At 60.9% G+C, this 48687-nt stretch carries 45 protein-coding genes; 28 read left to right on the top strand and 17 right to left on the bottom strand.

From position 1 onward, the window contains the following. From RTS12_RS05820 to RTS12_RS05790, 7 genes are all read right to left on the bottom strand, one after another. On the bottom strand, positions 1–1422 hold a 1422-nt coding region (locus RTS12_RS05820; protein ID WP_312526388.1), incomplete at its 3' end, for a mannitol dehydrogenase family protein. Further along, positions 1419–2639, bottom strand: a complete 1221-nt coding sequence (gene uxuA, locus RTS12_RS05815; protein ID WP_312526386.1) for a mannonate dehydratase — start codon at positions 2637–2639, stop codon at positions 1419–1421. The genes RTS12_RS05820 and uxuA, both read right to left, overlap by 4 nt. 284 nt (positions 2640–2923) lie before the next feature. Beyond that, positions 2924–3859 carry an SMP-30/gluconolactonase/LRE family protein gene (locus RTS12_RS05810; protein ID WP_312526383.1) on the bottom strand — a complete coding sequence of 312 codons (936 nt, stop codon included), beginning with the start codon at positions 3857–3859 and terminating at the stop codon, positions 2924–2926. 2 nt (positions 3860–3861) lie between these two features. Continuing rightward, complete coding sequence (locus tag RTS12_RS05805) at positions 3862–4830, bottom strand: ABC transporter permease (protein WP_312526382.1); 969 nt, start codon at positions 4828–4830, stop codon at positions 3862–3864. Further along, positions 4827–5756, bottom strand: a complete 930-nt coding sequence (locus RTS12_RS05800; protein WP_312526380.1) for an ABC transporter permease — start codon at positions 5754–5756, stop codon at positions 4827–4829. The genes RTS12_RS05805 and RTS12_RS05800 overlap by 4 nt, the downstream gene beginning before the upstream one ends. Further along, positions 5753–7366: a sugar ABC transporter ATP-binding protein gene (locus tag RTS12_RS05795; RefSeq protein ID WP_312526379.1), complete on the bottom strand. Its 1614-nt coding sequence runs from the start codon at positions 7364–7366 to the stop codon at positions 5753–5755. The genes RTS12_RS05800 and RTS12_RS05795 overlap by 4 nt, the downstream gene beginning before the upstream one ends. Beyond that, positions 7366–8385, bottom strand: a complete 1020-nt coding sequence (locus RTS12_RS05790; RefSeq protein WP_312526378.1) for an ABC transporter substrate-binding protein — start codon at positions 8383–8385, stop codon at positions 7366–7368. Before RTS12_RS05790 ends, RTS12_RS05795 begins: the two co-directional genes overlap by 1 nt. Positions 8386–8710: 325 nt before the next feature. Between RTS12_RS05790 and RTS12_RS05785 the strand changes: the two genes are divergently transcribed. Next, positions 8711–9967 carry an ATP-binding protein gene (locus RTS12_RS05785; RefSeq protein ID WP_312526376.1) on the top strand — a complete coding sequence of 419 codons (1257 nt, stop codon included), beginning with the start codon at positions 8711–8713 and terminating at the stop codon, positions 9965–9967. After that, on the top strand, positions 9964–10707 hold the full coding sequence (locus tag RTS12_RS05780; protein WP_312526374.1) for a response regulator transcription factor: 744 nt from the start codon (positions 9964–9966) through the stop codon (positions 10705–10707). The genes RTS12_RS05785 and RTS12_RS05780 overlap by 4 nt, the downstream gene beginning before the upstream one ends. On the opposite strand, the gene RTS12_RS05775 is transcribed toward RTS12_RS05780, so the two are convergent. After that, entirely contained in the window at positions 10680–11738 is a 1059-nt protein-coding gene (locus RTS12_RS05775; RefSeq protein WP_312526372.1) for a GntR family transcriptional regulator, read from the bottom strand. The genes RTS12_RS05780 and RTS12_RS05775 overlap by 28 nt on opposite strands. A 118-nt stretch (positions 11739–11856) precedes the next feature. On the opposite strand from RTS12_RS05775, the gene RTS12_RS05770 reads away from it, so the two are divergent. From RTS12_RS05770 to RTS12_RS05745, 6 genes are all read left to right on the top strand, one after another. Next, entirely contained in the window at positions 11857–12915 is a 1059-nt protein-coding gene (locus RTS12_RS05770) for an Ldh family oxidoreductase (protein WP_312526370.1), read from the top strand. 189 nt (positions 12916–13104) lie between these two features. After that, on the top strand, positions 13105–13803 hold the full coding sequence (locus RTS12_RS05765) for a FadR/GntR family transcriptional regulator (protein WP_312526368.1): 699 nt from the start codon (positions 13105–13107) through the stop codon (positions 13801–13803). A gap of 56 nt (positions 13804–13859) precedes the next feature. After that, positions 13860–14834, top strand: coding sequence for a sialic acid TRAP transporter substrate-binding protein SiaP (locus RTS12_RS05760; protein ID WP_312526366.1), 975 nt, complete (start codon positions 13860–13862; stop codon positions 14832–14834). Between the two features lie 92 nt (positions 14835–14926). Then, positions 14927–15499 carry a TRAP transporter small permease gene (locus RTS12_RS05755; RefSeq protein ID WP_312526364.1) on the top strand — a complete coding sequence of 191 codons (573 nt, stop codon included), beginning with the start codon at positions 14927–14929 and terminating at the stop codon, positions 15497–15499. 4 nt (positions 15500–15503) lie between these two features. Beyond that, positions 15504–16910 carry a TRAP transporter large permease gene (locus RTS12_RS05750; RefSeq protein ID WP_312526362.1) on the top strand — a complete coding sequence of 469 codons (1407 nt, stop codon included), beginning with the start codon at positions 15504–15506 and terminating at the stop codon, positions 16908–16910. A gap of 70 nt (positions 16911–16980) precedes the next feature. Continuing rightward, entirely contained in the window at positions 16981–18042 is a 1062-nt protein-coding gene (locus RTS12_RS05745; protein WP_312526360.1) for an L-idonate 5-dehydrogenase, read from the top strand. A 131-nt stretch (positions 18043–18173) separates the two neighbouring features. Here RTS12_RS05745 and RTS12_RS05740 read toward each other — a convergent pair whose 3' ends face one another. Next, positions 18174–18530, bottom strand: a complete 357-nt coding sequence (locus RTS12_RS05740) for a cupin domain-containing protein (RefSeq protein WP_312526358.1) — start codon at positions 18528–18530, stop codon at positions 18174–18176. Positions 18531–18781: 251 nt separating this feature from the next. On the opposite strand from RTS12_RS05740, the gene RTS12_RS05735 reads away from it, so the two are divergent. Continuing rightward, positions 18782–19864: an EamA family transporter gene (locus tag RTS12_RS05735; protein ID WP_312526356.1), complete on the top strand. Its 1083-nt coding sequence runs from the start codon at positions 18782–18784 to the stop codon at positions 19862–19864. Positions 19865–19871: 7 nt separating this feature from the next. Here the strand turns inward: RTS12_RS05735 and RTS12_RS05730 are convergent, their stop codons facing one another. After that, positions 19872–21125, bottom strand: a complete 1254-nt coding sequence (locus RTS12_RS05730; RefSeq protein ID WP_312526355.1) for a hypothetical protein — start codon at positions 21123–21125, stop codon at positions 19872–19874. Between the two features lie 149 nt (positions 21126–21274). On the opposite strand from RTS12_RS05730, the gene RTS12_RS05725 reads away from it, so the two are divergent. The 3 genes from RTS12_RS05725 to RTS12_RS05715 all read left to right on the top strand — a co-directional run bounded on the left by RTS12_RS05725 (position 21275) and on the right by RTS12_RS05715 (position 24277). Next, a complete protein-coding gene (locus tag RTS12_RS05725; RefSeq protein WP_312526353.1) occupies positions 21275–21733 on the top strand; it encodes a YaiI/YqxD family protein in 459 nt (152 codons plus the stop codon). 233 nt (positions 21734–21966) lie between these two features. Then, on the top strand, positions 21967–22650 hold the full coding sequence (locus RTS12_RS05720) for a DsbA family protein (protein ID WP_312526351.1): 684 nt from the start codon (positions 21967–21969) through the stop codon (positions 22648–22650). Positions 22651–22990: 340 nt separating this feature from the next. After that, on the top strand, positions 22991–24277 hold the full coding sequence (locus RTS12_RS05715) for a solute carrier family 23 protein (protein ID WP_312526349.1): 1287 nt from the start codon (positions 22991–22993) through the stop codon (positions 24275–24277). Positions 24278–24355: 78 nt separating this feature from the next. Here RTS12_RS05715 and RTS12_RS05710 read toward each other — a convergent pair whose 3' ends face one another. Genes RTS12_RS05710 through RTS12_RS05700 form a run of 3 tightly spaced genes read right to left on the bottom strand, consistent with a single transcriptional unit; the run spans position 24356 to position 26496 of the window. Next, positions 24356–24871, bottom strand: coding sequence for an Lrp/AsnC family transcriptional regulator (locus tag RTS12_RS05710; protein WP_312526347.1), 516 nt, complete (start codon positions 24869–24871; stop codon positions 24356–24358). After that, a complete protein-coding gene (locus RTS12_RS05705) occupies positions 24868–25731 on the bottom strand; it encodes a VOC family protein (RefSeq protein WP_312526346.1) in 864 nt (287 codons plus the stop codon). Before RTS12_RS05705 ends, RTS12_RS05710 begins: the two co-directional genes overlap by 4 nt. A 12-nt stretch (positions 25732–25743) precedes the next feature. Beyond that, a complete protein-coding gene (locus RTS12_RS05700; protein WP_312526345.1) occupies positions 25744–26496 on the bottom strand; it encodes an SDR family oxidoreductase in 753 nt (250 codons plus the stop codon). Positions 26497–26681: 185 nt separating this feature from the next. Here RTS12_RS05700 and RTS12_RS05695 point away from each other — a divergent pair, with 185 nt between their 5' ends. From RTS12_RS05695 to RTS12_RS05660, 8 genes are all read left to right on the top strand, one after another. Next, the gene (locus RTS12_RS05695; RefSeq protein ID WP_312526344.1) at positions 26682–28277 is read left to right on the top strand and encodes an ABC transporter substrate-binding protein; all 1596 of its coding nucleotides are present in this window, start codon (positions 26682–26684) and stop codon (positions 28275–28277) included. 89 nt (positions 28278–28366) lie between these two features. Beyond that, positions 28367–29356 (top strand): ABC transporter permease, encoded by a 990-nt coding sequence (locus RTS12_RS05690; RefSeq protein ID WP_312526343.1) that lies wholly within the window; start codon positions 28367–28369, stop codon positions 29354–29356. Further along, positions 29353–30228: an ABC transporter permease gene (locus RTS12_RS05685; RefSeq protein ID WP_312526341.1), complete on the top strand. Its 876-nt coding sequence runs from the start codon at positions 29353–29355 to the stop codon at positions 30226–30228. Before RTS12_RS05690 ends, RTS12_RS05685 begins: the two co-directional genes overlap by 4 nt. After that, a complete protein-coding gene (locus RTS12_RS05680) occupies positions 30225–31868 on the top strand; it encodes an ABC transporter ATP-binding protein (protein WP_312526339.1) in 1644 nt (547 codons plus the stop codon). The genes RTS12_RS05685 and RTS12_RS05680 overlap by 4 nt, the downstream gene beginning before the upstream one ends. Positions 31869–31897: 29 nt before the next feature. Continuing rightward, positions 31898–33208 carry an FAD-binding oxidoreductase gene (locus RTS12_RS05675; protein ID WP_312526337.1) on the top strand — a complete coding sequence of 437 codons (1311 nt, stop codon included), beginning with the start codon at positions 31898–31900 and terminating at the stop codon, positions 33206–33208. Positions 33209–33242: 34 nt separating this feature from the next. Continuing rightward, positions 33243–33734 carry an L-2-amino-thiazoline-4-carboxylic acid hydrolase gene (locus RTS12_RS05670; RefSeq protein WP_312526335.1) on the top strand — a complete coding sequence of 164 codons (492 nt, stop codon included), beginning with the start codon at positions 33243–33245 and terminating at the stop codon, positions 33732–33734. 14 nt (positions 33735–33748) lie between these two features. Then, entirely contained in the window at positions 33749–34921 is a 1173-nt protein-coding gene (locus tag RTS12_RS05665) for a M20 aminoacylase family protein (protein ID WP_312526333.1), read from the top strand. Between the two features lie 165 nt (positions 34922–35086). Next, positions 35087–36217: a PLP-dependent cysteine synthase family protein gene (locus RTS12_RS05660; RefSeq protein WP_312526331.1), complete on the top strand. Its 1131-nt coding sequence runs from the start codon at positions 35087–35089 to the stop codon at positions 36215–36217. Positions 36218–36235: 18 nt separating this feature from the next. On the opposite strand, the gene epmA is transcribed toward RTS12_RS05660, so the two are convergent. Continuing rightward, the gene (epmA, locus tag RTS12_RS05655) at positions 36236–37297 is read right to left on the bottom strand and encodes an EF-P lysine aminoacylase EpmA (protein WP_312526329.1); all 1062 of its coding nucleotides are present in this window, start codon (positions 37295–37297) and stop codon (positions 36236–36238) included. A gap of 136 nt (positions 37298–37433) precedes the next feature. On the opposite strand from epmA, the gene efp reads away from it, so the two are divergent. Then, entirely contained in the window at positions 37434–38000 is a 567-nt protein-coding gene (gene efp, locus RTS12_RS05650) for an elongation factor P (RefSeq protein ID WP_312526327.1), read from the top strand. A 57-nt stretch (positions 38001–38057) separates the two neighbouring features. Here efp and RTS12_RS05645 read toward each other — a convergent pair whose 3' ends face one another. Together RTS12_RS05645 and RTS12_RS05640 are read right to left on the bottom strand one after the other, a co-directional pair. Continuing rightward, on the bottom strand, positions 38058–39479 hold the full coding sequence (locus RTS12_RS05645) for a sensor histidine kinase (protein WP_312526325.1): 1422 nt from the start codon (positions 39477–39479) through the stop codon (positions 38058–38060). Next, positions 39476–40147, bottom strand: a complete 672-nt coding sequence (locus RTS12_RS05640; protein ID WP_312526323.1) for a response regulator transcription factor — start codon at positions 40145–40147, stop codon at positions 39476–39478. The genes RTS12_RS05645 and RTS12_RS05640 overlap by 4 nt, the downstream gene beginning before the upstream one ends. Positions 40148–40184: 37 nt before the next feature. Between RTS12_RS05640 and RTS12_RS05635 the strand changes: the two genes are divergently transcribed. The 5 genes from RTS12_RS05635 (at position 40185) to ilvD (ending at position 46572) form a co-directional block, all read left to right on the top strand. Beyond that, positions 40185–41339: an ABC transporter substrate-binding protein gene (locus tag RTS12_RS05635; RefSeq protein WP_312526321.1), complete on the top strand. Its 1155-nt coding sequence runs from the start codon at positions 40185–40187 to the stop codon at positions 41337–41339. Positions 41340–41560: 221 nt separating this feature from the next. Further along, on the top strand, positions 41561–42505 hold the full coding sequence (locus RTS12_RS05630; protein WP_312526318.1) for a tripartite tricarboxylate transporter substrate binding protein: 945 nt from the start codon (positions 41561–41563) through the stop codon (positions 42503–42505). After that, positions 42502–42981 carry a tripartite tricarboxylate transporter TctB family protein gene (locus RTS12_RS05625; protein ID WP_312526316.1) on the top strand — a complete coding sequence of 160 codons (480 nt, stop codon included), beginning with the start codon at positions 42502–42504 and terminating at the stop codon, positions 42979–42981. The genes RTS12_RS05630 and RTS12_RS05625 overlap by 4 nt, the downstream gene beginning before the upstream one ends. Positions 42982–42990: 9 nt before the next feature. Then, positions 42991–44508, top strand: a complete 1518-nt coding sequence (locus RTS12_RS05620; RefSeq protein WP_312526314.1) for a tripartite tricarboxylate transporter permease — start codon at positions 42991–42993, stop codon at positions 44506–44508. A 225-nt stretch (positions 44509–44733) separates the two neighbouring features. Beyond that, positions 44734–46572: a dihydroxy-acid dehydratase gene (ilvD, locus tag RTS12_RS05615; RefSeq protein ID WP_312526312.1), complete on the top strand. Its 1839-nt coding sequence runs from the start codon at positions 44734–44736 to the stop codon at positions 46570–46572. A gap of 125 nt (positions 46573–46697) precedes the next feature. Here the strand turns inward: ilvD and RTS12_RS05610 are convergent, their stop codons facing one another. Next, positions 46698–46991 (bottom strand): hypothetical protein, encoded by a 294-nt coding sequence (locus RTS12_RS05610; protein WP_312526311.1) that lies wholly within the window; start codon positions 46989–46991, stop codon positions 46698–46700. A gap of 129 nt (positions 46992–47120) precedes the next feature. Between RTS12_RS05610 and RTS12_RS05605 the strand changes: the two genes are divergently transcribed. After that, positions 47121–48005 (top strand): LysR family transcriptional regulator, encoded by an 885-nt coding sequence (locus RTS12_RS05605; RefSeq protein ID WP_312526309.1) that lies wholly within the window; start codon positions 47121–47123, stop codon positions 48003–48005. Positions 48006–48131: 126 nt separating this feature from the next. After that, positions 48132–48687, top strand: a 556-nt coding sequence (gene pdxY, locus RTS12_RS05600; protein WP_312526307.1) for a pyridoxal kinase, incomplete at its 3' end; no start/stop codon positions are given.

The raw sequence follows: 48687 nt of genomic DNA, 5'->3' as shown, positions 1-48687 counted from the left end.
CATGGTTTCAAGCCGCGAAACACAGGCATTGCGGAAATCTCCGTCGCTTAAAGCCGCCGGCAAAAGCTCGGGTAGGGCGGCCAAGGCATCGAAAATCGCCGATGCGCTTTCAGCGCCCTGCAATGCGGTCAGGATTTCAGCCTCGCGCGGATCATTCAGGCCATAGACTTGACCCGCATCGTCACGCCCTAGCGCATATCGCATCCATGCCGCCGTCGCGAAGGCAAAAGCCGCCAGATCGCCCCCATTGGCCAAAGTATCGCAGGCCGCAGCAAAAATGCGCTGAGGCATTTTCTGGCTGCCATCCATCGCAATCTGTGCTGTTGCATGGGCAATGGCGGGGTTCGCAAAGCGGGCCTCTAGCGCGCTGGCATAGCCTGCAAGGTCCAGATCACCCGCCGGAAGGCTTGCGGCGGCGGCACCCAGATGCCGCGCCACCAGCGCCGAAAGCGAGGGATCGGCCATCACATCGCGGACATATGTTTTGCCGCTCAGAAATCCGGCATAGGCCAACATCGAATGGCTGCCGTTCAGCATGCGCAGCTTCATCGCCTCATAGGGGCGGACATTGGCGGTAAAGGTCGCGCCCATTGCCTCCCATGCCGGGCGACCGGCGGAAAAATGATCTTCGATCACCCATTGCGCAAAGGGCTCGGTTTCAACTGCGGCCAGATCTTCGGCACCAATCAGCTGCGCCGCATCGGCAAAGGTCGATTGGGTGCTGCGCGGGGTGATGCGGTCAACCATCGTGGCGGGAAAGGCCACTTCGGCGGCAATGCGATCGGCCAGATCCGCGCCATAGGCCCGGCGGGCAAAATCGATCACGGCCTGCCGCAACAAATGGCCGTTATCGGGAAGGTTGTCACAAGACATCACGGTGAATGGGGCAAGCCCCGCATCAAAGCGCTGCTTCAGCCCCATGGCCAGCAGACCCAGCACGCCCGAAGGGGCATCAGGCTGCGCCAGATCCGCAGCGACCGCCGCATGATCAAGATCGCAGCCTCCCGTGCGCAACAGGCCATAGCCCTTTTCGGTCACGGTCAGGCTGACGATGCGACAACCGGGCGCCTGCATTGCTGCCAGAATTTCGGCACCAACCTTTGGCCCGGCCAATACGCCTGCCAAGGAACCAACCACATTTGCTTGTGTGCTATCTGAGCGAACCAACAAGGTATAGCGGCCACCCTGAGGGTTCAGCGCCTCTGCCACCTCTGTGCCGCGAAGGCTTGCACCCAAAACCCGCCAATCCCCCGAGCCTGCCGCCAAAGCCGCATCCGTATAGGCGCAAAGATGGGCACGTGCGAATGCGCCCAAGCCCAGATGCAGGATGCCGATCCCCAGCTTTTCGGGATCATAGGCGGGCCAGCGCACACTTGTGTCCTGGGCAGAAACTGGCGCAGGGGTGGCGGGTGTCAATCTCATGCGCGGGCGTCCTTCAGCATCGGATGCGAAAGGGCCGTCATGATGCCGCGCAACTCGGCCAGCCCCTTCAGGCGCCCGATCGAAGGATAGCCCGGCTGCGCCTGACGGTTCAGGTCATCAAGAATATCCTGACCATGATCGGGGCGCATCGGAATCTGCCAATCCGCACGACCGGCGGCACGACGGCGCGCCTCTTCGTCCAGAATTGCTGCAATCATCGCGACCATATCGGTGCCGCCCTCAAGATGCCCGGCTTCGTGGAACGAGCCGAAATTCTCGGGGGTTTCGATGGCGACATTGCGCAGATGCAGGAAGTGCACGCGGTCGCCCAGACGGCGCATCATGCCCGGCAGATCATTGTCCCGCCGTGCGCCAAGCGAGCCGGAACAAAGCGTAATTCCATTCGCGGGCAGATCGACGGCCTCCATGATCTGGCGATAGTCACTCTCGGTCGACATGACGCGCGGCAGGCCCAACAGCGGAACCGGCGGATCATCGGGGTGACAGCAAAGCCGCATGCCCAGATCCTGGGCGACGGGCGTCACCTCGGCCAGAAAATCAATCAAATGGCTGCGCAATTGCTCGGCCGAAATCGCGTCATATTCAGCCAGATGCTGACGCACATCCTCAAGCGTAAAGGATTCCGCAGCCCCCGGCAGACCAAAGACGACATTGCCCGCAAGCTTTTCGCGCGCGGCATCGCTCATCTGATTGAACCGCGCTTTTGCCTGCTGGGCAACCTCGGGCCCAAAGCTTTCTGCCGCGCCGGGCCGTTCAAGAATGTGAATGTCAAAGGCTGCAAAATCGATCAGATCAAATCGCATGCAGGTGGCGCCGCTTGCAAGGCGATGGGCCAGATCGGTCCGCGTCCAGTCCAGAACTGGCATGAAGTTGTAGCAAACCACCTCGATTCCTGCGGATTTCAGATGGTGCAGGCTCTGCTTCCAATTGGCAAGATGGGCCTTCCAATCGCCCTTTTGCTTCTTGATATCCTCTGACACCGGCAGGCTCTCGACCACTTCCCATGCCAACCCCGAGGGCGCGCCATCCTTCATCCGTCCGATTTCATCCTGACGCTGCTGAATGGCTTGCGGGGTCCAGACTGCGCCGGTGGGAACATGATGCAGGGCCGAAACCACGCCCTCAACCCCTGCCTGAAGCATGTCGTCAACCGAAGTCAGATCCTTCGGTCCGAACCATCGCCACGTCTGCCGCATCTTATTCTCCCCGTTTTTCTGCGACTATCCTAGTCAATGTGTGGACTAGTATGCAAGATGGGATCTCACTGGAAATCCATGCTTTCTTCATCACGTAAATACCCAAGGACCGCGCCCCTTGCGGCACGCGGTCCAAATCTATGCACAGGCTCTGCACCCCTCGCTTTTGCATCATCGCTGCTGCGCGCGGCCATGAGCTTGGATCTGGCGCAACGGGCAAGGCGCTTGCGGCCCGCCCATGCCCGTCAACGTTTGCGGATTTTCCGCTTGGCGGCCCGTGGGCTTTACGGCCTCGCCGCCCTCTCTCTCGGCCATCCCGCGGCGCAGGCATTGACCGCCAGCATGTAAAGGCTGGTCGTGCCGGTGATGAACAGCCGATTGCCTCTTTCCCCGCCAAAGCACAGGTTTGAGACGACCTCGGGAATGCGGAGCTTGCCCAAAAGCGTGCCGTCTGGGGCAAAGACATGAATACCATCGGCGGCCGATGACCATAGGTTGCCCTGGCCATCACAGCGAATGCCATCGGGCAGACCTGCATCGATCATGGCAAAATCGCGCGACGGGCCAATGATGGCGCCCTCCGCGCTCAGATCAAAGACGCGAATGACCGAGGGAACCTGATTGTCATGGCTTGATCCCGATTCCGCGACATAGAGCAAGCGCTCATCTGGCGAAAAGCACAGCCCGTTTGGCTGGGTAAAGCTGGTAATCACTGCCTTGGGCTCACCGCCTTCGGGGGGAACGCGATAGACATAGCTGCCCGCCTGCTCGGGCTGGGCGCGATAGCCCTCAAGGTCCGACAGGATGCCATAGGTCGGATCGGTGAACCAAATGCTGCCATCTGATTTCACCACGACATCATTGGGCGAATTCAGCCGTTTGCCGTCATGATGGCTGGCCAGAACCGTCTGGCTGCCGTCCGCCTCGGTGCGGATGACGCGGCGCGCGCCGTGCTGGCATGTCACCATCCGCCCTTGAGGGTCGCGGGTATTGCCGTTGGAATAGCCCGAATCCTCACGAAAGATCGAGCAGCCGGTCTCGGCGGTCCAACGGATCATTCGATGGGCCGGAATATCGGAAAAGACCAGCATTTGCGCGGCGGGAAACCAGACCGGACCTTCGGTCCACTCAAAGCCCGTTGCCAATTGCTTCAACTGGGCATTGGGGTGGATCAGGTCGCGAAAGCGCGGGTCGCGCTGATCATAAAGCGAGTTGGTCATTGTCAGACCCTGACCTTTCTGCCGCTGGCGACGGCGACGATGGCAATGATGATGATCCCGGTCGAAAGCAGACGCACACCAGCGCCAAGCCCGTAAGAGTTCAGCATCGACACGATTAGATACATGAAGAGCGCGCCCGCCCAGATGCCGGGCACGTTCGAGTTGCCCCCCGCGATGGACGAGCCGCCGATTACGGTGACGGCAATCGACATCAGCAAGAACTCGGTGCCCATATTCAGTGCGGCCCCACCTGAAAAACAGGCCAGCAAAAAGCCGGTCAGCCCCGCCATTGTGGCGCTGATGACATAGGTCGTGGCGCTGGTGCGGGCGACCGGCACCCCAGCCAATCGTGCGGCGCGCGGATTTTGCCCAATGGCCGACAGCCTGCGCCCATAGGCCGAACGGTTCAGCAGCACCCAGATGCCGATGCTGATCGCCAGCGCAAGCCAAGCCAGGTTGGGAAGGCCCAGAAGCCCGCGCCCCGTCGTGAAATCCGCCAAAGCCTGCGGGGGTTTGATCCTTAGACCCCGGTTCGACCAGATTGCCAGCGATTGATACAGAAAGCTGGCCGAGAGGGTCGCAATGATCGGGGGGATGCGCAGCAGGCGGATCAATGCGAAATTCGCAGCACCGACTGCGGCGCCAATGGCCAGCGCGGTGATCAGCCCGGCCAGAATGACCAGCGCGGTCGCGCCTGTCATTCCCCCCATCAGCTTCAGGGACAGGGTTGCAGCAAGGGTCATGGTTGCGGGAATGGACAGATCGGTATTTCCCGGTCCCATCGTGATCACCAGCATTTGGCCCAATCCGGTCAGAACGGAAAAGCTGCCAAAGGTCAGCGCCGCCACGGCCAAGGCCACTCCGCCGCCGCCATTGCCCGAACTGATCGACCATGTCGCGACAAAGGCGGCAGCTGCGGCCATCCAGGCCCAAAACCATGGCGCTTTGTAAAGATTGCTCAGCTGGCTCATTTGCGGGCCTCTGCTTGCCGCACGACCAGTCTTGCCGCCAGCACCAAAATCAGGATCGCGCCCTGCGCGCCGATTTGCCAATCGGGCGACAGGCGCAGAAAGGACAAAAAGCTGCCTGCAAGCGTCAGTGTCAGCGCGCCGATCACCGCGCCCACGGGCGAGACGCGCCCCCCTGTGAACTCGCCTCCGCCCAAAATGACGCCCGCGATCGACAGCAGCGTATAGCGCAGTGCGATATTGGCATCGCCCGAGGTCGTCAGCCCGACCAAAGCCATGCCGGCAAGCACCGCAAAGATACCGGCCAAGCCATAGGCGGCAGCCTTCAGCGCCACGGTCGAGCGACCTGATCGTGCGACCGCCCGCGCATTGCCGCCCAAGGCCCGCAGCCGGACACCAAAGCCCGAGCGCATGATCAAAAGATGCGCCACCGTGGCCAACAGGACGCTGGCGACAATCGCCATCGGGACCAAAGGTGGCTTGGCCTTCATGATCGCGGTCAGCCAGCCGGGGGCTGTGCCACCGGGCGAGGGCAGGACCAAAACGGCAGCGCCGCTCCAGACGAAGGACATGCCAAGCGTGACAACAATCGCAGGCAGTTGCCGGATCTCGATCAAGGCGCCAAGTGCGGCATAGACCAGAACGCAACCCACCAGCATCGCAATCCCAAGGACGGGATTGCTGGGCAGAACTGCTGCCGTGATACAGGCGATCAGGCTGACGAAGGCCCCCATCGACAGGTCGATATCATTGACCATGATGATGATCATCTGTGCGACCGTGGCCAGCGCAATGGGCACAGCGAGGTTAAACAGCAGGTTGATGCCGGTATAGCTCATGGCGCGGGGTTGCAGCCAAAAGACCGCAATCACCAACAGCGCCAGCGACAGCACCGGCAGGGCCAGTCGGGGGTTGATCAGGCCTTTCATGCGGCGTGGTCCCCGAATTCGAACGAGGCGGCAAGCACGTTGGCCTCGGTGATATTCTCGCCCGCCAATTCGGCCGAGATGGCCCCGTCGCGAAACACGAACACGCGGTCGCAATTGCGGATCTCGTCGATCTCGGTCGAATACCAAAGAAAGGTTCGGCCCTTGGCCGCTTCGTGGCGGATCATCTCGTAAACCTCGGTCTTGGTGCCGATATCCACGCCGCGCATCGGATCATCCATGACGATAATCGGCGCGGTCGTGGCCAATGCACGCGCAAACAGCGCCTTTTGCTGGTTCCCCCCAGATAGCGAGAGGATGCCGTTATCCATATCGGGGGTGCGGATGCCGATGCGCTGACGCCAATCCGTGGCAATGGCGCGCTCTTGGTTGCGGTCGACCAGCCCGCGCCGGGTCAGCGTGGCCAAGGCCGCCAGGGTCAGGTTCTGGGCGATTGACCAGATTGGCATGATCCCGTCGCGGCGACGATCACCAGCCACAAAGGCCGCTTTTGGCGCTTTGGCGCTATGCCAGTCAGAGCTTTGGCTAAGATAATAGCGCGCCAATGCCTCGGCCTGACCGTGGCCGGCAAGGCCAGCCAGCCCGATGATTTCACCTTTGCGGGCCTCGATCCCCTCGGGGGTGCGCAAAATGGTGGCGCCGTCGGCGTTCAGGCGGCGCTGGGCGGTCGCGGGCGTTGCCGCATCATGGCCATCCGCCGCAATATGGCCCATCGCATCGACAAGGCTTTGTCGCGAAAAGGCTTGGGCGGGGCGGTCGGCGATACTGGTCCCGTCGCGCATCACCACGATCCGTGTGGCCACGTCGAAGATCTCGCCCATCATATGCGAGATAAAGATCACCGCGCCGCCTTGCTGGCAAAAGCGCCGGATATGGGTCATCAGCTGCGCCGCAATCGAGGCATCCAGCGAGGATGTCGGCTCGTCCAGAACCACCAGCCGCGCGGGGGTGCTGCTATCGGCAAAGCCGATGGCGATCTCTACCATCTGCTGCTCGGCCAGCGACATATCCAGAACCAGCTGATCCGTGCGGATGCGGTGGCCTGGGAAAATCTCGTCAAGGGCGGATTTGATGCGCCCTGCGGCGCGTTTGCGCCAGCCAAAACCACCCAGATCGCGCTGCGCGACCTGCAGGTTTTCCAGCACTGTCAGGTTGGGGCAAAGCGTGCCCTCTTGGGAAATGGCGCGGATACCTGCATCCAGGTGACTGCTGGCGCCGGGATAGCTGACCTGCCCTTGGGTTGGGGCAAACACCCCCGTAATCACATTCACCAGCGTCGATTTGCCCGCGCCATTATGCCCGACAAGGCCCAGACATTCGCCGCGACGGATGACCAGATCGACCCCATCCAGCGCCTTGAGCGCGCCGAAGCTTTTCGATGCCCCCTCAAGCACGACGATGCAGTCAGCATCGCCAGAAGCCGCTGGCGGGGTGGCAGCGGACGGGGCATTGTTCGGGCCAGAGCCTGATTGGGTCATTGATCCGGTGCCTGACCCAGGCGTTGGGTTTGATCCGCTTAGCCGATTGCCGGTCTCAGGGGTGTCCGGGGCGTTTTGCGCCCCGGTTTCATGTTGCGGGTGATGATCTGTCATCACTTCGCCTCGGCAATCACTTTCTTGGCGTCGTCCAAGCTATAGTCGACGTTGCTGACCCCGCCGTCGGGCGTGTCCTTCAAGGCCTGATCCAGATTGTCGGCGGTGACCGACAGGAAAGGCACGGTCAAATCCTTGGGAACCTCTTGCCCATCCAGAATCTGCTGCGCGACCCAAAAGGCCAGCGTTCCAACGCCCGGCGCGATCGAGGTCGACATGGTTTCATAACCATTCGCGTCGCGCTGCTCGGCCCACCATTTCAGCTCGTCCTGACGGTTGCCCATGATGATGATCGGCATCGGCCGCCCGGCAGCTGCAAAGGCCTGTGCCGCGCCATAGCCATCGCCGCCCTGCGTGACCACCGCCGCGATTTCGGGCAGCGAGGGCAGAATGCCTGCAACCGCCTTTTGCGCGACATCTTGTGCCCAGTCGCCGTTGACCGAGCCCGCGATTTTGAAATTGGAATGTGCCTTCACGCCCTCTTCGATGCCTGCATGGATTTCGTCATCGACCGAGACCCCGGCAAGGCCGCGGATTTCCAGCAGGTTGCCGCCATCGGGCAGGCGTTTGGCCAGATATTCGATCTCGTCCTGGCCCATTTTCTTGAAATCAACCGCGACGCGCCAAGCGCAGGGTTCGGTGACGGTGCCGTCAAAGGACACAACCGTGATGCCTGCATCGCAGGCCTCTTTGATTGCGCCGTTCAGTGCCGTCGGCGAGGCGGCGTTGATGACGATCGCATCATAGCCCTGCAAGATCATGTTCTGGATCTGCGCGGCCTGCTCGGTCGCCTGATTTTCTGCGGTGGTGAAAGCATCGGCGCTGGCCACCACGCCATCGGCCACAGCCTGGTCGGTGACGCGCTTCCAGCTTTCCAGCATGGCCTGACGCCAGCTATTGCCCGCGTAGTTGTTCGAAAGCGCGATTTTCTTGCCCGATGTCTCGGCAAAGGCCGGCGCGGTCAGCGCAAGGCCCATGACGGCGGCAGCTGTCAGCATCATTCCTTTACGAATGGTCATCTTATCCTCCCTGAAATCTGTCGGGCTTTCTGTGGCCCATCTCCCTTGGTCAGGATAGGCGGTGCGCCCGCTCTGCATAGATGCGATGTGGCATCATTTTGCATCTGCCCGCGCGACACTTGCGGGTTCCCGCATGGGCGATGCAACGGCGTGGCGGTGTGCAGGGCTTTATGGCATCGTCGGTTCGATATTGGGCTTGGGTCCGGGATCGGGGGCGGATGCAACGCGCCAGATCCAACGGGGGCGGATTCAACGGGGGCCAAATCCGACAGGGGCAATGGCATCTGGCAAGCCGGATTGATGCAGCGGCCGAAGGGGGGAGAAGATGCAGCAACATGACCAATCGATCCTTGACGGGATTGTGCATGATGCGCTGGCCGAAGAGGCGGGCGATCCCGGCCCTTTGCTGCCCCATCTTTTTCGCATCTCGCGCGCTTTGGCCGGGCGGCTGGATTTTCTGTCCGCAATCCAATCCGTCGCCCAGGAAATCGGGCAGTTTCTGCCCTATGACCATCTGGATCTTTGCCTTCTGCGTCACGATGGCACTTTGTCGGCCGCCTATGAAACCGGCATCGAAACAGAGTGGAGCCAGCGCGCGACCGACAATGTCGAAACCAGCCCGATCCGCGCGCTTTTGACAGGCAAGGTCGGCTATATTCTGACCGATGATGCCATGTGCGATCCGCGCTTTCATTTTCCGGGGGCCTTTGTCGCGCCGATCATGGACAATCGGCTTTGTGCCAGGGTGCATGTGCCATTGGTCGTGGCCGATGGGGTGATCGGGGCGCTTAGCATTTCGCGATTTGCACGCGGCTGCTATGGGCCGCGCGACATCACCGCAGCACGCTATGTCGCCGATCTGATCTCGCCTTATGTCTATGCTTTGCTTGAAACCGATCGCAGCCGCCGCACCGCGATCATCGAAGCCGAGGCCCGCGCCCGCGAAGAGGGGCTGCGTCTGGGCGCGCTGAACCTGACCGAGGCGCTAGAGCAGGAACGCCAGCGCATTGGCATGGACCTGCATGATCAGACCCTTGCCGATCTTAGCCGCCTGATGCGCGATCTGTCGCGGCCGGGCGGGCTGGATTCGGAACAGACCATGGCGCGACTGGATGATTGCGTTGCCGATTTGCGCCGGATCATTGATACGGCGGTGCCCTCGATCCTGGAAATGTTTGGCTTTGCCCATGCCGTTCGCGTTCACCTAGAGCGCGCGTCCGGCGATGGCTCGGATATTGCGATCGAGGTGTCCGATGACAGCAATGGCGCCCCCGACCTGCTGGACCCTGTGGCCCGCATCGCCCTATTTCGCATCGTGCAAGAGGCCATCAACAATGCCAGCCGTCACGCGCGACCCAGCCGCATCGATGTGCGCATCGCGCGCTCGCCCCGGCTGCGCATCACCGTGGCCGATGATGGCTGCGGCATCGCCGAAGATGTGCGTCGCAACCGCAAGAAGGGCGGCTTATCGCATATGCGCACCCGCGCCCAATTGATCGGCGCGCGATTGTCGGTGCGCAGCGGCAAGACGGGAACCTCGGTCAGTGTCAGCCTGCCGCGTCAGGAAGGAGCTTTGGTATGAAAATCCTGCTGGTCGAGGATGACCCTTTGCATGCTGCATTTCTGCGCGATGCCGTCAATCAGGCCCTGCCCGAGATCTCGCAGGTCCTGACCGCGCAAAATGGGCGCGAGGGCGAGGTGATGGCGCGCAAGGATGTCGGGGCGGTCGTCATGGATTTGCAGATGAAAGAGCGCAATGGCATCGATGCGGCCCGGACCATTTGGTCCGAACGCCCCGAGACGCGCATCCTATTCTGGTCCAATTACGCAGATGAGGCCTATCTGCGTGGGCTTAGCCGGATCGTGCCGCCCGGCTCGCCTTATGGATATGTGTTGAAAACCGCGCCTGTGCAGCGGCTGCATCTGGCGATGCGGGCGGTGCTGCTAGAGGGGCAAGTCCTGGTCGACCGCGAAATTCATCGCCTGCAACAGCGCCAGTCTCGCCCCGCCGAAGGCTTAAGCGAAAGCGAATATTCGGTGCTGCTGGATATGGCGCTTGGCCTGCCGGACCGGGAAATCGCCCGGCGCCGCGGCATGTCCGAGCGCACGGTGCAAAACAGGCTGCTGGCGCTTTACGAACGCTTTGCGGTGGATCTGCCGGGCGGCGGGCCGGCGATGAACAAGCGCGTGCGCGCGATCGCCTGTGCGCTGACCAGTGGCGTCTTGAATGTCGAGGCGCTGCGCATTGCCGAACGCGAGATGCAAGATTGGCTGGTGCGCAATCCTGCACCCGATCAGGCCAGCTCGATCCGTTCCAGATAGGGCAGCGGATCGGGCGGGATCAGATCCTGCACGGCCTCGATCCGCAGCATGGCGCGGCGTCGCGAGATGCGCAGATGTGCAACCAGTGCCGCTTTGGCCGAGGTGACATCGCCCTCTTCAAGGCGTTGGATGATATCCAGATGCTCGCCCAGAAAGGGTTCGGTGCCAAACAGCTCTAGCGTCCAGCTATAAAGGAAATGATGCGCAATCAGCAGTGCCTGCGGCAGGCTGATTGCCTGCATCAACGCGCGATTGTTGCAATAGCCCAGCATCTCGACATGCAGGCGATGTTCGAGCCTGTCCAAAAGCGCCGCATCCAGCGCAGCACCCGGCGCCATCGCGTTTTCAAGCTCTTGGCGCATGGATGCCAGATAGCCGTGCGGCAGGCGCGGGACCGCCTTCTCCATCGCCAAAGGTTCTAGCACCCAGCGCAGCTCGTATAGCTCGTCCAGATTGGCCGGTGTCAGCGCCGGTGCGATCCAGCGCCCGTTGTCATCCTTGATCAGCACGCCACGCTGCTGCATGCGTGCGACCACATCGCGCGCGACGGTGCGGCTGACCCCATAATGGCGCGCCAAAACCGATTCGTTCAGTCGCCATGCAGCCAAGGAACTGCGCGCCACCACCGCCATTTCAATCTCGGGGTAAAGCAATTCCCAGCTGGGCTGCAGCCGCAGCCGATCTGGGGTCGTCATTGTGGTCGTGGCGGCGGTCGTGGTGGGGGGCGTGGTGGGGGGCGCGGCGCAGCGCGCGAGCGGATCACGGCGGGCAGGATCGGGCAAGTTCGCTGCGCCATTGGCCGTTGCGGCGACGCGGTAACGTCCCGATCCGCCGCGTTCAAGCAGACCTGCCTCGGCCAGATCCTCCAGTGCTTTGCGGGCTGGCGCGCGGCTGATGCCAAAGCGCGTGGCGATGCCGTTTTGCGTCAGCGCCTGGCCCGGGGCCAGCTCGCCCGTTGCAATGGCCTGTGACAGGGCATCGGTCGCAAGTTGATAAAGTCGGGGCGCGCGGCGCGGGTTCGGGGTGGTCATGCGCCATGCTCCTTGTTGCCCGCCAGATTGCACAGGCGCGGGTGGGAAAGCAATTGTACTGCGCCGACAGGTTGTGGTTAGTGTATGCATAAGACATTTCTGAGGGGGAGCAGAAAGAGTGACCACCACACAACAGGTTTCATTGGCGGGGTTGGACCGCTTTTGCCGCGCGGCTTTTGCAGCGATCGGCGCAGATGAGGCGACGGCTGATGCGGCAACGCGCGCCATGCTGCATGGCTCGCGGCTTGGGGTCGACAGTCATGGGGTGCGCTTGCTGCCCCATTACCTGAAGGCACTTGAGGGCGGGCGTCTGAACCGCAATCCGCAGCTGCGCAAGGTTGGCGGCTTTGGCGCGATCGAGGTTTGGGATGCCGATCACGCCCAGGGTGCGGTGGGCAGCTATCACGGCATGAATCGGGCAATCGCGCTGGCGGGGCAATTCGGCCTGGGTGCCGTCTCGATCCGAAACAGCTCGCATTTCGGGCCGGCGGGCGCCTATGCGCTGGCTGCCGCTGAAGCGGGCTATATCGGCGTAACATTTTGTAATTCCGACAGCTTTGTGCGCCTATATGACGGGGCGTCGCGGTTTCACGGCACCAATCCAATTGCGGTGGCTGTGCCGGTTGCGGGGCAAGATCCCTGGCTTTTGGACATGGCGACCAGCGCAGTTCCCTATAACCGGATCGAACTTTACCGCAGTCTGGGGGTCGAACTGCCCGAAGGGGTTGCCTCGGATGTCGCGGGAACGGATACGCGCGACGCGCATCTGGCCGATATGCTGGCCCCCCTTGGCGGGGCCTTTGGCTTTAAGGGCGCAGCCTTGGCGGGCGTGGCCGAGATCTTTAGCGCAGTCTTGTCGGGGATGAAGTTGAGTTTCGACATTGCACCGATGGGCGGCCCTGATTTCGCCACGCCGCGCGGCATGGGCGCATTCGTGCTGGCGCTTAAGCCCGAGGCTTTTCTTGACCGCGCCAGCTTTGACGCGGGCATGGCGCGCTATGTTCAGGTTCTGCGCGATTCCCCTGCACGCGCTGATTGTCAGGTCATGGCGCCGGGCGATCGTGAGTGGAAAGTTGCCGCAGAGCGCAGCAAAACCGGGGTTTTCCTTGATCCGGTGACCGCGGCCAGCTTTCAGGAATTGGCAGAACGTCTGAATCTGGTCTGGCCAGACGCCTGAAATGTCCTGAGGAATACAAAGGTCAACAGCTGAAATGCGTCGAAATACCCCGATCTGCCACGTTTTTACTAACGATTTTGTGAGTATTTCGACAAATTTCACTTGAACGAAGCCGGAAACGGCCTGTAACCTCAAAATTGGTCAAACCACTTTGGCCGTACCGCGAGGAGGCGGTACAGAGGGGGACGGATGCTTTCAGAGGCCGCGCCACGTCGCCATTACCGGCAGGTGGCAGATCAGATTCTGGCGCTTGTCGCCGCCCAGGGCTTGTTCCCGGGCGAGCGGTTGCCGTCCGAGCGCGACATGGCCGAGCAGTTCAGCCTGTCACGGCCATCGCTGCGCGAAGCGCTGATCGCACTTGAGGTCGAGGGCCATGTCGAGATCCGCATGGGCTCGGGGATCTATGTCAGTGCCCAGCCTGATCCGGCGGCGGTGCGACGTGTCGAAGGCGAGGGGCCTTTCGAGATCTTGCAGGCCCGATGCATCATTGAAAGCGCCGTCGCCGAAGAGGCCGCGCGTCATGTGACACCTGCGCTGATTGCAGCGCTTGACCGCAACCTGACGGAAATGGCCGGGGCCGTCCATGACACGCCGCGCGTCATCCGTCTGGACGGCGCCTTTCACATCGAAATCGCGGATGGGATTGGCAATTCGGTCCTGACCAACCTGATGGAGGCCAGCTATAAGCAGCGCCTCTCACCGTTTTTCGAGCGTTTCTCGAGCCATTTCGAGGGACCGCGGACCTGGCGGCTGGCTTTGGCCGAACATGGTGCGATCCGCGATGCGATTGCCGACGGCGATCCTGCCGCCGCCCGCGAGGCGATGCGCCATCACCTGACGGAATCGCAGCGCCGCTTTGCCGAAAATGCCCTGCCCGAAGCGGAATAACCGCTCGGGTCGGGCAGAATGACCAGAAACAGAACGATACTACTGGGAGGATATGTATGACGTTCACGATCAAGGGCCTGATGGGCGCCGCCGCCATGTTGATGGCCAGCACCATCGCCGCACATGCGCAAACCGCATTGAAATGGGCGCATGTCTATGAAGCCTCGGAACCGTTCCACACGGAATCGGTCTGGGCCGCAGAGGAAATCGCCAAACGCACGGATGGTCGCTATAAGATCGACGTTTTCCCGGCCTCGCAGCTGGGCAAAGAGGCTGACCTGAACCAGGGTCTGAAGCTTGGCACCGTCGATATCATCATCTCGGGTTCCAGCTTTGCCTCGCGCGATTATAAGCCGATTGGGGTGACCTATTACCCCTATATCTTCCGCGATCCGTCGCATCTGATCGCCTATACCAAAAGCGATGTCTTTAATCGTCTGGTCGAGGGCTATGAAAAGGCCAGCGGCAACCACATCACCGCAGTGACCTATTACGGCACGCGCCACACCACTGCGAACAAGGAAATCAAATCCTGCGCCGATATGCAGGGGCTGAAGATCCGCGTTCCGGACGTGCCTGCCTATCTGGCGATGCCGCGCGCCTGTGGTGCCAACACCTCGCCGATCGCCTTTGCCGAGGTCTATCTGGCGCTGCAGAACGGTACGGTCGAAGCCCAGGAAAACCCGCTGACCGCGATCGAGGCCAAGAAGTTCTACGAAGTGCAAAAGAACATCGCGCTGACCGGTCACATCGTCGATCACCTGAACACGGTCGTCTCGGGTACGCTTTGGAACCAGCTGTCTGACGAAGATAAGAAAATCTTCTCGGAGGTGATGCTGGAATCCGCCGAGCGCGCGACCAAGATCGTCGAGCAGCGCGAAGGCGAGCTGGTCGAAAAGTTCCGCGGCATGGGTATTGGTGTCAACGAGGTCGATAAAGCCGACTTCGAGCGCATCGTTCTCGAGAAAGTGCCCTTCGAGGAATACGGCTATAACAAGCAAGACTGGGAAGACATCCGCGCAGTCCAGTAATTGGACTGATCGTCTGAGCTAAGTTTCCCAAAGTCCCAAGGGCGCATCTGCGGCCTTGGGCACCCCCATCACACCAAAACCGGAGCCAAGATATGGCAGAGCAACATCACGCGCCAATCAGCGTGGACGAGCTGGCGCATGCCTTTGAGGACGAGGCAGGCGAGGTCGATCTCTCGCCCTATTCCATCGAGGACTGGCTGACCCTGGCCGTCTTTTGGGGCATGGCGCTTTGCGTCTTTCTGCAGTTCTTCACCCGTTATGCGCTGAACAACAGCCTGACCTGGACCGAAGAAATCGCCATGAACTGTCTGGTTGTGGTGGTCTTTCTTGGCTCGGTCATGTGCGTCAGGCTATGCCGCCATATCGTCGTGGATCTGATCTACAACTTCTTGTCCCGCAAGGCCGGTCGCGTGCTGGAATGCATCGTCGATGTCATCGTCATCGCCTTCTTTGGCTATATGAGCTGGCTGATGTGGCGCTATGTCGGCATTGTCGGCTCTGAGCGGATGGTCACCATCGATCTGCCGCGCGGCATCGTATTCTATACCGTTCTGGTCTCGTTCGCGCTGATGTTCCTGCGCGCGGTTCAGAACCTTGTCAAAGACATGACTAGCACCAAAACCGTCAGAGAAAAAGCCGCAGAAAGCGGCGTATCAGGAGTATAAGCCGATGCTGGTTTTGCTTGGAGCTTTCCTTGGGCTTTTGCTGATCGGCGTGCCGGTCGCCGTGTCGATGGCGGCGGCGTCGCTGCTTTATCTTGGCATCTATAACGTCGCGCCTGACATTATTGCGGCGCAGCGCATGATTGCAGGGGTCGAGAGCTTTCCGCTGATCGCTGTGCCTTTCTTCATTCTGGCAGGCAACCTGATGAACATCGCTGGGGTGACTGGGCGCATCTACCGCTTTGCCCTGTCGCTGGTTGGCTGGATGAAGGGTGGCCTGGCCCAGGTCAATATCATCGGCTCGGTGGTGTTTTCGGGCATGTCGGGCACGGCCCTGGCCGACGCGGCTGGTATCGGCACGATCGAGATCAAGGCGATGAAGGATCACGGCTATCCGGTCGAGGCCGCGGTCGGCGTGACCGCCGCCTCTGCCACGCTTGGCCCCATCATCCCGCCGTCGCTGCCTTTCGTGATCTATGGCATGATGGCCAATACCTCGATCGGGGCGCTGTTCATGGCCGGGATCATTCCGGGCGCGGTCATGACCGCCCTGATGATGCTGACCGTCTATATCTTTGCGCGCCGCTATGGCTGGGGGTCGGATACGCCATTCGATCTGCGCCAGCTTCTGGGCGCAACCGGCGAGATCCTTATCGTTCTTTGCTTTCCCGTCGCGGTTTACGCTTTGGTCATGGCTGGAATGTCGATCAACCTGGCGGTCGCACTTGGGCTTGGCGTGCTGATCGCACTGGATTGGTATTTCAACTGGGATGCAGTCATGGCGCTGATGGCGCCGGTCTTGCTGATCGGGGGGATGACCCTTGGCTGGTTCACCCCGACCGAAGCCGCCGTTGCCGCAGTGTTGTGGTCGATCTTCCTTGGTCTGGTCCGCTACCGCACCATGACCTTCCGCAGCCTTGCAAAAGCGTCTTTTGATACGATCGAGACCACGGCCTCGGTGCTGTTCATCGTGACTGCCGCCTCGATCTTTGCCTGGCTTTTGACGGTCAGTCAGGCGGCGCAGCTGTTTGCGGATCTGATGTTCTCGATCACCAGCAACTGGTGGACCTTCCTGATCATCGTCAACATCTTGTTGCTGGTCGTGGGTGCCTTTCTGGATACGATCGCAGCGATCACCATTATCGTGCCAATTCTGATGCCGGTGGCGGCGCGCTATGGGGTTGATCCGGTCCATCTGGGTCTGATCGTGACGCTGAACCTGATGATCGGTCTGTTGACGCCCCCGGTTGGCATGGTGCTTTTCGTGCTGGCGAGGATCTCGAAAATGTCGGTCGAGCGGACGGCCCTGGCAATTCTGCCCTGGATGATCCCGCTTTTCATCGCGCTGATCCTGATCACCTTTATCCCGGCGATCACCCTTTGGCTGCCGACGCAGCTTGGCCTGATCAAGTAGCCCTAACCGCCCATCGGCCCGCTCCATCCCGGCGCGGGCCAGTTTCTTTATGTCAGATGAAAGATCACCCATGCGCACCAGAGTGGCGCGTCTTTACGGCGCAAAGGATCTGCGGGTCGAAGAACAAGAGGTCGCAGCACCCGGGCAGGGCGAGGTCTTGCTGCACATGGCAGCAGGCGGGATTTGCGGCTCGGATCTGCATTACTATCAGGATGGTGGCTTTGGTCCGGTGCGTGTGCGCGAGCCGATCATCGCAGGGCACGAGGCCTCGGGCTGGGTGCTTCAGGCCGGTGCGGGCGTGGATCTGACCCCGGGCACGCTGGTCGCCGTCAGCCCGTCGCAGCCTTGTGGCGATTGCGAATATTGCCGCAAGGGGCAACCGATTCATTGCCTGGATATGCATTTCATCGGCTCTGCCATGCGCTTGCCGCACGAACAGGGCATGTTTCGTGATCTTTTCACCATTTCCGCCGCACAGGTCCATGCGCTGCCCGAAGGCGTCAGCGCGGGCGAGGCGGCCTGTGCTGAACCTTTGGCGGTTTGTTTGCATGCGGTCGCGCAGGCTCAGGATTTGCTGGGCGATCTGACGGGGTTGCGTATCCTGATCAGCGGTGCCGGTCCCATCGGTCTGCTGGTTCTGGCTGCGGCGCGCCATCGTGGTGCGCAAGATGTCATCGTGACCGATCTGACGGATGCAGCCTTGGCCCGCGCTCGTGAAATGGGTGCCTCGCAAACCATCAATGTCGCCACCTCGCCCGAGGATCTGACACCTTTGCAACAGGGCAAGGGTCAGATCGATCTGATCTTTGATTGCTCGGCCGCGGGCCCTGCGCTGCGCGTGGCCTTTGGGGCGATCCGCCCGCGTGGTGTCATCATTCAGGTCGGCGTCACCGGAGATGTAAGCATTCCGCTGAACGCTTTGGTCGGCAAGGAAATCACTTGGCGCGGCTCGCAGCGCTTCCACGAGGAATTTGCTCAGGCCGTTCAGCTGATCGGCAGTCGCGCAATCGATCTGCGCCCGATCATCAGCCATAGCCTGCCGCTAGAAGATGCCGTTGCCGCCTTCGAGCTGGCGTCGGATCGCAGTCAGGCCTGCAAGGTGCAGCTCAGCTTTAGCCAAAAGCCGAAATAGCGCTGCGGGTGCTCACGATCAGCGCTGCACAAACAACGCCGCGCCCTGTGCCACCCGATCGTCCCAAGGCAATTCCCCCTGCCTGAATGCACCACGCAGGGGGAGGCCGGCATGAAAAAAGCAGGGAGGACTTATTTCACGCGGATCGCGAACAGCTTGCGAATGGTCTCTTCGGTCTTCCAGATGCCCTTGAAGCCCGCTTCGATGTAAAACGTATCGCCCGCTTGGAATGTCTTGGGGGCTTCGCCATCCTGGGTCAGGGTGACCTTGCCCTCGAACATATAAATATATTCGTCGCCGATGTAATCGACACGGTAGCTGCCGGGCGTTGCCTGCCAATATCCGGTCAGGAACTTGCCGTCATCGGTCTGATGCTCGACCCATGTCTTCATTGTTGGCGCGCCCTCGACCGGGGTCCACCAATCCAGATCGGTGGTGATCGGTTCGGATTTAGGGGCCTGATAGGTGCCGAATTTCATAACTGCCATGTTACTCGTCCTGTCTGTCACGGAGCCGCCGCTCCTTGAGAAAAACCAGGCGCCGCGCGACGCTGTTCAAAGGCTAGCCAGCCAAGGGGGCAGGGTCATCAGCCCCTTTGGTCCTAGGCCTTGGGTCGCCTGTCCTTGTTCAGCAAGCCGCTATGGCAATGGCCCATCCTGGCACGGATCACGCCTGACTTGGCCGTACCGCGCGTGAAGCCAGATACGACACCGCCCCTGTGCCCCCGCACTGCACGATCTTGGAAAGGCGCGCCTGCGATTGTGGGGAATGGTGTGGCGGTCTTGGCTGGCGGTGGATCTTGCTTTGTCTGCATGACAGCTTTGCCCAATATCGCCTGATCTCGCCTTTGGCGTTTGATCGTGCAACAGATGCCTTTCAGATCGCGCTATTGCGGCGCGACACGGCCCGGATCTCTTCCATGAACCTTTTTCTATTCGTCGCCACCGTGCTGATATGGGGATCAACCTGGATCGCGATTTCGTTTCAGGTCGGGCCAGTGCCGGTCTTGGTTTCGGTATTTTACCGATTTGCAACGGCGGGCCTGTTTTATCTGGCCTTTCTGGCGCTGACGGGGCGGTTGAAATGGCCCAAGCTGAACGAGCATCGCTGGATCTTGCTTCAGGCCTCGTGCCTGTTCAGCCTGAACTTCCTGTGCTTCTATTCGGCCGCATTTTATGTGCCCTCGGGGCTGATTTCAGTGATTTTTTCGCTGGCGACCCTGTTTAACGCGATGAATGCGCGGATCTTTTTTGGCGATGCGATCAGCGGGCGTGCGGTTGTGGCCAGCGGCTTTGGCGTGGCGGGGGTCGTGCTGTTGTTCGGTCGCGACCTGCTGCATTCCCATTCCGGCGGCGTCATTACCGGGATCTTGCTGGCCTGTCTGGGAACGATGCTGTTTTCGCTGGGAAACATGATCTCGCGGCGCAATAGCGCGGCCGGGATCTCGCCGGTGACCGCGACCTCTTGGGGGATGGGATATGGGGCGTTGATCCTGATCGGGCTGATCGCGGTGACGCAAACGCCGATCATGGCACCGCCCGATGCGCCCTATGTCGCCGCACTTTTGTATCTGGCGATCATCGGTTCGGTCGTGGGCTTTACGACCTATCTGATGATGGTGGCGCGCATGGGATCGTCGCGCGCTGCCTATGCGACGGTGCTGTTTCCGGTGGTGGCGCTGGCGCTGTCCACGATCTTTGAGGGATACCACTGGCATTGGACCGGGGTGCTGGGTGTGGCCTTGGCCTTGGCGGGCAATCTGGTGATGTTCTTGCCCGCCCGCCGCACGCCTGCAGCCCCGTCCTCGTCTGTATCGGCCTAAGCGGCGTTTAGTTCAGCATGACCATGGCCAGAAATGGCCCGGTCTCGAACAACATTTGGGCAAAGCGCTGATAGCTTTCCGTGGTGACGGGTGGTGCATCCGAAAAGAAGGGCATGACCGCCCAACCCTGCAAGATGCCGTCCAAAGGCAGCGGCGTGGGGTTCTCGAGCCAGGCCGAGGCATCAATGCCCGCCGGAGCGCGCCAGAAGGGGATGGTGCGCGCGCCGGTCAGCAGCGCATCCCCATCGGCCAGAACCGCAAGCCAGGCTGGGCCTGTTCCTTGGGGAAAATCCAGACCCGTTGCGGAAATCTGTCGGTCGCCCGGTATCCATTCGCCCGCATTGTCGGTTTCTGCCGCGATCAACCCCCAAAGAACCTGGTTCAGGCTGACGGTTTCGCGCCAATGGGCCTTGGCCTTGCGGGTGCGATCGGCATCGGGCTGATGGCGCAGCATGTCGATGGCAATGGCCAGTGGCTCGAAATAATCGTCGAAGAAATACAGCTCTGTGAACTGCTCTTCGATGGGCATTGTCAAACGCAGCTCTTCGATGCGCTGGCGGGTTTGCAGCACGCGCTGGATCGAAGGCGTGGGATCAAATGCCAATACCAACTCGCCCGCCCCCGAGACCAGATGGCTATAGGCCGTCAGCCAAGCAGCATCGGCATTGTCAAAGCGGATAATCGGCGCCTCGCCCTGCGGGCCATCGCTGTCATAGGCCAGCCCGTCCAGCAGCGACGCGGCATTCTCGAACTCGCTGCGCTGACCATTGCCGTCAAGATCGAACCAGAGATCACCCAGATCCAGTGCCACGCCAAACTCGGGCCCCTCGGCCAGCCCGGCAGTGTCTTGGCGAAGCTGGTCCATCGCTTTCAGCGTGGCCTCGGTTTCCTGGGCAAAGCTCTCGGGCGGCAAGATCGCACTGGGGGCGGTTTCAGGCAGCTCGACCCCCGAGCCCAGCAACATGCCGCCCATCTCGCCGATGCCATAGCGGCTTCGCCACTGATAAGCGCGCTCGACCGCGGCCAGAAATTCTAGGCCAGCACGCGAAAACCGCGTCTGGGGATCGGTCGAGGGATCGGCGCGCAGCCTTGCCAAGGTCGGCGCAATGCCATTTTTCGCAATCTCGGCCGAGATAGGGTCAGCGACGACTGCAGTGACGGCAATCTTGTCGCTTTGGGTGGCCGATTGCGCAAACAAGGGGGCCGTGCTTAGCGTCAGCAAAGCAAGGCCCCCTGCGATCTGGCGAAAATAAGAAGACATGATGGCTCCGGTCTGGTGCAGGTACAGGGTTTCTGGGCAGGCGCGGTGCCCAATGGGCATGTTGCAGGCGATCACGTCCTGTGCGGCTTTTCAATCCACTTCGCGCCGCTTAAACCCAGCGCGGGCATTCCGCCCTGACCGGAGAGGCCATGACAACACTTTACATCGACGCCGACGCCTGCCCGGTCAAAGCCGAGGCCGAGCGCGTGGCGACACGGCTGCGTGTGCCGATGGTGATGGTCTGCAATGGTGGCATCCGCCCATCACAGAACCCGCTGGTGTCGCTGGTCATCGTCAGCGAGGGCATGGATGTGGCGGATATGTGGATCGCCGATCACAGCGGGCCGGGCGATGTGGTGGTGACCAATGACATCCCGCTGGCGGATCGCTGCCTGAAGGCCGGAGCGCAGGTCGTGCAGCACAATGGCGAGATCCTGACCATGGCCAATATCGGCTCGCGGCTGGCCACGCGCGATCTGATGAGCGACATCCGCTCGGCCAATCCTATGTTTCAAGGCGGCGGCGCGGCCTTTTCCAAAGCCGATCGCACACGGTTTTTGCAATCACTGGACAAGGTGCTGGTCAAGGCGATGGCCGGTCGCGGCTAGGGATGCCTGCCCCAGCCGGCCAATGATTGGCGAATGACGCAGCGTGGCAAATGCTGCGCGGTTGGCGTTCGGATGTCGGGCCGGGGCCACGGATCGGCATCGCGCTGCTGACGCTTCTTTGATGGCGCGGGTCGGCTGGCGGGGTGGGGCCGTCGGGCAATTCGTGATAATCAGGCCGAAAGCGAAACGATCTGTTGCCGATCTGACGTGATCTGCTGTCGAAAGGACCTGCGATGACTGACCTGCCGCGCCTGCCCGCCAATTTGCTGACCCGGCGCACGACCCTTTTGTCGGGGCTGGCACTTGGGATGAGCTCGTCCTTGCCTGCGCTCGCGCAAGACGCGCAGGTCGATAACGCACAGGTCGATCCGGCCGACAATCCCATGCCCGCCGAGCTGCGCAAGGCATTGGAACGTGATCCGACTGCCCCGGTTCTGGGCAATCCCAATGGCGACATCACCCTGACCGAGTTTTTTGACTATAACTGTCCCTATTGCCGCGTGATGGTAAAGGATGTGCATCAGCTGATCTCTGAGGACAGCAAATTGCGGGTGGTTTTCCGTGAATGGGCGATTTTCGGCGAGGGCTCGATCTTCGCGGCGCGGGCCTCTTTGGCGTCGCTTGATCAGGGCAAATACTGGCAATTCCATCAGGCGCTGATGCAGGTCAAAGGGCGCGTGCAGGAAAGCACCGTGCTGCCGGTCGCCGAGCGTGTCGGGCTGGATATGGCGCGGCTCAAGCGCGATATGGACAGCGACCGCGTTCATAATCAGATGACCAGCACGATGGAGCTGGGCGATCACATGGGCCTGATGGGGACGCCAACCTTTATCGCGGGCAATGAGGCGCTTTTTGGCAAGCAAAGCCTGCAAGATCTGCGGGATCTGGTGGCCCGGGGGCGTCAGGCACTGGCTTGATGGTCTAAGCAAGGCTGTCGCGCCACAATCAGCCGCCCAGAGGAGATATGAGCCCGCAAGCGATTTGGCCACCGCCACAGGTGGGTCAAGCGACAACCGCGCCAAGCGACAGGCGGGCAAAGTAACGCGCGGGTAAAGCCATGGAAGACCATGGAACCGGGCGGCCAAAGCATCAGGCGGCTCAAAGGCGATGACGGGCCTTGGGCCGCAATCAGGGTGACCTGAATACAACTTTGGTGCGAGAATTGTCCCTTGGCGGGGAAATTGCTTTCTCTTGGTGCATTCTTATGGCCATTGGGCCGACAGAAAATCACCAGTGAAAACGATGCAGAGGGATGTGATGGGATATTTCCCCAAATGGCGGCTGACCGATAATGCGGTCGTGCTGCCCGATGAGCGCCTGCCTTGGGGCGCGGCCGTGCCAATGGGTGTACAGCATCTTTTGGCGATGTCAGGCTCGACCATTCTGGCGCCGCTCTTGATGGGGTTCGACCCCAATGTCGCTGTTTTCTTTTCCGGGATCGGCACGCTGATCTTTTTCGTGCTGACGGGCGGGCGTGTGCCCAGCTATCTGGGCTCGTCCTTTGCCTTTATCGCGGTGGTTGTTGCGGCGACCGGCTATGTGGGCAGCGGCGCCAACCCCAATATCGGTATGGCGCTGGGGGGCATTATCGCTGCGGGCGCGCTATATGCCGTGATCGGATTGATCGTGATGGCGGTCGGCGCGGGCTGGGTCGAGAAGTTGATGCCGCCTGCGGTAACTGGCGCGATCGGCGTGGCGATTGGCCTGAACCTTGCCCCGGTCGCCGTGGGGCAGTTGAAAGGCAGCTCGGCCCATATCGCAATTGCGCTGTTGACGGTGCTGTGTATGGCCTTGGTCTCGACCTATGGACCGCGCGCGACGCGGCGCGTGGCGGTGCTGATTGCGCTGGCCTTTGGCTATGTCTTGTCGCTGATCTGCGGCAATATCCTGAGCCTGATCCCGCAAATCGATTTTACAGCGGTCAAACAGGCAGCATGGTTTGGCTTGCCGAACTTTACCGCACCCGTCTTTAACGCCAGCGCCGTTTGGCTGGTCGCGCCGGTCGCCATCGTATTGGTCGCCGAGAATCTGGGCCATATCAAGGCGTTGGGTTCGATCACCGGGCAAAGCATGGACCGCTATATCGGGCGCGGTTTTCTGGGTGACGGCATTGCAACCATGATCTCGGGGGCAAATGGCGGCACGGGCATCACCACCTATGCCGAGAATATCGGCGTGATGGCGATGACCAAGGTCTATTCAACCCTGATCTTCGTGATCGCTGCCACCGCGGCAATCTTTCTGGGGCTTTCACCCAAATTCGGGGCGGTGTTGCAGACGATCCCGGCGCCGGTCCTGGCTGGGCTTGCGGTTTCGGTCTTTGGGCTGATTGCCTCGGCAATGGCACGGATCTGGGTCGAGAACCGGGTCGATTTTTCTGACCCGCGCAACCTGTTTACGGTGGGCGTCGCGCTGATTTTCGGGGCGGGCGACTTTACGCTGCATTTGGGCGATTTTGCCCTTGGCGGCATCGGCACATCGACGCTGGCGGCGCTGTTCATGTATCAGCTACTGGGCCTGCGTAGCCGCAAAACGGACGCATAATCCTTGCGCCTTCTTGTATGAAACAGGTTCTGGCCGGTCGTCGCGACGGGCCAGGGCCAAATTGCTAGCCGCTGACCCTTACAGATATTTGGTCGGCACCGAGGTCGTGAACTTCATTTCCTCCATCGAAATCATCGAGTTGATCTGAGAGAACTCTAATCGCTCGATCATCGATTTATAGACATGATCAAAGGTCTCGATGTCAGGAACCAGCACTTTGAGAATGTAATCGACCGAACCGGTCAGGCGATAGGCCTCGACGATCTCGGGGATGCTGTCGATCAATTCGCGGAAATTGACCAGCCAGGCCATCTCATGGCGCGGGGCCGTGACGCCGATAAAGACCGTCATCGGAACGCCCGCATTGCGCGGATCGACCAGCGTGACCCGGCCACGGATGACGCCTGCTTCCTCGAGCTTGCGAATGCGGCGCCAGCATGGGGTTTGCGACAGGCCGACCTCTTCGGCCAGGACCGCCACGGGGCGGTCCTTTTCCTGCAAAAGATCAAGGATCTGGCGATCGAGGTCATCGAAGGCCGATTGATCTGCCGTTCGCCGGCGGGAATCGCCGATCTTGCGCGGCGACTGGCTCATGATGCTACGAATTCCAGGATCGAGCCGCTGGCATCAGCCGGGGCCACCCAGAGCGCGCCATCCGTTGTCTCCTGCACTTCCACCCCGTTTGCCGCCAACACTTTGCGCGTCGCGGCAAGGTCCGCTACGGCAAGGCGCAACACCGCAAAGCCCTTTTTCGGCGTGGCCTGAATTGCTTGGGCGGAATAGCGCGCGGCTGCGGCTTGTGGCGTCAGCACCAGTATCTGCGCAGAGTTGGGGCCGGTGGCGACCGCATGGCCCCCGGCGATCTCAGAGACCGCGCCAGCAGCATAGAGCCGGGCGAAACCCTGCGCCATGGTGGCGGTATCTGCGCTGATGGCGACGATTGCGGCAATTGCCTGCGCACCATTGGCATGGGATTTCAGCTCGGGGCGCCAGACCATGTCGCGGGTCTTGTGCTGACACATAAAGACAAAGCCCGTCGGAGTTTCACGCGGCGCGAAATGCGTCACCGCAAATGCCGCGACCCCTTCGCTGCCATCGGGCAGGGGCAGGGGGCGCGAGAATTCGCCCACCGGCTCGGCCTCGATTCCCAGTTCGGCCAATGCATCGCGCGCGGCATAGGCATCCTGGATGCGGCAGGCGATCGCGCGCAGCCCCTCGCCATCGCCGGTCAGCATGTCGCGCTGATGCTGGTTGCCCGGGGTCGGTTCGACGATACCCAGCAGTTCCAGATAGTCATCATTCAGGATGATCGTGTAATTCGCGGTGCCTTTGGCGGCGCTATGCAGGCCGCGCGGTGACAGGGTGAACCCCAGCTTGCGGTAGTGTTGGGCGCTAAGGTCAAGGTCATTGACCAGAAGAAAGACGTGATCGACGCCCTGAACGGGATGGGTCATTGGAAATACCTTTCAAGCAGAAGGATTGCGCTGAACCGGGGCCAGCGTGATCTCGTGGATGGCGATATTGGGATTGGCGCGGGCGACATAAAGCGCCGCCTCGGCCATGTCGTCGGGCTGGATCATGAACTCTGCGCGCGCGGGATCAAAACCCGGTCGGCGCAGCAACAATGGCGTCGCCACCTCGCCCGGATGCAGGGCGGTCGAGCGGATGCCATTCGCGCCCTCTTGGGCGTTCAGGCTGGCACTGAGATCGCTTAGCGCATGTTTGGACGCGCCATAGGGCACGCCCGCCACCGGCGCATGAAAGCGACCGGCCCAAGATGAGGTGTGAATGATCAGTCCATCTTGCTGCGCGCGCATATAGGGCAGGGTGGCGGCAATCACATTGATCGCCCCTTTGATATTGGTATCAAGGATCGCGTCCCATTCGGCGAAGTCAATATCGTCCCAACGCCGATGTGGGGTATTCAATCCCGCATTATTGCAAAGAATTGAAATATCATTCCGCCAATTCGCGATTTCTTTGGCGGTTTCTGCTACGCCCTCGCGATTCATCACATCAATCGGAAAAGCCCGCGCCTCACCCCCCATTTCACCGATTTCACTAGTGATTTTGGTCAAAGATTCCGCGCTTCTACCGCTGACTGCGACAATATATCCCTCGGCCGCGAAGCGTTTTGCCATGGCCGCGCCGATTCCCGAACCGGCCCCGGTCACCCATACTGTTCCAAGTTTTTGCAAACTTTTGGATGATTTTCCCATGATATGCTTTCAAACTGGTATGAAATATTCATTATGATGCGAACTAGCGGATTAGGATACACAGCAATTGGCATTATAGTAGAAGTATCTTATTGACTTATCTAGGATTATTGTAAGCAACTGATCGTCAAAATCGGTGGCCGGGAAATTCCCGGACCGCGGAAATCTGAGGGAGAAGTCTCTAAATGCTGAATGCGAAAGCTTGGCTGGCGCTGACTGGCGCGGTGGTTTCTGCCGCCGCTCTGGGCGCTCCTGCAATGGCCCAGGAAGAGGTCAAGCGCGGCGGAACTGCCATTATCCACATGAATACCGAACAGGGCGTGTTGAACCCGGCCCTGCGCGCCTCGACCGGCGTGTATCAGATCACCGGCAAGGTCATGGAGCCGCTGATCGACCGCACCTATGACGGCTATGTCGGCGTGCTGGCCACGGAATGGAGCAGCTCGCAAGACGGTAAGACCATTACCTTCAAGCTGCGCGACGGCGTGCGCTGGCATGATGGCGAGGCCTTTACCTGTGATGACGTGGCTTACACCGCAATGGAAATGTGGAAGCCGCTTCTGAACTATTCCTCGACCTTGCAGGCCAATCTGGAATCGGTGGATTGCCCCGATCCGCTGACCGCAGTGTTTAATTACTCCAAGCCGATGCCGCTGGAATTGCTGGTTGCTGCCATGCCCGACCTTGGGCATCCGGTGCCAAAGCATCTGTATGAAGGTACGGATGTTTTGAAAAATCCGCACAACCAGGCCCCTGTGGGCACGGGCCCGTTCAAATTCCAGGAATATGAGCGCGGGCAGCACATTCTGGCCGTGCGCAACGAGGATTATTGGCGCGGTGCGGAATATCCTTATCTGGATCGCGTCGTCTGGCGCTTTATTCCCGATAAAGCTGCCGCGGCTGCTGCGCTGGAAGCAGGCGAGTTGCACGAATCCGCCTTTATCGGCATTTCCATGGAAGACATGGCGCGCCTGGGCAAAGATCCGCAATTCGACATGGGCCCCAAGGGCTTTGAAAGCAATATTGCCCATTCGACCATCGAGTTTAACCAGCGCAATCCGATCCTTGCCGATTTGCGCGTGCGTCAGGCGATTTATCACGGTCTTGATATCGAATTCGCGATCAAGACGATCATGCGTGGTTATGCAGCGCCTGGCCGTGGCCCAATTCCCAGCGCGGGTGGTGCGAATTACACCGACGACGTCCAGACCTATCCCTATGACGTCGAGAAAGCCAAAGCGCTGTTGGACGAAGCGGGCTATAAGCCCGGCCCGGATGGCATCCGCTTCAAGCTGCGCCACCGCCCGGCACCCTGGGGTGAATATACCCAGCTTTGGTCGGAATATTTCGCCCAGGCCATGAAGGAAATTGGCATTCAGGTCGAGCTGATCTCGAACGACTCGCCGGGCTTCTTGAATGGCGTTTATCGCGATCATGACTTTGATACCGCCAACGGCTGGCACCAGTTCCGTTCGGACCCGGCAGTTTCGACCACGGTCTGGCTGCGTTCGGGCATTCCGGCAGGTTCGGCCTGGACCAACCAGTTTGGCTACGAAAGCCCCGAGATGGACAAGCTGATCGACGATGCCGCAGCCGAGCTGGACCCGGCCAAGCGCGCCGATCTGTATCACCAGATCCAGAAGCTGGAGATGAAAGAACTGCCGGTCATTTTCGCGATCGAGCATCCCTTCCTGGGCATCACCAATAAAAAGCTGATGAACCACCACAATACGCCGCGCTGGGACAGTTCCAGCTGGTACGACCTGTGGTTGAACGAATAACAGCCGATATATGAAAAGGGTGGGGCTGACGCGAGCTGGTTAGCCCCACCCCCACAACAAGAAAAACACGAAGCGGAGCCCGACGCGTGATGAGCATTCACCCGCCCCCGATATTGACCTTCGCGCTGCGCCGCATCTTGCAGGCTATTCCAGTGATCTTGCTGATCATGGTGGGCAGCTTTCTATTGATCAAACTGGCACCCGGCGACACCGTAGACGCGCTGGTGGGCGATATGGGGGGCGCGGATGCGGCCTTTGTCGCGCGGCTTCGGCAGGAATATGGGCTGGATCAGTCGCTTTGGGTGCAGCTGTGGTCCTATCTCAGCAAATTGGCGCAGTTCGACTTTGGCTGGTCCTATGTCTATGAGCAGCCGGTCTCCACGGTGCTGCTGTCGCGGCTGGGGACCACGCTTTTGTTGATGGTGACCTCGCTCAGCGCGGCCTTTGTCTTTGGCGTGGCGCTGGGGGCTTTCGCGGCGCGGCGCGCCTATTCGCTGACCGATAACGTGATCTCGACGCTGGGTCTGGTGTTTTATGCGATGCCGTCCTTTTTCCTGAGCCTGCTGATGATCTTGGTGTTCTCGGTCAAGCTGGGCTGGTTGCCGGTTGGCGGCATCAAGACGGTTGCGGCCTTTTATACCGGCTGGGACAATGTCGTGGATATTGCCGTTCACCTGATCATGCCTGCCGCGGCTCTGTCGCTGATCTATCTGGCCTTTTACATGCGCCTGATGCGGACCTCGGTGCTAGAGGTCATGGATCTGGATTTCGTGCGCACCGCGCGCGCCAAAGGGGCCAGCGGCTCGCGTTTGATGTTTCACCACATCATGCGCAATGCGCTGTTGCCCGTGGTGACGCTGCTGGGGCTGCAATTTTCGACGGTGCTGGGTGGTTCGGTTGTGATCGAGACGATTTTCTCGCTGCCGGGGCTGGGCCAGCTGGCCTATACTTCGGTGATCAAGCGTGACCTTAACACGCTGATGGGCATCATCTTTCTGTGCTCGATCATCGTGGTGATCGTGAACATCCTGACCGATCTGGTCTATGCGTGGCTTGACCCGAGGATCGAACTGAAATGAGCCTGACAGATACCGTACTTCCGCCCGTACAGCCCTCGCGTGCCGCTGTGCTGTGGCGCCGTTTCCGCCGCAACCGCGCGGCGGTGCTGGGGCTGATCCTGTTTGTTGTGGTGATCCTTGCCGCGCTTTTGGCCGATGTCATCACCCCCGGTGATCCGCTGCGCCGCGTCGGTGATCCGCTGACCTGGCCTGGGGTCGATCCCAATGCACCCTTTGGAACCGACCAGCTAGGCCGCGATATTTTGGCGGGTATTTTGCATGGCGCACGGATCTCGCTGATGATCGGGGTGGTGGCGACGCTGATCTCGATCACGATCGGGGTGGTTATCGGTGCCGTATCGGGGTATTTCGGGGGCTGGGTCGATGATGTGCTGATGCGCGTCACCGAGGCCTTTCAGACCATTCCGAACTTCGTTTTGCTGCTGGCGCTGGTCGCGATCTTTGGCTCGACCATCGAAAATATCGTGATTGCCATCGGTGTCGTGTCCTGGACCGCGCCCGCGCGTATGGTGCGGGCAGAGTTTCTTAGCCTGCGCCAGCGGGAGTTCGTTGATGCGGCCCGCAACCTGGGCGTGGGCAACCTCTCGATCATCTTTCGCGAAATCCTGCCCAACGCTTTGCCGCCGGTCGTGGTTTTTGCCTCGGTAGTGATGGCGACCTCGATCCTGATGGAAAGCGCATTGGCCTTTCTAAGCCTTGGCGATCCCAACTATGCCAGCTGGGGCAATATGATCGGCCAGGGCCGTGCGGTCCTGCGCACCGCCTGGTTCTGCTCGGTCATCCCGGGCATGGCGATCTTGCTGACTGTCTTGTCCTTCAGCCTGATGGGCGAGGGGCTGAATGACGCGCTTAATCCAAGGCAGAAGAAATGACGACGACATCCGCCCAGCCTCTGCTGCGAATCGAGAACCTGACCATCGACCTGCCCAAAGGCAGCGATCGGCCCCATGCATTGGATAGCCTGAACCTGACCGTCAATGAGGGCGAGATCGTCTGCCTTGTCGGGGAAAGCGGCTCGGGGAAATCCATGGCGGCGGGGGCGGTGATGCGGCTTTTGCCCGAACCCCATGTGCGGATCTCGCAGGGGACGGTTTTTCTCGACGGGCAGGATCTTTATGCCCTGCCCGAGGCCGAGATGCGCAAGCTGCGCGGTGACCGGCTGTCGATGATCTTTCAAGAACCGATGACCGCGCTGAACCCGCAAAAGACCGTGGGTTGGCAGATCGACGAGGTCTTGCGCCTGCATACCGATCTGGATCGCAAGGCCCGTCATGCGCGCGTGTTGGAAATTCTGGGCGATGTCCACATCCCCGACCCGGCATCGGCTTATAATGCCTATCCCCACCAGATTTCCGGTGGTCAGCGTCAGCGCGTGATGATCGCGATGGCGCTTGTGATGCGGCCAAGGCTGATCATTGCCGATGAGCCGACGACGGCGCTGGATGTGACCACGCAAAAGCAGATCCTGAAGCTGATCAAAGAGCTTCAGACCGTTCACCGCACCGGCATCTTGTTTATCACCCATGACTTTGGCGTCGTCGCGGAAATCGCGGATCGCATCGCGGTTTTGCGACTGGGCGAGCTGGTCGAGCAGGGCCCTGCCGAGCAGATCCTGAACAACCCTCAGCATCCCTATACCCGTGCCCTGATCAGCGCGGTTCCAGCCCTGACGCCGCCACCCGAAAAGGCGCAAAGTCAGGCGCCCGTGGTGTTGAAAGCCGAGCATCTGGTCAAGACATTTGCTGCCCGTGGCGGCCTTTTGTCGGGTAAGCGCAAGGCGGTCACGGCGGTCAAGGATCTTAGCTTTGAGCTGCGCCGCGGGGAAACTCTGGGCGTGGTGGGCGAATCCGGTTCGGGCAAGACCACGGTTTCGCGGATCGTGACCCGTCTGCTTGAAGCAGATAGCGGCAAGGTTCTGATTGACGGGCGTGATCTGATGGCGGCCTCTCGGGCCGAGATGCGCGCGCTGCGCAAGGACATCCAGATGGTCTTTCAGGACCCGATGGCATCCTTGAACCCGCGCAAACGTGTGGTCGATCTGATTGCTCAGGGGCCGATCGTGCATGGAATGCCCAAAGCCGAGGCCCATGCCCGCGCCCGAGAACTGCTGAAGCTGGTCGAGCTGTCGCCTGCGGCCGCCGACCGTTTCCCACATGAGTTTTCTGGCGGTCAGCGTCAGCGCATCGGCATCGCCCGCGCCATGGCGCTAGAGCCGCGGGTGATTGTCGCAGACGAACCCGTCTCGGCGCTGGATGTGTCGGTTCAGGCGCAGGTGCTTAAGCTATTGGCCAGCCTGCGCGACCGGTTGCAGCTGTCACTGCTGTTTGTGACCCATGATCTGCGTGTTGCCGCTCAGCTTTGCGATAAGGTCATCGTCATGCAAAAAGGCGAGATCGTCGAGGCAGGGCCGACCGCACAGATTTTTGCCAATCCCCAGCATCCCTATACTCAGGCCTTGCTCAGCTCGATCCCCGGACGGGATTGGCAGCCGCCAAATCTGACTGCCGCCTGATCGCGCGCCAAGAACAGGACGAATGATATATGACCGACGTGGTCTTTCCGAAATCGATCTGGGCCGCGACCGCGCCCGCCCGCACCCCCGCGCCCACATTGGATAGCGACCGCGAAGCCGATGCCGTCGTGATTGGCGGCGGCTTTACTGGCCTGTCCGCAGCCCTTGAACTGGCCCGGGCAGGTCAGCAGGTCGTCGTCCTTGAGGGGCAGGCCGTTGGCTGGGGCGCGTCAGGGCGCAACAATGGTCAGGTCATCCCCACCATGACCGCCGCCGAACCCGAGGCCATCGCCGCACGCTATGGTGCCTCGGGCGAGCGCTTTGCCCGCCTGATCGGCAATTCGGCATCGGTGCTGTTTGACATTGCCCGCCGCGAGGGGATCGTGGCGGATGCCGAAGCAGAGCAGAACGGCTGGTTCCAGCCCGCCCATTCGCCGGGCCGTACGGCGCTGTCCAAACGCCGGGTGGCGGCCTGGCAGAAATTCGGCTTTCCCGCGCAATATCTGGACCGCGAGGCAACCTCGGCCCTATTGGGAAGCGATTTTTGGTACGGGGGGATGCTGAACCCGACCGGCGGGCATATCAACCCATTGGGGCTGGCGCGCGGTCTGGCCAAAGCCGCCGAAAGCCACGGTGCCACGATCTATGAAACAACCCCCGTCGCCAGCTGGCTGCGCGAGGGCGAGCGCTGGGTGGTGACGACCCAAAGCGGCCGCAAGGTGCGGGCGCGTCATCTGATCCTGGCAAGCAATGCCTATACCGGTGAGCTGGTCCCCGGCCTTGCACGCCGTCTGGCGCGTACGATCGTGCCGGTCCTGTCGTGGCAAATGGCCACGCCGGTGCTGTCGGATGACTTGCGGGCCTCGATCCTGCCGGGGCGTCAGGCGGTATCGGATACGCGCGGCGATCTGCGCTTTTTCCGCTATGATGCGCGCAACCGGCTGATTACCGGCGGTGTCGTGATTGGCAATCATGATGTCGCGCGCCGCGTGGCGGCCAAGGCCTCGCGCAATCTGGCCGATGCCTATCCCCAGCTGGGCGAGGTCCAGATGGATTACGTCTGGTCGGGCTATATCGGCATGACCTGGGACCGCTTTCCGCGCATTCACCAGCTTGGCCCGGATGCCTGGACCTGGATCGGTTGCAACGGGCGCGGCGTTGCCCTGGGGGTGTCCTTGGGCCGCGAGATGGCGCGCGCAGTTTCCGGACATGCGCTTGAGACGCTTGCGCTGCCGCTTTCCGATCCGCAGCCCTTGCCCTTCCACAAGATCGCCCGCCGCATTGCGCCCGGCTATTTGGCCTGGCTGCGGCGCAAAGACAAAATCGAAATAAAGTCCTGATGTCCCTCATCATGCACAGCCGAAAGCCAATGCAATGACCCAGCAACTGCCTATCCTCGAGCGCCGCCGCATCGAAGCGATGATCCTGAAAAACGTCCATGAGGTGATCGAGGAACGCTCGGGCACCGCCGAAGCCGATGCCGTTTTGGGCGAGGCGGTGACGCGCTCGGCCATCGATCAGGGCCGTGCCTTTGCCGATGAGCTGGGCCATGCCCCCGATCTTCAGGATTTCGCCGATATTCTGCCCTTGTGGACCCATGGCGGCTCGTTAGAGATCGAGACGCTGAACGCATCCAAGGATCAGCTGGAATTCAACGTCACGCGCTGCCGCTATGCGGAAATGTATCGCGAGATGGGTCTTGGGCGCATCGGGCATCTGCTGTCATGCAACCGCGACGGCGATTTCTGCATCGGTTATAATCCCGATATGCAGCTGACCCGCACCCAGACCATCATGAGCGGCGCCAGCCATTGCGATTTCCGCTATAAGATGCAGCCTCAAAAGGGCGCAGCGGTCGAAGAGTAAACAAAGGAATAGTCATGCCCGTTGAGAATTGGATCGCCGATCATTTGGACAATCTGGTGGCCTTTCGCCACGATCTGCACCGCAACCCCGAGCTGCTTTACGATCTGCACCGCACCGCCGCCAAAGTCGCCGAGGCCTTGCGCGCGGCGGGCGTAGATGAGGTCCACGAGGGCATCGGCAAGACCGGCGTGGTCGGCGTGATCCGTGGCAAGACCAATGTGTCGGGCCGTGCAATCGGGCTGCGCGCCGATATGGACGCACTGCCGATCGCGGAAATCACCGGCAAGCCCTATGCTTCGGAAGTTCCGGGCAAGATGCATGCCTGTGGTCATGACGGCCACACGACCATGCTGCTGGGTGCAGCCATTGGCCTTGCGCAAAGCCGCAATTTCGATGGCACGGTCATCGTGATCTTCCAGCCTGCCGAAGAGGGTGGGGCGGGCGCACGCGCCATGATCGAAGACGGTCTTTTCAAGCGCTTCCCGGTTCAGGAAGTCTATGGCATGCACAACCGCCCCAATCTGGCGGTGGGCGAGTTCACCATTTCGGCCGGCCCGATCATGGGCTCGGTGGATATGTTCGAAATCGAGATCGACGGCGTTGGCGGTCATGCCGCCAGCCCCCATCACACGGTCGATCCGATGCCTGCGGCGGCGGCGCTGATTCAGGCGGCGCAGACGATTGCTGCGCGTAACGTCGATCCGATGGATGCAGCAGCCGTTTCGATCACCACGATCCACGGCGGCGATGCCTTCAACGTCATCCCCCAAACCATTCGCCTGACCGGCACCGTGCGCACGTTGCGCGAAGAGGTTCGCGATCTGGTCGAGGCGCGGCTGACGGCTTTGGTCGAAAACATTGCCGCCAGCTTTGGCGCCAAGGGCAAGATCGATTATGGCCGCCATTATCCGGTCACGGTGAACCACGCCCACGAAACCGAGCTGGCCGCCCTTGCCGCCGAGGCGGTGGCAGGTGTCGGCAAGGTCAGCCGTGATATGCCCGCCACTTTGGGCGGCGAGGATTTCTCGTTCATGCTGAACGAAGTGCCCGGCGCGATGATCAATATCGGCAATGGTCCCAGCGCGGGCCTGCATCATCCGGCCTATGACTTCAACGATGACGTCATCGCTTGGGGCACCTCGTATTGGAGCCAGCTTGTCCGCGACCGGCTGCCGCTGAGCAACTGATCGACGGATCATAACCACAGGCCCGCCGCGAATATCCGACAGCAAGATGTCGCGGCGGGTGCGCAATGATGGATGGCGTTGGCGCGCCACAGAACGGCTCTTCCGTCCTTTGCGGGGCGCGGGGGGCCTTGATAATTTTTGGGGTTAAGGCCGGGGGGCAGGAATATGGCGCAACAGGACAAGCAAAGCGATCCGTTCATCGGGATGCCGCCTTTGCCCGAATGCCGCGAGCGGGAATGGGCACGCAAGGCCGTCAGGCTGTTGCAGGGCGACGGCTATCGCTCGGCGGATACGCATTTGGTCAAGCCGATGTTTCCGGGGCTTCGGGGGATTTCGATCTATCTTAAGGATGAAAGCACCCATCCGACCGGCAGCCTCAAGCACAGGCTGGCGCGCTCGCTGTTCCTATATGGCATTTGCAATGGCAAGATCCGGCAGGGCACCACCTTGGTCGAGGCCTCATCGGGTTCGACCGCCGTATCCGAGGCCTATTTCGCCCGGTTGCTGGATCTGCCCTTTATCGCGGTCATGCCCCATTCCACCAGCGCCTCCAAGATCGAGGCCATTCGCAGCTTTGGCGGCGAATGCCATTTCGTCGAACACCCCGGCGAGGTCTATGACGTGGCCATCAGACTGGCCGCGCAAACCGGGGGCCATTATCTGGATCAGTTCACCAATGCCGAGCGCGCAACTGACTGGCGCGGCAACAACAATATCGCCGAAAGCATTTTCGCGCAGATGGCCCATGAAGAAGAGCCCGTCCCGGAATGGCTGGTGATGAGCGCAGGCACCGGGGGCACATCGGCGACCTTGGGGCGGTTTATCCGCTATCGCGGCTTTTCCACCCGGCTTTGCGTGGTCGATGTTGAAAACTCGGCCTTTTACGAGGCGTGGCAGACCGACGATATTTCGGTCACGGCCAGCGGCTCGCGGATCGAGGGAATCGGACGGCCGCGGGTCGAGCCCTCATTCGTGCCCGGTGTGATCGATCATATGATCCGCGTGCCCGATGTCGCCTCGATCGCGGCCATGCATGTCCTGTCCGAGCGCCTGTTCCGCCGGGTTGGCGGCTCGACCGGGACGAACTTTTTCGGGCTGTGTTCTGTCGCGGATGGCATGATGCGCGCAGGCAAGGGCGGCTCTTTGGTATCGTTGATCTGTGACAGCGGCGATCGTTATGGCGCGACCTATTACAACCCCGAATGGCTGGCCCAGCAGGGGTTACAGATCGAGCCCTGGAAACGCGCGATCGAGGGGTTCCTGGACGGTACCGGCCCCTTGATGCCGCAGCTTTAAGCCGTCAACGGCGCCGGTTCAGTTTGCAACCGGCGTCCATAACACCTCGTCAATGCGGGGCGCGGCGGTGGCCAGCATGACCAGCCGGTCAAAGCCAAGCGCGCAACCCGAGGCGGGCGGCATGAAGGCCAAAGCGGCCAGAAAATCTTCGTCCAATGGATAACGCTCGCCATAGACGCGCGCCTTTTCATCCATTTCCATGATAAAGCGGCGGCGTTGCTCGGTGGGATCTGTCAGCTCGCCAAAGCCATTGGCCAGCTCGACGCCACAGGCGTAAAGTTCGAACCTTTCCGCCTCGCGCGGATCGTCGGCGCTGCGCCGCGCCAGGGCTGCCTCGGCACTGGGATAGCGGTCCAGGATGACGGGATGGCCGTGGCCCAAATGGGGTTCGACCTTTTCGACCAGAATCCGGGACAAGATATCGGACCAATTGTCATCATCGGCCATGCGAATCCCCTGTGCGTCAGCCTGCGCGCGCAGGGCGGCGGCATCGGTCTGCGCCCCATCGCAGGTCGCCAGCAGGTCAATGCCTGCATAGGCCTGAAAGGCATCGGCAACGCTGATAATCTCGGGTGCGGCAAAGGCATCACAGACCGCGTCGCGATAACGCAGCGTCTGCGTGCCCGCTGCCTCGGCAGCCAAGCGCAGATATTGCAGGCAATCGTCAAACAACATGCGATAATCGGCCCCGGCGCGATACCATTCCAGCATCGTGAATTCGGGGCTGTGCAAGCGGGTATGTTCGCGATTGCGCCACACATGCGCGAAGGTAAAGATGCGCTCTTCGCCGGCGGCCAGCAGTTTTTTCATGGCAAATTCGGGGCTTGTATGCAGATACATCGGCCGCGCCACGCCATCATTACCGATCTGGCGGGTCTCGAAAGCATGCAGATGCGCCTCGTTGCCGGGGCTGACGGCCAGGGCTGCGGGATCGACTTGCAAAAAGTCCTGTGCCTCTAGCCAGTCGGCGATGGCGCGTTGGATCCGCCCTCGCGCCAGCAACAGCGGCCGACGCCCGGCATGACGCTCGCGGTCCCACCACGGGCTGGCATCAAGCTGAGGGTGGCTGGGGCGGGACATGGCATTCTCTCCTACGGGGGGTATTGCGCTTGCGACTAGCGATTTCGCGCGCAATGCGCTATGGGGCGGCATCATTGTCGGCGTCTTACAAGGCCGACCACTCGGTTTTACAAAAATAGCAGCCAAGGGAAATACCTTGAAAGTCATCGCCTCGAGCCTTCGCAAAGGCAACGTCGTTGAACTGGACGGCCGTCTGTATGTCGTTCTGACCGCCTCCAGTTTCCACCCCGGCAAAGGCACGCCGACCACGCAGGTCGATATGCGCCGCATCTCGGACGGGACCAAGGTCTCGGAGCGCTGGAAAACCACCGAACAGGTCGAGCGTGCCCATGTCGATGAGCGCGAATACGACTTCCTTTACGAGGATGGCGAAGGCTTCCACTTTATGGAGCCGGTCAGCTACGATCAGGTTGTCGCATCGCCCGAAGTGGTCGGCGACGACAAGGTCTTTCTGGGTGAAGGCGTTCGCGTTTATCTGCAGGTCCATAACGGTCTGCCGATCGCCGTGCAGTTGCCGCAAAAAGTCGTGGTCGAAATCGCCGAGACCGAGCCGGTCGTCAAAGGCCAGACCGCCTCGTCAAGCTATAAGCCCGCTGTGGCGACCAATGGCGTGCGCGTCATGGTTCCGCCCCATATCGATATCGGCACCAAGGTCGTGATCAACACCGAGGACCGCTCGTATGTCGAGCGCGCCAAAAGCTGATTTTCAGCACAAAAGCCAGCCTTCAGCAGCCGCCCACATGATGTGTGGGCGGCTGTGTCATTTCTGGGGCGGGGGCTGGATCTGGGCGCCCGCGGCCATGCCCTTTGGTGCAAATGACAGCTGCACCCGCAGACCGCGTCCGCCGGGTCCGCTGCCAAGGCGCAGCTCTGCGCCAAAAAGCGTTGCGATTTCCTGAACGACAGCCAAGCCAAGCCCGCTGCCCGGCAGATCCGTTTCCCCACGTCCAAAGCGGCTGATGGCGGCGCCGCGTGCCGGTCTGGGGATGCCGGGGCCGTTGTCCTCGACCTCTAGAACGGGGATGCCCGCGCCATCTTTGGTGCTGCGCACCGTGACGATGGCCCCGCGTCCGGCATAGCGCACGGCATTGTCGATCAGGTTGCGCAAGGCCTCGCCCAGCAACAGCGGCTCGGCGGTGATGACTTGCGCTTGACCGCCTTCGAAGCCCAGATCAATGCCCGCATCAAGCGCGGCAGGAACCATTTGGGCTGTCAGTTCGCGGGCAAAGGCCGTCAGATCCATGCGCGCGATCCGCGGGCCATCCCCGCCCGCAGCATCAACACGAGCCAGAAGCAGCAATTGGCCCAGAACCTGTTCGGCGCGTGCGACGGCCTCGTCGCTTTTCGCGGCGGCCTCTTGGGCCTGGGCCAGGCGGGTGGCACGGCGCGCCAGCGCCAGCTGCATTCTGACGACCGTAAGGGGCGTGCGCAGCTGGTGGCCCGCATTTCCGCTGAAATTGCGCAGACCTTCGACCGCCGATTGCAGACGGCGCATGAACGAATTGACGGTTTCGACCAGCCCGCGCACCTCGGTCGGGACGGGGGTTTCGATGGGGTGCAGATCGGAAAAGCTGCGCGCGGCGATTTCATCCCCCAGACGGTAGAGCGGACGCAACGAGATCGTGACCGCGACCCATACGATCAGCGCCGCCCCGGCGATCATGCCCAAAAGCCGCAGCGCCGAGCGGATCAGAATGGTCAAGGTCAGCTCTTGGCGCGCCTGCGTCGTCTCGGCAAGGGTGACGACAAAGGGGATTTCGTCGATCCCCGTCGATGCTGCCCGCGCCAGGCTGGCCACGCGCACGGGTTGGCCCTTGTAAATCGCATCGGCAAAAACTGGCGGCCCATCGGGGCGGGCCGGGGCGACGGGCAGATCGTCATAGCCGGTCACGATCACGCCGGGCGGCCCATCGACCCTGTAAAAGACGCGGTCCTGCGCCGCCGAGCTGAGCATCTGCAAGGCGCCATAGGGAATGTCGATGATCAAGGCGCCGCCCTGATCCAAAGCCGCGCGTTCGGCAATGATCAGTGCCGATCCGGCCAGCACGCGGTCTGACAGCAGATTGGCCATGCGCACAGCCTCGCGCCATGTGTCGATCAGCGCCAGGCTTCCCAATACCGCCGTCGCCATCAACAACCAGGCCAGCAGGCGGTTGCGCAGCGAAAAGGGCCGCTGTGTCATCGGTCCGCCCGATCCAGAAAGTACCCAAGGCCCCGCGCAGTGCGCACCGTCAGATCATAGGGCGCCAGCCGCTTGCGCAGGCGGCTGGTATATTGATCGATGGCATTGTCCGACAACTCATCATCCAACGAGGTCAGCGATTGCACGATTGCCTCGCGGGTGACGACCTTGCCGGCCTTGACGATCAGCAATTCCAACAGATTTCGCTCGCGCGCAGGCAGATCAAGCGGGGCATCTGCGGCCAGAAAACTGCGGGTGTTCAGATCCAGAACCAGCACGCCAAAAGTGACGGTCGCCGTCTTAATGCCAGCCTGCCTGCGCAAAAGCGAGCGGACCCGCGCCTCGAATTCGCCAATGTCAAAGGGCTTGGTTAGGTAATCATCTGCACCCAGATCCAAGCCTTTGACGCGCTCCTCGGGGGCGCCGCGCGCGGTCAGGATCATCACGGCGGCGGGGTTTTTGCGCGCACGCATGGCGCGCAGCACATCTAGCCCGTCCATCTGGGGCAGGTTCAGGTCCAGGATGACCAGATCAAAGCTTTCAGCCGCGGCCAACGCCTCGGCCGAGGCGCCGTCATGGACCATATCCACCGCATAGCCCGCCTGACGCAGCAATGCGGCCAGTCCCTCGGCCAATGCCAGATTGTCCTCTACCAAAAGGATGCGCATCTGCCCCCCGTTTTAAGCGATCCTATCGCGTTCACAAATGCTTGTGAACGCATCTGCTGTCGGGCAATCTGCGGGCATGCGTATGGCCTTTGTCATTCTTTGCCTTGCAATGTTTGGTGTGGCATCGGCATCCGCACCCCAAATCGCTTGCGCCGAGATTACCGATTTTCCGGCCCGCAATGCCACCAGCCCCGAGGCAGGCCCGAAACAGGCGCGGCTGGTGATTTATTCCTCGCTGGATACCGATCTGGCCGCGCCGATGATTGCAGCCTTTCAAAAGCACCGCCCCGATGTTGCCGTGCGCTACGAGGATCTGCTGACGGGCGAGCTGTATGACCGCATCGTCAGCGAAAGCGATGCCGGGCAGGGCACGGCAGATTTCGCCTTCTCCTCGGCAATGGATTTGCAGGTCAAGCTGGCCAATGACGGATATGCCCAAGCCGTTGAAACTGCGCAGACGCCGGATTGGCCAGATTGGGCAAATTGGCGCGACACGGCCTATGCGCTGACCTACGAGCCCGCGGTTTTCGCCTATCACATTCCCAGCTTTCGGGGCATCAACCCACCGTCAACCCGGGCCGAGATCATGGATTGGCTGACGGCCTATCCCAAGCTGGCGCGGGGCCGGATCGGGACTTATGACATCGCCCGCTCGGGGGTTGGCTATCTGTTCTTGTCACGCGATCAAGAGCTGTTTCCCCGGATCTGGCAAGTGGTTGCCCAGATGGGACGGGGCGGGGTTCAGCAATTCGCGACCTCGGGCGAGCTGCTTGAGCGGATCGGAGACGGTCGGCTGGCGCTTGGCTATAACCTGCTTGGTTCTTACGCGGCCGAGGCGGCGCGCAACAATCCCGATATTGGCCTGATCCTGCCCCGCGATTTCACGGTTGTCGTCTCGCGGGTCGCCTTGGTGCCGCGTGATGCCACCTCGCCGCAACTGGGTCGGGATTTTCTGGCCTTTATGATGTCGCCGCAGGGCCAGTTACTGCTGTCAAAAACCCTGCGCCTGCCCGCCGTCAGCCTAGAGGTTGCAGGCCAGCCCGGACCGGCGGGTGGTTTGGGCGATCTGTCGGGGTTGCGCCTGAAACCCGTGCCCGTCAGCCCGGGCCTTTTGGCCTATCTGGATCAGGCCACGCGCAAGCGTCTGATTGCGCGATGGAACAGCACCTTGGCCCATCCTGACGCGCCCTGAAGATCCGCCAATCGCTGTTGCGCGTGCAGCGATGCACGAAATTTCGCAAAAATCGCGCGCTATGACAGGTCGATGACAGGTTGATATGCGCAAAGTTGTTTCATGGCCGGATCAAACGGCCAATCCCGCCCGCTTTGGGAGAGGCGGCGGGCCATCCAAACAGCAATTGCGTCGTGCCGGGGCCGGTCAATCAGCCTGCGGCCATGGGAGGAAGACCTCGAATGATCCGTTTTTCGCTGGCTGCGGCAGTCGCAGCGGTTATCGCCACGCAGGCCATTGCCAATGACTATACCATCACCGCACCGGCTGCCCCGGGTGGCGGCTGGGATCAGACCGCGCGCACCATGCAAACGGTGTTGCAGCAAGAGGGGATCTCGAAATCGGTGCAGGTTCTGAACGTGCCGGGCGCGGGCGGCACCATCGGCCTTGCCCAATTCGCCGAGCAGAACAAAGGCAATGACAAGGCTTTGATCGTGGGCGGCTATGTGATGGTCGGCGCGATCTTGACCAATAATTCACCGGTCTCGCTGAAGGATGTGACCCCGATCGCGCGGCTAACCGGCGAATACGAAGCCATTGTCGTCCCCGCCTCATCCGACATCAAAACCATGGCGGATCTGGTTGCCAAGCTGAAGGCAGATCCCGGCTCGGTCAGCTGGGCGGGCGGCTCGGCCGGTGGGACCGACCATATTGCTGCGGGGCTGATCGCCAAGGCCGCTGGCGTTGATCCGACCAAGATCAACTATATTGCCTATTCGGGCGGTGGCGAGGCTCTTGCCGCGATTTTGGGCAGCCAGGTCACGGCAGGTATTTCCGGCTATGGCGAATTCGAGGCCCAGATCCAGGCGGGCGCTTTGCGCATCCTTGCGATCACCGCCGATGAAAAGGTCGAGGGGATCGATGCGCCAACGCTGAAGGAATCGGGGCTGGATACCTCGATCCAGAACTGGCGCATGGTGGCAGCCGCCCCCGGCATCACCGCCGAGCAAAAGGCCGCTATTTCTGCCGATATCGAAAAGATGGTGAATTCGGCCAGCTGGCAAGAGCAGCTGAAAACCAAGGGTTGGGCCAATACCTATCTGGCAGGAGAGGCCTTTGATCAGCAGCTGGATGCCGATATCGCGGCGACGGATGCGATCTTGAAAGACATTGGTCTGGTCAAATGAACCAGACCCCGCTCTCGCGCCGCCCCGATTGGGCGGCGCTTGGCGTCGCCGCCTTTCTGGCGGTTGCCGCCATCACCATCTTGGTCGATATGACGCGCCTTTCCGTCAGTACGGGCTATAGTCAGGTTGGCCCTGCAACCGTGCCGCGCTGGATTGCCTATGTGCTGCTGATCTTGTCAGCGCTGACCGCCATCGGCGCATTCCGCGGCAGGTTCGCATCGGAAAAGGTTCAGGCGCCGGCTGCGGTGTTCTGGATCGTGCTGGGGCTGATCTTGCAGATCGTGCTGCTGAAATCCGCAGGCTTTACCATTGCCACAGGGCTGATGTTTGCCTGTGTGGCACGCGGCTTTGACGAGCGGCGCTGGCATGTGTCCCTGCCGGTTGGTTTGGTCCTTTCCTTCTGTGTTTTTGCGGTGTTTTCGCAGCTTCTTCGCCTGACACTTCCGGCGGGCTGGCTGGAAAACCTGATTTTCTAAGGGGATCTGATGGATACGTTTTATTATCTTTTTCAGGGCCTTGGATCGGCATTGCAGCCGTGGAACCTGTTTTACGCGCTGATCGGCGTGACCTTGGGAACGGCTGTCGGGGTGCTGCCGGGGATTGGCCCGGCGCTGACCGTCGCCCTGTTATTGCCAGTGACCTATCAATTGGACCCGACCGGCTCGCTGATCATGTTCGCGGGGATTTACTATGGCGGGATGTATGGCGGCTCGACCACCTCGATCTTGCTGAACACGCCCGGCGAAAGCGCCTCGATCATCACTGCGCTTGAGGGCAACAAAATGGCCCGCCAGGGGCGTGGTGGACCTGCGCTGGCGACGGCGGCGATCGGCTCTTTCGTGGCGGGGCTGATTGCGACGCTTGCTTTGGCCTTTATCGCCCCCTTTGTCGTGAAGTTCGCGCTTTTGTTTGGCCCGCGAGAGTATTTCGCGCTGATGGTCCTGGCTTTCGTGACCGTCTCGGCGGCCTTTGGCGATTCCGCGCTGCGCGGGCTGACCTCGCTTTTCGTGGGCTTGGCGCTGGCGATGATCGGGATCGACCAGCTGACAGGTCAGGCGCGCCTCAGCTTTGGGCAGCCGATCTTGCTGGATGGGATCGAGGTCACGACCCTGGCCGTGGCGATGTTTGCCGTGGGCGAGGCGCTTTATGTCGCCTCGCGCGGGCGCATGGCGGATGAGCATATCGAGCCGGTCAAAGGCTCGGTGATGATGACACGTTCGGATTGGCAGCGGTCGTGGAAACCCTGGCTGCGCGGAACCGTCATCGGCTTTCCAATCGGTGCCATGCCCGCAGGCGGGGCCGAGATCGGCACCTTTCTGTCCTATGCCGCCGAAAAGAAGCTGTCCAAACATCCCGAAGAATTCGGCCATGGCGCAATCGAGGGCGTGGCCGGTCCCGAGGCCGCCAATAATGCCTCGGCGGCGGGAACGCTGGTGCCTTTGCTGACGCTGGGATTGCCGACGACCGCGACGGCCGCAATCATGCTGGCAGGGTTTCAGCAATTCGGGCTGCAACCGGGGCCGATGCTGTTTGCCACCAACCCGACCCTGGTCTGGGGGCTGATTGCCTCGCTTTTGGTCGCCAACCTTATGCTGCTGGTGCTCAATCTGCCGATGATCGGGCTATGGGTCAAATTGCTGACCATTCCGCGGCCCTGGCTTTATGCGGGCATCTTGCTGTTTGCGACGCTTGGCACGATCGGGGCCAACCCCTCGATCGGAGAGCTGGCAATGCTGCTGATCTTTGGCGTCATGGCCTTTGTCATGCGGCTGATGAACTATCCGATTGCACCCGTCGTGGTCGGGCTGATCCTTGGTCCGATGGCTGAACAGCAGCTGCGGCGCGCCTTGTCGATCTCGCAAGGGGATGTCGGCTATCTGATTGCCAGCCCGATCGCCTGTGTCCTGCTGATCGGTGCGGCCTTGGCGCTTTTGGTGCCGATGTATCTGCGGTGGCGGGGCCAGGGTGCGGCGCTGTCGGCACTGGCCGCGAACGAGGATTAATCATCGCTCCACATCATGGAATGGCCCCGCAGCAATGCGGGGCTTTTTCGTTCGCGGCGGTATGAAGCTGCAAAATGCGACGGATTATTGCGCCATTTTCGCCGAAGTATCGCATAAATTACAAAATCGGCCCAAGATTGCGTCATAACATCGTCAACTGGTGTTGCATTTCCTGGCGCGACTCCCCAGAACCTTACGGCACGCCAATCCGAGAAGGTTCAGCCCATGCCCGCATATCGTTCACGTACCACCACCCATGGCCGCAATATGGCAGGCGCTCGGGGGCTTTGGCGCGCGACGGGCGTCAAAGACAGCGACTTCGGCAAGCCGATTATCGCCATCGTCAACAGCTTTACCCAATTCGTGCCCGGTCACGTCCACCTGAAGGACCTGGGCCAGATGGTCGCCCGCGAGGTCGAGGCCTCTGGCGGGATCGCCAAGGAATTCAATACGATCGCTGTCGATGACGGTATCGCGATGGGCCATGACGGTATGCTGTACTCGCTGCCCTCGCGCGAGCTGATCGCGGATTCGGTCGAATATATGGTCAACGCACATTGCGCCGATGCCATGGTCTGCATCTCGAACTGTGACAAGATCACCCCCGGTATGCTGATGGCGGCAATGCGCCTGAACATTCCGGTCATCTTCGTATCGGGCGGCCCGATGGAGGCCGGCAAGGTCACCTTGGGCGATGGCCGCGTCGTGGCGATGGATCTGGTCGATGCGATGGTTGCCGCAGCCGATGACACCATGAGCGACGAGGATGTGCTGGCGATCGAACAGAATGCCTGCCCGACCTGTGGGTCGTGCTCGGGGATGTTCACGGCAAACTCGATGAACTGCCTGACCGAGGCGCTTGGCGTTTCGCTGCCGGGCAACGGCTCGACCTTGGCAACCCATTCGGCGCGTCAGGCGCTGTTTCTTGAGGCGGGCCGTCGCATCGTTGCGCTGGCCAAGCAGTATTACGAGGGCAATGACGCCTCGATCCTGCCGCGCAATGTGATGAACAAGGCCGCTTTCCAGAACGCGATGGCGCTGGATATCGCCATGGGTGGCTCGACCAATACGGTGCTGCACATTCTGGCCGCAGCACAAGAAGGCGGCATTGATTTCGATATGGACGATATCGACGCTTTGTCGCGCAAAGTGCCTTGCCTGTGCAAAGTCGCGCCGAACAAGGCCGATGTGCACATGGAAGATGTCCACCGCGCAGGCGGCATCATGTCGATTCTGGGCGAGTTGGACCGGGGCGGGCTGTTGGACCGCAATTGCACCACGGTTCACGCGCCGACTTTGGGCGCGGCGATTGATCAGTGGGATATTGGTCGCTCGAATGACACGACCGCGCGCGAGCTGTTCTTGGCCGCGCCGGGCGGGGTGCCGACGCAGGTCGCTTTCAGCCAAAGCTCGCTGTGGCCCAGCCTGGATACCGACCGCGAAAATGGCGTGATCCGTTCGTGCGAACATGCCTTTACCAAAGATGGCGGTCTTGCGGTGCTGAAAGGCAATATCGCGCTGGATGGCTGCGTCGTGAAAACGGCAGGTGTCGACGAATCGATCCTGGTCTTCTCGGGTCGCGCCAAAGTTTACGAAAGCCAGGATGCGGCGGTTTCGGCCATTCTGACCGGCAAGGTCGAGGCTGGTGACGTTGTTGTGATCCGCTATGAGGGGCCAAAGGGCGGCCCGGGTATGCAAGAGATGCTGTATCCGACCTCATATCTGAAATCCAAAGGGCTTGGTAAGTCTTGCGCCTTGCTGACGGACGGCCGATTCTCGGGTGGGACCTCGGGTCTGTCGATCGGTCACGTCTCGCCAGAGGCGGCAGCCGGTGGGGCGATTGGTCTGGTGCGCGATGGCGATCGCATCGAAATCGACATCCCGTCGCGGACCATCAACCTTGCCGTCCCCGAGGCTGAAATGGCTGCGCGCCGCGCCGAGCAGGATGCGAAAGGCTGGAAACCCGCCGCGCCGCGCCCGCGTCAGGTGACGACTGCGCTGAAAGTCTATGCGCAATTCGCCTCTTCTGCCGATAAGGGCGCGGTGCGCGTATTGCCCGAATAATTCGGCTATCACATTGAAAAGAAAAGGCTGCAGAGCAATCTGCAGCCTTTTTCATTTGCCTTGGCGGGCAAAGAAAATGGCGCGCGGCCCTGGGGCAGCGCGCCATGAACAATCGCTAGCGGCGATTAGTCGCGGCCAACACGCGGAGCAGCGTTCAGACCAAAGTAAGTCGAGGAATTGTCGTCAGCGACGGCGGTGCTCAGACCTTGGGCTTTTTCTTCCAGGATGAAGCGTGCGCGCTCTTGCTGTTTGACCGAGCCTTTTTCAGCTGCAATCTGGCCCAGCTCGCTGGTGGTGAACTGCGATGCATCAACGTTCAGCAGCTCGCCCATCATGGCGTTGCCCGGATTGACATCCGAAGCGAAAGCGGGGGCGGCGATTGCAAGGGCAAGTGCGGCAACTGCGGTTTTAGCGAACATATCTAATCTCCTTTGTGACGGAGCGTCGTGCCCGTCTGTCTTGGTTCTGTTGTGAGACCTATATGTTCATTGATATTCTGCGTTAAACCGACCAGAATCCACAGTGACTGTGCAAAAGTGAGTTGAAGTTTGCGCCTGAACCTCTGGACAGAGATCCGAACCGCCGCGCTTGTCGCCCAGCATGGCCGCGTCAGCGCCGCCGCCGAAGCCCTTGGGATGCATCATTCCACGGTCATCCGCCATATCGACGCGCTGGAGGAGCGCATCCATACAAAGCTGTTTCAGCGCCATGCCCGCGGCTATACCCCGACCGAAGCGGGGCTCGAGCTGTTGCGGACCTCGGACATGGTTGTGGATCAGCTGGTTCAGCTGTTGGACCGTATTGAATCCTCGCGCGACGAGGTGACGGGCCAATTGATCGTGACCGCGATCCCGATTGCCGATCGGCTGATCTTGCCGATCATCGGCACATATCAAGAGCGCCATCCCAAGGTTCAGGTCGTGTTGCATTCGGATGTCAGAACCTTTCATCTGGCTTATGGCGAAGCCCATGTCGCCTTTCGCGCCGGCAGCAGGCCCAGCCACCCCGATAATGTGGTGACACCGCTGCTTGACTATCGGCTGGGGCTTTTTGCCGCCCCCTCCTATCTGGAAAAATATGGCCGCCCCGAGCGGTTCGAGGATCTTGAGGCGCATAAGTTCGTCATCTCCGAGGTGGAAAATGACCGCGCGCCCTTTCACCGCTGGCTGTTGAACCAGGTGCCGGAACAATGCGTGGTCTTGCGGACCTCGCAGACGGCGACTGCCTATTGGGCAGTAACACAGGGTATTGGTATTGGTTTCATGCATCCTGCCACCGCGCCCAAGGATATGGTCGAGCTGTTTCCCGATTTTCGCTCGCAGGAATGGTGTACACCGCTTTGGCTTGTCACCCATGTCGACCTGCATCGCTCGCTTAAGGTTCAAAGCTTTACCCGGCTGGCGCAAGAGGCCGCAAAAGGCTGGGAACGCTAGCCATTTCCACATCTGCTTGCGACAGGCCTTGCACCTGATTGCGCAGATGGCTTTAACCTTTGGCCAGGGTACAGATCTGGTCCGCCAGAGCCTGACCTTTAGGCGTGATGGTCGGGGATGAGGCGGATGGAAGCTTCGAAGCTGGTGATTTCGATTCAAAGTCAGGTGGTCTATGGCCATGTCGGCAATTCTGCGGCGGTCTTTCCGATGCAGGCCGTTGGCCTTGAGGTTGCCCCAATTCCGACCGTTCTGCTGTCGAATACCCCCAATCATCCGACCATTCGTGGTGGTGCGCTTGCCCCGGATCTGTTTGCGGCGCTGTTGCAAGGTGCCCAAGAGCGAGGCTTGCCCGCGCGCGCGAGCTATATCGTCACGGGCTATATCGGCTCGCTGGAAGTTGCGCTGCAAACGGCGGATTTTATCGCGGCGGCAAAGGCGGAAAATCCCGATCTGATTTATCTGTGCGATCCGGTCATGGGCGATAGCGGGCCGGGACTTTATGTGCCCGAGGCCATTGCCGATGTCATGCGCGAGCGTCTGTTGCCGATGGCCGATCTGGCAACGCCCAATCAGTTCGAGCTGGCCTATCTTGGCGGTGCGCCGATCCGGGAATTGGCCGATTTTTCCGGGATTGAGGCGCGGCTGGGCCTGAAGGCGGATGCGCGGCTGATTTGTACCGGTT

The sequence above is a fragment of the Paracoccus sp. (in: a-proteobacteria) genome (assembly GCF_032007265.1).
In the GTDB taxonomy this organism is placed as follows: domain Bacteria; phylum Pseudomonadota; class Alphaproteobacteria; order Rhodobacterales; family Rhodobacteraceae; genus Paracoccus.
The sequence above is the reverse complement of the archived record's forward strand: the minus strand, read 5'-3'. Positions and strand labels throughout refer to the sequence as shown.

Excerpts from the sequence above, each read along its gene's own strand:
- uxuA (WP_312526386.1), bottom strand. The coding sequence starts at position 2,639 with ATGCGGCAGACGTGGCGATGGTTCGGACCGAAGGATCTGACTTCGGTT.
- RTS12_RS05810 (WP_312526383.1), bottom strand. The coding sequence starts at position 3,859 with ATGACCAACTCGCTTTATGATCAGCGCGACCCGCGCTTTCGCGACCTG.
- RTS12_RS05805 (WP_312526382.1), bottom strand. The coding sequence starts at position 4,830 with ATGAGCCAGCTGAGCAATCTTTACAAAGCGCCATGGTTTTGGGCCTGG.
- RTS12_RS05800 (WP_312526380.1), bottom strand. The coding sequence starts at position 5,756 with ATGAAAGGCCTGATCAACCCCCGACTGGCCCTGCCGGTGCTGTCGCTG.
- RTS12_RS05795 (WP_312526379.1), bottom strand. The coding sequence starts at position 7,366 with ATGACAGATCATCACCCGCAACATGAAACCGGGGCGCAAAACGCCCCG.
- RTS12_RS05790 (WP_312526378.1), bottom strand. The coding sequence starts at position 8,385 with ATGACCATTCGTAAAGGAATGATGCTGACAGCTGCCGCCGTCATGGGC.
- RTS12_RS05785 (WP_312526376.1), top strand. The coding sequence starts at position 8,711 with ATGCAGCAACATGACCAATCGATCCTTGACGGGATTGTGCATGATGCG.
- RTS12_RS05780 (WP_312526374.1), top strand. The coding sequence starts at position 9,964 with ATGAAAATCCTGCTGGTCGAGGATGACCCTTTGCATGCTGCATTTCTG.
- RTS12_RS05775 (WP_312526372.1), bottom strand. The coding sequence starts at position 11,738 with ATGACCACCCCGAACCCGCGCCGCGCGCCCCGACTTTATCAACTTGCG.
- RTS12_RS05765 (WP_312526368.1), top strand. The coding sequence starts at position 13,105 with ATGCTTTCAGAGGCCGCGCCACGTCGCCATTACCGGCAGGTGGCAGAT.
- RTS12_RS05760 (WP_312526366.1), top strand. The coding sequence starts at position 13,860 with ATGACGTTCACGATCAAGGGCCTGATGGGCGCCGCCGCCATGTTGATG.
- RTS12_RS05755 (WP_312526364.1), top strand. The coding sequence starts at position 14,927 with ATGGCAGAGCAACATCACGCGCCAATCAGCGTGGACGAGCTGGCGCAT.
- RTS12_RS05750 (WP_312526362.1), top strand. The coding sequence starts at position 15,504 with ATGCTGGTTTTGCTTGGAGCTTTCCTTGGGCTTTTGCTGATCGGCGTG.
- RTS12_RS05745 (WP_312526360.1), top strand. The coding sequence starts at position 16,981 with ATGCGCACCAGAGTGGCGCGTCTTTACGGCGCAAAGGATCTGCGGGTC.
- RTS12_RS05740 (WP_312526358.1), bottom strand. The coding sequence starts at position 18,530 with ATGGCAGTTATGAAATTCGGCACCTATCAGGCCCCTAAATCCGAACCG.
- RTS12_RS05730 (WP_312526355.1), bottom strand. The coding sequence starts at position 21,125 with ATGTCTTCTTATTTTCGCCAGATCGCAGGGGGCCTTGCTTTGCTGACG.
- RTS12_RS05725 (WP_312526353.1), top strand. The coding sequence starts at position 21,275 with ATGACAACACTTTACATCGACGCCGACGCCTGCCCGGTCAAAGCCGAG.
- RTS12_RS05720 (WP_312526351.1), top strand. The coding sequence starts at position 21,967 with ATGACTGACCTGCCGCGCCTGCCCGCCAATTTGCTGACCCGGCGCACG.
- RTS12_RS05715 (WP_312526349.1), top strand. The coding sequence starts at position 22,991 with ATGGGATATTTCCCCAAATGGCGGCTGACCGATAATGCGGTCGTGCTG.
- RTS12_RS05710 (WP_312526347.1), bottom strand. The coding sequence starts at position 24,871 with ATGAGCCAGTCGCCGCGCAAGATCGGCGATTCCCGCCGGCGAACGGCA.
- RTS12_RS05705 (WP_312526346.1), bottom strand. The coding sequence starts at position 25,731 with ATGACCCATCCCGTTCAGGGCGTCGATCACGTCTTTCTTCTGGTCAAT.
- RTS12_RS05700 (WP_312526345.1), bottom strand. The coding sequence starts at position 26,496 with ATGGGAAAATCATCCAAAAGTTTGCAAAAACTTGGAACAGTATGGGTG.
- RTS12_RS05695 (WP_312526344.1), top strand. The coding sequence starts at position 26,682 with ATGCTGAATGCGAAAGCTTGGCTGGCGCTGACTGGCGCGGTGGTTTCT.
- RTS12_RS05690 (WP_312526343.1), top strand. The coding sequence starts at position 28,367 with ATGAGCATTCACCCGCCCCCGATATTGACCTTCGCGCTGCGCCGCATC.
- RTS12_RS05685 (WP_312526341.1), top strand. The coding sequence starts at position 29,353 with ATGAGCCTGACAGATACCGTACTTCCGCCCGTACAGCCCTCGCGTGCC.
- RTS12_RS05680 (WP_312526339.1), top strand. The coding sequence starts at position 30,225 with ATGACGACGACATCCGCCCAGCCTCTGCTGCGAATCGAGAACCTGACC.
- RTS12_RS05675 (WP_312526337.1), top strand. The coding sequence starts at position 31,898 with ATGACCGACGTGGTCTTTCCGAAATCGATCTGGGCCGCGACCGCGCCC.
- RTS12_RS05670 (WP_312526335.1), top strand. The coding sequence starts at position 33,243 with ATGACCCAGCAACTGCCTATCCTCGAGCGCCGCCGCATCGAAGCGATG.
- RTS12_RS05665 (WP_312526333.1), top strand. The coding sequence starts at position 33,749 with ATGCCCGTTGAGAATTGGATCGCCGATCATTTGGACAATCTGGTGGCC.
- RTS12_RS05660 (WP_312526331.1), top strand. The coding sequence starts at position 35,087 with ATGGCGCAACAGGACAAGCAAAGCGATCCGTTCATCGGGATGCCGCCT.
- epmA (WP_312526329.1), bottom strand. The coding sequence starts at position 37,297 with ATGTCCCGCCCCAGCCACCCTCAGCTTGATGCCAGCCCGTGGTGGGAC.
- RTS12_RS05645 (WP_312526325.1), bottom strand. The coding sequence starts at position 39,479 with ATGACACAGCGGCCCTTTTCGCTGCGCAACCGCCTGCTGGCCTGGTTG.
- RTS12_RS05640 (WP_312526323.1), bottom strand. The coding sequence starts at position 40,147 with ATGCGCATCCTTTTGGTAGAGGACAATCTGGCATTGGCCGAGGGACTG.
- RTS12_RS05635 (WP_312526321.1), top strand. The coding sequence starts at position 40,185 with ATGCTTGTGAACGCATCTGCTGTCGGGCAATCTGCGGGCATGCGTATG.
- RTS12_RS05630 (WP_312526318.1), top strand. The coding sequence starts at position 41,561 with ATGATCCGTTTTTCGCTGGCTGCGGCAGTCGCAGCGGTTATCGCCACG.
- RTS12_RS05625 (WP_312526316.1), top strand. The coding sequence starts at position 42,502 with ATGAACCAGACCCCGCTCTCGCGCCGCCCCGATTGGGCGGCGCTTGGC.
- RTS12_RS05620 (WP_312526314.1), top strand. The coding sequence starts at position 42,991 with ATGGATACGTTTTATTATCTTTTTCAGGGCCTTGGATCGGCATTGCAG.
- ilvD (WP_312526312.1), top strand. The coding sequence starts at position 44,734 with ATGCCCGCATATCGTTCACGTACCACCACCCATGGCCGCAATATGGCA.
- RTS12_RS05610 (WP_312526311.1), bottom strand. The coding sequence starts at position 46,991 with ATGTTCGCTAAAACCGCAGTTGCCGCACTTGCCCTTGCAATCGCCGCC.